52 protein-coding genes (2 of these 52 running past the window's edge) are annotated in these 56,220 nt (G+C 62.9%); 32 read left to right on the plus strand and 20 right to left on the minus strand.

Translation table 11 applies throughout. The features are described 5' to 3' along the window. From LOY22_RS05665 to LOY22_RS05675, 3 genes are all read right to left on the minus strand, one after another. Positions 1-250 carry the start of an OmpA family protein gene (locus LOY22_RS05665; RefSeq protein WP_045193663.1) on the minus strand. 539 nt of this gene lie to the left of the window's left edge, so only the first 250 of its 789 coding nucleotides appear in the window; it begins with the start codon at positions 248-250; its stop codon lies off the left edge, out of view. Positions 251-300: 50 nt separating this feature from the next. Continuing rightward, positions 301-714, minus strand: a complete 414-nt coding sequence (locus LOY22_RS05670) for a DUF4398 domain-containing protein (protein WP_045193662.1) — start codon at positions 712-714, stop codon at positions 301-303. A gap of 274 nt (positions 715-988) precedes the next feature. Beyond that, positions 989-1,333: a pilin assembly protein gene (locus tag LOY22_RS05675; protein ID WP_093386725.1), complete on the minus strand. Its 345-nt coding sequence runs from the start codon at positions 1,331-1,333 to the stop codon at positions 989-991. A gap of 157 nt (positions 1,334-1,490) precedes the next feature. Between LOY22_RS05675 and ppc the strand changes: the two genes are divergently transcribed. From ppc to LOY22_RS05715, 8 genes are all read left to right on the plus strand, one after another. Then, a complete protein-coding gene (gene ppc, locus LOY22_RS05680; protein ID WP_195885811.1) occupies positions 1,491-4,118 on the plus strand; it encodes a phosphoenolpyruvate carboxylase in 2,628 nt (875 codons plus the stop codon). Positions 4,119-4,161: 43 nt separating this feature from the next. After that, positions 4,162-4,365 carry a hypothetical protein gene (locus tag LOY22_RS05685; RefSeq protein WP_093386719.1) on the plus strand — a complete coding sequence of 68 codons (204 nt, stop codon included), beginning with the start codon at positions 4,162-4,164 and terminating at the stop codon, positions 4,363-4,365. 10 nt (positions 4,366-4,375) lie between these two features. Further along, on the plus strand, positions 4,376-5,026 hold the full coding sequence (gene adk / locus LOY22_RS05690; RefSeq protein ID WP_045193658.1) for an adenylate kinase: 651 nt from the start codon (positions 4,376-4,378) through the stop codon (positions 5,024-5,026). A gap of 87 nt (positions 5,027-5,113) precedes the next feature. After that, positions 5,114-5,788 (plus strand): tRNA (adenosine(37)-N6)-threonylcarbamoyltransferase complex dimerization subunit type 1 TsaB, encoded by a 675-nt coding sequence (tsaB, locus tag LOY22_RS05695; RefSeq protein WP_045193657.1) that lies wholly within the window; start codon positions 5,114-5,116, stop codon positions 5,786-5,788. 129 nt (positions 5,789-5,917) lie between these two features. After that, positions 5,918-6,214 (plus strand): hypothetical protein, encoded by a 297-nt coding sequence (locus LOY22_RS05700; RefSeq protein WP_045193656.1) that lies wholly within the window; start codon positions 5,918-5,920, stop codon positions 6,212-6,214. A gap of 3 nt (positions 6,215-6,217) precedes the next feature. Then, complete coding sequence (locus tag LOY22_RS05705) at positions 6,218-7,087, plus strand: DUF72 domain-containing protein (RefSeq protein WP_258596780.1); 870 nt, start codon at positions 6,218-6,220, stop codon at positions 7,085-7,087. 33 nt (positions 7,088-7,120) lie between these two features. After that, positions 7,121-7,951: an oxaloacetate decarboxylase gene (locus LOY22_RS05710; RefSeq protein WP_213602233.1), complete on the plus strand. Its 831-nt coding sequence runs from the start codon at positions 7,121-7,123 to the stop codon at positions 7,949-7,951. A 6-nt stretch (positions 7,952-7,957) separates the two neighbouring features. Next, the gene (locus LOY22_RS05715; RefSeq protein ID WP_093386713.1) at positions 7,958-8,653 is read left to right on the plus strand and encodes an extensin family protein; all 696 of its coding nucleotides are present in this window, start codon (positions 7,958-7,960) and stop codon (positions 8,651-8,653) included. 3 nt (positions 8,654-8,656) lie between these two features. Here LOY22_RS05715 and LOY22_RS05720 read toward each other — a convergent pair whose 3' ends face one another. Continuing rightward, complete coding sequence (locus tag LOY22_RS05720; RefSeq protein WP_258596791.1) at positions 8,657-9,277, minus strand: energy transducer TonB; 621 nt, start codon at positions 9,275-9,277, stop codon at positions 8,657-8,659. 95 nt (positions 9,278-9,372) lie between these two features. Here LOY22_RS05720 and LOY22_RS05725 point away from each other — a divergent pair, with 95 nt between their 5' ends. Beyond that, the gene (locus LOY22_RS05725; RefSeq protein WP_258596793.1) at positions 9,373-10,155 is read left to right on the plus strand and encodes a class I SAM-dependent methyltransferase; all 783 of its coding nucleotides are present in this window, start codon (positions 9,373-9,375) and stop codon (positions 10,153-10,155) included. Here the strand turns inward: LOY22_RS05725 and LOY22_RS05730 are convergent. Beyond that, positions 10,152-10,784, minus strand: a complete 633-nt coding sequence (locus tag LOY22_RS05730) for a TetR/AcrR family transcriptional regulator (RefSeq protein WP_045193651.1) — start codon at positions 10,782-10,784, stop codon at positions 10,152-10,154. The two genes, LOY22_RS05725 and LOY22_RS05730, sit on opposite strands and share 4 nt — an antisense overlap. A gap of 195 nt (positions 10,785-10,979) precedes the next feature. On the opposite strand from LOY22_RS05730, the gene LOY22_RS05735 reads away from it, so the two are divergent. Further along, positions 10,980-12,080, plus strand: a complete 1,101-nt coding sequence (locus LOY22_RS05735; protein ID WP_045193650.1) for an efflux RND transporter periplasmic adaptor subunit — start codon at positions 10,980-10,982, stop codon at positions 12,078-12,080. Positions 12,081-12,086: 6 nt separating this feature from the next. Then, complete coding sequence (locus LOY22_RS05740) at positions 12,087-15,155, plus strand: efflux RND transporter permease subunit (RefSeq protein ID WP_045193649.1); 3,069 nt, start codon at positions 12,087-12,089, stop codon at positions 15,153-15,155. A gap of 76 nt (positions 15,156-15,231) precedes the next feature. Here the strand turns inward: LOY22_RS05740 and LOY22_RS05745 are convergent, their stop codons facing one another. From LOY22_RS05745 to plsB, 3 genes are all read right to left on the minus strand, one after another. Then, positions 15,232-15,921 carry a DUF4197 domain-containing protein gene (locus LOY22_RS05745; protein WP_258596795.1) on the minus strand — a complete coding sequence of 230 codons (690 nt, stop codon included), beginning with the start codon at positions 15,919-15,921 and terminating at the stop codon, positions 15,232-15,234. Positions 15,922-15,954: 33 nt separating this feature from the next. After that, positions 15,955-16,353 carry a YbaY family lipoprotein gene (locus LOY22_RS05750; RefSeq protein WP_038996762.1) on the minus strand — a complete coding sequence of 133 codons (399 nt, stop codon included), beginning with the start codon at positions 16,351-16,353 and terminating at the stop codon, positions 15,955-15,957. A gap of 84 nt (positions 16,354-16,437) precedes the next feature. Beyond that, on the minus strand, positions 16,438-18,924 hold the full coding sequence (plsB, locus tag LOY22_RS05755; RefSeq protein WP_045193647.1) for a glycerol-3-phosphate 1-O-acyltransferase PlsB: 2,487 nt from the start codon (positions 18,922-18,924) through the stop codon (positions 16,438-16,440). Positions 18,925-19,146: 222 nt separating this feature from the next. On the opposite strand from plsB, the gene LOY22_RS05760 reads away from it, so the two are divergent. After that, positions 19,147-19,356: a cold-shock protein gene (locus tag LOY22_RS05760; RefSeq protein WP_038996759.1), complete on the plus strand. Its 210-nt coding sequence runs from the start codon at positions 19,147-19,149 to the stop codon at positions 19,354-19,356. 87 nt (positions 19,357-19,443) lie between these two features. On the opposite strand, the gene LOY22_RS05765 is transcribed toward LOY22_RS05760, so the two are convergent. From LOY22_RS05765 to LOY22_RS05780, 4 genes are all read right to left on the minus strand, one after another. Next, positions 19,444-19,821, minus strand: a complete 378-nt coding sequence (locus tag LOY22_RS05765) for a hypothetical protein (RefSeq protein WP_093386702.1) — start codon at positions 19,819-19,821, stop codon at positions 19,444-19,446. 17 nt (positions 19,822-19,838) lie between these two features. After that, positions 19,839-20,651: a putative RNA methyltransferase gene (locus tag LOY22_RS05770; RefSeq protein ID WP_093386699.1), complete on the minus strand. Its 813-nt coding sequence runs from the start codon at positions 20,649-20,651 to the stop codon at positions 19,839-19,841. After that, positions 20,651-21,802 (minus strand): succinyl-diaminopimelate desuccinylase, encoded by a 1,152-nt coding sequence (dapE, locus tag LOY22_RS05775; RefSeq protein ID WP_010224867.1) that lies wholly within the window; start codon positions 21,800-21,802, stop codon positions 20,651-20,653. Before dapE ends, LOY22_RS05770 begins: the two co-directional genes overlap by 1 nt. Before the next feature lie 108 nt (positions 21,803-21,910). Beyond that, on the minus strand, positions 21,911-24,502 hold the full coding sequence (locus LOY22_RS05780; RefSeq protein ID WP_093386695.1) for a glycosyltransferase: 2,592 nt from the start codon (positions 24,500-24,502) through the stop codon (positions 21,911-21,913). A gap of 289 nt (positions 24,503-24,791) precedes the next feature. On the opposite strand from LOY22_RS05780, the gene tcdA reads away from it, so the two are divergent. After that, positions 24,792-25,613: a tRNA cyclic N6-threonylcarbamoyladenosine(37) synthase TcdA gene (gene tcdA / locus LOY22_RS05785; RefSeq protein ID WP_045193641.1), complete on the plus strand. Its 822-nt coding sequence runs from the start codon at positions 24,792-24,794 to the stop codon at positions 25,611-25,613. Here the strand turns inward: tcdA and LOY22_RS05790 are convergent. Genes LOY22_RS05790 through LOY22_RS05805 form a run of 4 tightly spaced genes read right to left on the minus strand, consistent with a single transcriptional unit; the run spans position 25,592 to position 28,698 of the window. Next, positions 25,592-26,002 (minus strand): SufE family protein, encoded by a 411-nt coding sequence (locus LOY22_RS05790; RefSeq protein ID WP_093386692.1) that lies wholly within the window; start codon positions 26,000-26,002, stop codon positions 25,592-25,594. The genes tcdA and LOY22_RS05790 overlap by 22 nt on opposite strands. After that, complete coding sequence (locus tag LOY22_RS05795; protein ID WP_258596801.1) at positions 25,999-27,204, minus strand: aminotransferase class V-fold PLP-dependent enzyme; 1,206 nt, start codon at positions 27,202-27,204, stop codon at positions 25,999-26,001. The genes LOY22_RS05790 and LOY22_RS05795 overlap by 4 nt, the downstream gene beginning before the upstream one ends. 54 nt (positions 27,205-27,258) lie before the next feature. Then, a complete protein-coding gene (dapD, locus tag LOY22_RS05800) occupies positions 27,259-28,293 on the minus strand; it encodes a 2,3,4,5-tetrahydropyridine-2,6-dicarboxylate N-succinyltransferase (protein WP_045193637.1) in 1,035 nt (344 codons plus the stop codon). A 42-nt stretch (positions 28,294-28,335) separates the two neighbouring features. Beyond that, positions 28,336-28,698: an ArsC family reductase gene (locus tag LOY22_RS05805; protein ID WP_093386686.1), complete on the minus strand. Its 363-nt coding sequence runs from the start codon at positions 28,696-28,698 to the stop codon at positions 28,336-28,338. A gap of 230 nt (positions 28,699-28,928) precedes the next feature. On the opposite strand from LOY22_RS05805, the gene LOY22_RS05810 reads away from it, so the two are divergent. Further along, positions 28,929-30,575, plus strand: a complete 1,647-nt coding sequence (locus LOY22_RS05810) for a Na+/H+ antiporter (protein WP_258596804.1) — start codon at positions 28,929-28,931, stop codon at positions 30,573-30,575. On the opposite strand, the gene LOY22_RS05815 is transcribed toward LOY22_RS05810, so the two are convergent. The 4 genes from LOY22_RS05815 to map all read right to left on the minus strand — a co-directional run bounded on the left by LOY22_RS05815 (position 30,568) and on the right by map (position 36,168). Continuing rightward, positions 30,568-31,320 (minus strand): M12 family metallopeptidase, encoded by a 753-nt coding sequence (locus LOY22_RS05815; RefSeq protein WP_213602225.1) that lies wholly within the window; start codon positions 31,318-31,320, stop codon positions 30,568-30,570. The genes LOY22_RS05810 and LOY22_RS05815 overlap by 8 nt on opposite strands. A gap of 127 nt (positions 31,321-31,447) precedes the next feature. Next, entirely contained in the window at positions 31,448-32,641 is a 1,194-nt protein-coding gene (dapC, locus tag LOY22_RS05820; RefSeq protein ID WP_045193632.1) for a succinyldiaminopimelate transaminase, read from the minus strand. 23 nt (positions 32,642-32,664) lie between these two features. Next, the gene (locus LOY22_RS05825; protein WP_213602221.1) at positions 32,665-35,364 is read right to left on the minus strand and encodes a [protein-PII] uridylyltransferase; all 2,700 of its coding nucleotides are present in this window, start codon (positions 35,362-35,364) and stop codon (positions 32,665-32,667) included. A gap of 21 nt (positions 35,365-35,385) precedes the next feature. Next, complete coding sequence (map, locus tag LOY22_RS05830; RefSeq protein ID WP_093386675.1) at positions 35,386-36,168, minus strand: type I methionyl aminopeptidase; 783 nt, start codon at positions 36,166-36,168, stop codon at positions 35,386-35,388. Between the two features lie 344 nt (positions 36,169-36,512). Between map and rpsB the strand changes: the two genes are divergently transcribed. The 18 genes from rpsB to tilS all read left to right on the plus strand — a co-directional run. Next, positions 36,513-37,253 carry a 30S ribosomal protein S2 gene (gene rpsB / locus LOY22_RS05835; RefSeq protein WP_045193628.1) on the plus strand — a complete coding sequence of 247 codons (741 nt, stop codon included), beginning with the start codon at positions 36,513-36,515 and terminating at the stop codon, positions 37,251-37,253. A gap of 192 nt (positions 37,254-37,445) precedes the next feature. Then, a complete protein-coding gene (tsf, locus tag LOY22_RS05840; protein WP_045193627.1) occupies positions 37,446-38,309 on the plus strand; it encodes a translation elongation factor Ts in 864 nt (287 codons plus the stop codon). A gap of 182 nt (positions 38,310-38,491) precedes the next feature. Then, positions 38,492-39,235 (plus strand): UMP kinase, encoded by a 744-nt coding sequence (pyrH, locus tag LOY22_RS05845; protein ID WP_010224848.1) that lies wholly within the window; start codon positions 38,492-38,494, stop codon positions 39,233-39,235. Beyond that, on the plus strand, positions 39,232-39,789 hold the full coding sequence (frr, locus tag LOY22_RS05850) for a ribosome recycling factor (RefSeq protein ID WP_045193626.1): 558 nt from the start codon (positions 39,232-39,234) through the stop codon (positions 39,787-39,789). The genes pyrH and frr overlap by 4 nt, the downstream gene beginning before the upstream one ends. Before the next feature lie 18 nt (positions 39,790-39,807). Further along, positions 39,808-40,563, plus strand: coding sequence for a polyprenyl diphosphate synthase (gene uppS / locus LOY22_RS05855; RefSeq protein ID WP_010224846.1), 756 nt, complete (start codon positions 39,808-39,810; stop codon positions 40,561-40,563). Further along, positions 40,563-41,378 (plus strand): phosphatidate cytidylyltransferase, encoded by an 816-nt coding sequence (locus LOY22_RS05860; protein WP_045193625.1) that lies wholly within the window; start codon positions 40,563-40,565, stop codon positions 41,376-41,378. The genes uppS and LOY22_RS05860 overlap by 1 nt, the downstream gene beginning before the upstream one ends. After that, positions 41,375-42,565: a 1-deoxy-D-xylulose-5-phosphate reductoisomerase gene (gene ispC, locus LOY22_RS05865; RefSeq protein ID WP_093386673.1), complete on the plus strand. Its 1,191-nt coding sequence runs from the start codon at positions 41,375-41,377 to the stop codon at positions 42,563-42,565. The genes LOY22_RS05860 and ispC overlap by 4 nt, the downstream gene beginning before the upstream one ends. Positions 42,566-42,622: 57 nt before the next feature. Then, positions 42,623-43,975: an RIP metalloprotease RseP gene (gene rseP, locus LOY22_RS05870; RefSeq protein ID WP_195885827.1), complete on the plus strand. Its 1,353-nt coding sequence runs from the start codon at positions 42,623-42,625 to the stop codon at positions 43,973-43,975. A gap of 74 nt (positions 43,976-44,049) precedes the next feature. Beyond that, on the plus strand, positions 44,050-46,410 hold the full coding sequence (bamA, locus tag LOY22_RS05875) for an outer membrane protein assembly factor BamA (RefSeq protein ID WP_045193621.1): 2,361 nt from the start codon (positions 44,050-44,052) through the stop codon (positions 46,408-46,410). Positions 46,411-46,454: 44 nt separating this feature from the next. After that, entirely contained in the window at positions 46,455-46,958 is a 504-nt protein-coding gene (locus tag LOY22_RS05880) for an OmpH family outer membrane protein (RefSeq protein WP_038996736.1), read from the plus strand. Between the two features lie 2 nt (positions 46,959-46,960). Then, positions 46,961-48,016, plus strand: coding sequence for a UDP-3-O-(3-hydroxymyristoyl)glucosamine N-acyltransferase (lpxD, locus tag LOY22_RS05885; protein WP_045193620.1), 1,056 nt, complete (start codon positions 46,961-46,963; stop codon positions 48,014-48,016). Positions 48,017-48,126: 110 nt separating this feature from the next. Further along, positions 48,127-48,567, plus strand: coding sequence for a 3-hydroxyacyl-ACP dehydratase FabZ (gene fabZ / locus LOY22_RS05890; protein ID WP_010224833.1), 441 nt, complete (start codon positions 48,127-48,129; stop codon positions 48,565-48,567). Beyond that, the gene (gene lpxA / locus LOY22_RS05895) at positions 48,564-49,340 is read left to right on the plus strand and encodes an acyl-ACP--UDP-N-acetylglucosamine O-acyltransferase (RefSeq protein WP_045193619.1); all 777 of its coding nucleotides are present in this window, start codon (positions 48,564-48,566) and stop codon (positions 49,338-49,340) included. The genes fabZ and lpxA overlap by 4 nt, the downstream gene beginning before the upstream one ends. A 1-nt stretch (position 49,341) precedes the next feature. Further along, on the plus strand, positions 49,342-50,469 hold the full coding sequence (lpxB, locus tag LOY22_RS05900; RefSeq protein ID WP_093386671.1) for a lipid-A-disaccharide synthase: 1,128 nt from the start codon (positions 49,342-49,344) through the stop codon (positions 50,467-50,469). Then, complete coding sequence (gene rnhB / locus LOY22_RS05905) at positions 50,470-51,099, plus strand: ribonuclease HII (RefSeq protein ID WP_093386668.1); 630 nt, start codon at positions 50,470-50,472, stop codon at positions 51,097-51,099. It abuts the gene before it with no gap. Positions 51,100-51,207: 108 nt separating this feature from the next. Further along, positions 51,208-54,729, plus strand: coding sequence for a DNA polymerase III subunit alpha (dnaE, locus tag LOY22_RS05910; protein WP_045193616.1), 3,522 nt, complete (start codon positions 51,208-51,210; stop codon positions 54,727-54,729). 98 nt (positions 54,730-54,827) lie between these two features. Beyond that, a complete protein-coding gene (locus tag LOY22_RS05915; protein WP_045193615.1) occupies positions 54,828-55,775 on the plus strand; it encodes an acetyl-CoA carboxylase carboxyltransferase subunit alpha in 948 nt (315 codons plus the stop codon). Positions 55,776-55,881: 106 nt separating this feature from the next. Next, a protein-coding gene (gene tilS / locus LOY22_RS05920; RefSeq protein WP_213602217.1) for a tRNA lysidine(34) synthetase TilS crosses the window boundary here: on the plus strand, positions 55,882-56,220 show its beginning. 957 nt of this gene lie beyond the right edge of the window; the window shows 339 of its 1,296 coding nt (coding positions 1-339); its start codon is at positions 55,882-55,884; its stop codon lies beyond the right edge, outside the window.

Here is a 56,220-nt window from a genome sequence, read left to right on the forward strand (position 1 = left end):
GGTTGGTCAGGTAGGCAAGCTGGTCGACTTTTTTCGAGTCTTCCTTGTCCATGTAGGCTTTGTCGGCCTTGTTCAGCCAGTCCTGGGCGTCCTTGGTTTCAAGGGCCGCGACCTTGGCGGCCTGCGGGTTGCTCTGCAGGGCCGAGAAGTTGGTCCGGGCCGATTCCAGGTTGGCGTTCGGCTGCGTCGAGCAGGCGGCCAGGCCAACGCTCAGGGCCAGAAGGGCGGGGATCATCACGTGTTTACGCATAATGGTTCATCCTTTGATCGATTACGAATGCACGGGTCGGTGAGCGGGCGTCATTCGACGCTGCGCATGCCTTCCTCACGCAGGTCCTGAACGCCCTGGCGGGCATCCTGTACGGCTTTCTCGGCCTTGGCGGCCTGGGCCTTGCGCTCGGCGACGCGGGCGTCCCACTCGGCCTGCTCGGCCAGGCGCTTGGCGTCGTCGTACTTCTTGTCGTGCATGGCGATTTCCGCCTGTTTGAGCTTGTCCTGCGCAGCCTTCATCTCGACGGCGGCAAACTCGGTACCGCCGGCGCTGACAGCGGAATTGACCGCCGATTGCGTGACAGCGTACTGCTCGGTAGGTGGGTTGCCGGCACAGCCGGCCAGGACCAGGCTGCTGCCCAGTGCCAGCGCGGCCAGCTTGAGCCCGCGCAGGTGAGTGGACGGGGTGTTTGCGGTGCGGGTCTTCATGGTGGTCAACTCCATTGGATCACTCCTGATGAACAACGAATTCCGTAACAGTCCATCGGCGCGACCCGTCAGCTACGGGACTGCTCTGACCCGGTTCTGAAAGGGTTTTGCCGTGATGGCTATTGGCTGTGACCGAAGCGTTTTTTGAATAGTTCAGAAAAAAGTGCCGCTTGTTCGCGGTTTTTTCTGACTGATCGGTCAGTGGGTTTTTCGTTGAACTTTCAGGGGTGCCGGCGGTACGCGAGCGCCTGCGCGGGCGCTCGCAGCGCGGATCAGGAGGCGGGGTGGATCAAGGCTTGCCGGCCTCTTTGGGGTTGCTCATCTCGTGCAGGTAGCGGCGTGAAAGGGCAAGAAACCGCGGGGTCGGACCGATGTCCTGGTACAGCGGGTCACCCTCTTCGTCGGTGGCAATCACCTGCGCGCCCTGAACATACGGAAAGCTCGCTTCCAGCTCTTCAAGCGCAGCCCCGAGCAGTTCGCCGAGCAGTTCTTCGGGTTGGCGCTTGGGGTACATCTCGGCCAGGGCCGCCAGGCGCGCCGCCGCTTCCATGTCCAGGTGCAGGACATGGCCGGTGGGGCTCAGCGAGCCTTTGGCGTGCTGTTCCCAATGCTGGGCAAGATCACGGATTTTCATGATGGTCTCCTGTATGCCTGTGTTGAGCGTAGTTCACCCAGTAGCTCAACCCTGTAGCTCAGCCATGTAGCCCAGCCGTGGCCCTGCCTTGAAGCCCGGGCGCTACTGGGGCACTCTGGACCCAGAGCGGTTTTCCCGAATGCCGGAGACATGGCTGATGACTGATATCGATGTGCGCTTGCGTGAAGATGTTCATTTGTTGGGCGAGTTGTTGGGCGATACCGTGCGCGAGCAGCACGGCGAAGCGTTTTTGCAGACCATCGAGGACATACGCCGCAGTGCCAAGGCCGACCGCAGCGGTAGCGCCGAGCAACTGAGCTCGACCCTCAATGACCTCGCCGAAGACCAGCTGTTGCCGGTGGCGCGGGCCTTCAACCAGTTTCTCAACCTGGCCAACATCGCCGAGCAGTATCAGCTGATCCGCCGCCGCGACGCCGGCCAGGCCGAACCTTTCGAAGCGCGGGTGCTGCCCGAACTGCTGGCGCGGCTCAAGGCCGCCGGCCACAGCGACGATGCCCTGGCCCGGCAACTGGGCAAGCTCAGCATCGAGCTGGTGCTTACCGCCCACCCGACCGAGGTGGCGCGGCGCACCTTGATCCAGAAGTACGACGCGATTGCCGCGCAACTGGCTGCCCAGGATCACCGCGACCTGACCCCCGCCGAACGCGAGCAGATCCGCGAACGCCTGCAACGGCTGATCGCCGAAGCCTGGCACACCGAAGAAATCCGCCGCACCCGGCCAACCCCGGTAGACGAAGCCAAATGGGGCTTTGCGGTGATCGAGCATTCGCTATGGCAAGCGGTGCCACACCACTTGCGCAAGGTCGACAAGGCCCTGCACCAGGCCACCGGCCTGCGCCTGCCGCTGGAGGCGGCGCCGATCCGCTTTGCCTCGTGGATGGGCGGCGACCGTGACGGCAACCCCAATGTCACTGCGCCGGTGACCCGTGAAGTGCTGTTGCTGGCGCGCTGGATGGCCGCTGACCTGTTTTTACGCGATATCGATGCCCTGGCCGCAGAGCTGTCGATGCAGCAGGCCAGCGAAGCGCTGAGGGCCAAGGTGGGCGAGTCGGCCGAGCCTTATCGCGCCGTGCTCAAGCAATTGCGTGAGCGCCTGCGGGTCACCCGCGCCTGGGCCCATGCCGCGCTGACCACGGCGCAAGCGCCGGCCGCTGAAGTGCTGCAGGACAACCGTGAACTGTTCGAGCCGCTGCAGCTGTGCTTCGAATCACTGCATGCTTGCGGCATGGGCGTGATTGCCGATGGCCCACTGCTCGACTGCCTGCGTCGGGCGGTGACCTTCGGCCTGTTTCTGGTGCGTCTGGACGTGCGCCAGGACGCCGCCCGGCACACCTCGGCGCTGAGTGAAATCACCGAATACCTGGGCCTTGGCCGCTACGCCGAGTGGGATGAAGACGCGCGTGTGGCCTTCCTGCAGCAGGAACTCAACAGCCGGCGGCCACTGCTGCCCAGCTACTTCAGGCCCCAGGCCGACACCGCCGAAGTGCTCGCCACCTGCCGCGAGATTGCCGCTGCACCGGCAGCTTCGCTGGGCTCCTATGTGATCTCCATGGCCGGCGCCGCTTCCGATGTGCTGGCGGTGCAGTTGCTGCTTAAAGAGGCCGGCGTGCTGCGGCCGATGCGCGTGGTGCCGTTGTTTGAAACCCTCGCTGACCTGGACAACGCCGGGCCGGTGATGGAGCGCCTGCTGGGCTTGCCGGGGTATCGCGCCGGCCTGCACGGCCCGCAGGAGGTGATGATCGGCTATTCCGATTCGGCCAAGGATGCCGGCACCACGGCCGCGGCCTGGGCCCAGTACCGCGCCCAGGAAACCCTGGTGCGCATCTGCCGCGAGCAGCAGGTCGAACTGCTGTTGTTCCACGGCCGTGGCGGTACCGTCGGGCGTGGCGGCGGCCCGGCCCACGCGGCGATCCTGTCGCAGCCGCCGGGTTCGGTGGCCGGGCGCTTGCGCACTACCGAGCAGGGCGAGATGATCCGCTTCAAATTCGGCTTGCCGGACATCGCCGAGCAGAACCTCAACCTCTACCTGGCGGCGGTGCTCGAAGCGACCCTGCTGCCACCGCCGCCGCCACAACCGGCCTGGCGCGCGCTGATGGACCAGTTAGCTGCCGACGGCGTCAAGGCCTATCGCGGCGTGGTGCGCGACAACCCCGAGTTCGTCGAGTACTTCCGCCAGTCCACCCCCGAACAGGAACTCGGCCGCCTGCCGCTGGGCAGCCGCCCGGCCAAGCGCCGCGCCGGTGGCATCGAAAGCCTGCGGGCGATCCCGTGGATTTTCGGCTGGACCCAGACCCGCCTGATGCTGCCGGCCTGGCTCGGCTGGGAAGCGGCATTGAACAACGCCCTGGCTCGCGGCCAGGGGCCGTTGCTGGCCGAGATGCGCGAGCAGTGGCCGTTTTTCCGCACACGTATCGACATGCTGGAGATGGTTCTGGCCAAGGCCGATGCCGATATCGCCCGCTCCTACGACGAACGTCTGGTGCAACCAGAACTGCGACCTTTGGGTGCACATTTGCGCGACCTATTGTCGCAGGCGTGCGAGGTGGTGTTGGGGCTGACCGGGCAGCCGGTGCTACTGGCCCACAGCCCCGAAACCCTGGAATTCATCCGCTTGCGCAACACCTATCTGGACCCGCTGCATCTATTGCAGGCTGAGCTGCTGGCGCGCTCGCGTGGGCGTGAAGCCGCTCTGGACAGCCCGTTGGAGCAGGCCTTGCTGGTCACCGTGGCCGGCATCGCGGCAGGTTTGCGCAATACCGGCTGAGTTGGCAAAACGCTTTGCCGAGGGTTTGCCCAGGAAGGGCAGAATGCTTGTAAAGCAACAGGTTGCGCTCGGCGCAACCTGTGCTGCAAGTGGCCACAGTGCGTGGGTTTTTCCGACTTTCGAGCGCTTGTGTGGCTTGCGGGCGCTGTGTATCTTGAGCAGCCTTTTGATCGAAATTACGATCATCACCCAAATTCCGGGATTGGCCCTGCGTGGCAAACCCACTGATTTGCTTACAAAAAAATGAGGAGCACAAGATGCGCGTAATTCTGCTGGGAGCTCCCGGGGCCGGTAAAGGTACTCAGGCAAAGTTCATCACCGAAAAGTTCGGTATTCCACAGATTTCCACTGGCGACATGCTGCGCGCCGCGGTCAAGGCCGGCACCCCGCTGGGCCTGGAAGCCAAGGCGATCATGGACGCTGGCAAGCTGGTCTCCGACGAGCTGATCATCAACCTGGTCAAGGACCGTATTGCCCAGCCTGACTGCGCCAACGGCTTCCTGTTCGACGGCTTCCCGCGCACCATTCCTCAGGCTGAAGCCCTGGTGACTGCTGGCGTCGAGCTGGATGCCGTGGTCGAAATCGCTGTCGAAGACGAAGAAATCGTTCAGCGTATCGCTGGCCGCCGTGTGCACGAAGGTTCGGGCCGCGTTTACCACGTTGTCTACAACCCGCCAAAGGTTGAAGGCAAGGACGACGAAACCGGCGAAGCGCTGGTGCAGCGCAAAGACGACACCGAAGAAACCGTGCGTCATCGCCTGTCGGTCTACCACGACCAGACCAAGCCGCTGGTAGACTTCTACCAGAAGCTGTCGGCTGCCAACGCTGGCAAGCCGAAGTACGCGCATATCGAAGGCGTGGGCTCGGTTGACGCGATCACCGCCAAGGTCCTGGCCGCACTGAGCTGATCGACGCTCGGTAGTGCAGACAACGGCCCGCTTGCGGGCCGTTGTTGTTTATAATGCTGCTCTTTTTTCTTGCCCCTGGAACCCCCGATGACCACCTTGCTGGCCCTCGACACCGCCACCGAAGCCTGCTCCGTTGCCTTGCTGCATGATGGCAAGGTTTCCAGCCACTATGAGGTGATCCCGCGCCTGCACGCGCAGAAGCTGCTGCCGATGATCCAGCAACTGCTGGCCGATGCCGGCGTCACCCTGCAACAGCTCGATGCCATCGCCTTCGGTCGTGGCCCGGGCGCCTTCACTGGCGTGCGCATTGCCATTGGCGTGGTCCAGGGCCTGGCCTTCGCCCTGGAGCGGCCGGTACTGCCGGTGTCCAACCTGGCCGTGCTGGCCCAGCGCGCGATGCGTGAGCAGGGCGTGCAGCAAGTGGCGGCGGCAATCGATGCGCGCATGGACGAGGTCTACTGGGGCTGCTATCGCAACGTTGACGGCGAAATGCGCCTGCAGGGCAAGGAGGCGGTGCTGCCACCGGAGCAGGTGGCCTTGCCCGAGGGTGCCAGCGGCGACTGGTTTGGCGCGGGCACTGGCTGGGGCTATGCCGAGCGCCTGGCGGTCAAGGCCTGCGGCCAGGACGCCAGCCTGCTGCCCCATGCCCAGGACCTGCTGAGCCTGGCGACCTTCGCCTGGCAGCGCGGCGAGGCGATTGCCGCCGACCTCGCGCAACCTGTGTACCTGCGCGACAAGGTGGCCACGCCGAAAGCGCGCTGAGTGCAGTTCGTCGGTTATTCCCAGGCAAAATAAAACCTTTTGCCCGATCTGTGGTCCAGTTATCAATCGGGCATTAGCGAAGGATCAGCGATGCTGCTAAATTGCCATCACTGCTCCTGAGTAATCGCCATGCGCATAGACGGTTTTTCTTCTCAGTCCTACCCCATCAAGCGAGCCCCGCGCAAAGCGCCGGTACGTACCGATGACGTGGACGACGAAGATCTGCCGGGCGAGTTCGAAGTACAGGCGCAAGCCAGCGCCAGCCACGGCCAGGCGCGCACTGGCGGCCTGCCTGCGCGGCCTCAGGACATGATCTTCCCGCGGGCGCGCAACAAGCGCACCGCCCATGCCCTGGCCAGCTACCTGACCACTGCCGGTTTCGTTGACTGGGAGATGGAAGTACTGGGGCTGGACCTGTACATTTGATGGATGAGTCTGTCCACGCTGCCCTATTTTGTCGGTTGTCCGTCCTGGAGTGAAAACGCCTGGCGCGAGTACCTGTACCCGGCCGAGGCTAAAACCAGCGACTTCCTCGGCCTGTATAGCCGGGTCTTCAATGCCGTAGAAGGCAACACCACCTTTTATGCCCGCCCGGCACCGGCGACCATCGAACGCTGGGCGCAGCTGATGCCGGCGCACTTTCGCTTCACCGCCAAGTTCCCCGGCGACATCAGCCACAGCGGTGACCTGCACGCTCAACTGGCCGCCGCCCAGTCCTTCATCGAATTGCTCAAGCCCCTTGGCGCACGGGTTGCGCCGTACTGGCTGCAGTTGCCGGCAACCTTCGGCCCGGCGCGCCTGAGCGAGCTAGTGAGCTTTATCGACGAAGCTGGCGTACCCATCGCCGTGGAGGTGCGCAATGCGGCATTCTTCAGCAAGGGCGAGGAAGAGCGCCTGCTCAACCGCCTGCTGCTTGAGCGTGGTGTGGAGCGCATCTGTCTCGACCCTCGCGCGTTGTTCAGTTGTACTTCACAGACGCCCGAGGTGCTCCACGCCCAGTCGAAAAAGCCGCGCGTGCCGCCTCGCCCGACCGCCTTTACCCAGCACCCGCAGATCCGCTTCATCGGCCACCCGGAGCTGGCCGCCAACGAGCCGTTTCTGCTGCCGTGGCTGGACAAGGTCGCGGCCTGGATCGAGGAGGGGCGCAGCCCCTATGTTTTCCTGCATACTGCCGACAACCGCCTGGCCGCCGCCCTGGCCCGGCGTTTTCATCAAGGCCTGATGGAGCGCCTGCCGGGGCTTGCGGCCTTGCCTGAACTGGACCGCACGCCAGAGGCCGAACAACTCGGCCTGCTCTGAGCGCGTCCTGCCGCCTGCCCGGGAGCCGAGATCATGGATGTGCAAACCCTGCGTGCCGAAGCCTTCAAAGCCCTGCATGAGCGCGATGGCGCCTTTGTCATTCCCAACCCCTGGGATGCCGGCTCGGCCAAGCTGCTGGCCAGCCTCGGCTTCGAGGCGTTGGCCACCACCAGCGCCGGCCTGGCGTTCTCCCTGGGGCGGCCAGATGCCGAAGGGGCGATGAGCCTGGATGAAACCCTGGTCAATGCCCGCGCCATTGTCGATGCCACGGCATTGCCGGTGGCTGCCGACCTTGAGAACGGTTTCAGCGACGACCCCAAGGGCTGTGCCGAGGCGATCCTGCAGGGCGCCGCCATTGGCCTGGTGGGCGGCTCGATCGAGGATGCCAGCGGCAATGCCGACGAGCCAATCTACAGCTTCTATCACGCCGTGGAGCGGGTCGAGGCGGCCGTCACCGCCGCGCGCAGCCTGGACTTTCCGTTCATGCTCTGTGCCCGCGCGGAAAACCTGCTGCACGGGCGCATGGACCTGGACGACACCATCGCCCGCCTGCAGGCCTTCGCCGAAGCCGGTGCCGATGTGCTGTATGCGCCGGGCTTGCGTACGGCCGAGGAGATCCGTCGGGTGGTCCAGGCGGTGGCGCCGAAGCCGGTCAATGTGCTGATGGGCCTGAGCGGTGTGCGCTTGAGTTTTGCCGACGTTCAAGCGCTGGGGGTCAAGCGCATCAGCGTCGGCTCATCGCTGGCGCGGGCCGCCTATGGGGCGTTTTTCAACGCTGCGCAGCAGATTCATGATCAAGGCTGTTTTGACTACGCCGACCAGGCGCTGTCGTTCGACCAGCTCAACCAGTTGTTCAGGCGCTGATCGACCATGCGCAAAGGATTGCTCGCGGTACTGTGTCTGATTCTGCTCGTTGCACTGGGTGCTGCCTGGCGCCTGGGCTGGCATCTGCCGGATGCCTGGAACCCCTGGGCGGTGCTGGATGTGCGCCAGCCGCCGAACTTGCTTACGCCGTATAAATTGGGCCGCCTTGAGGATGATCCGCAGCTGTGCGAGCAGGCCCTGGCCACCTCCAGCCTGCGCTACCGCAAGCAGGCCGACAGCCCCGCCAATGCGCCGTGCCCCCTGGAAAACGTGGTGCGCGTCGAAGGCTCGTCGGTGCGCCTGAGCAGCAGCTTTCTCGCCAGTTGCCCCTTGGCGGTGGCTTATGCGCTGTTCGAGCGCCACGCTCTGCAACCGGCGGCACAGCGCGCCTTTGCCCAGCCGGTGGTGCAGGTCGATCACCTGGGCAGCTTTGCCTGTCGCAACATGTACAACCGCAAGAATGGCCGCCTGAGCCAGCACGCCACGGCCAATGCCCTGGATATCGCCGGCTTTCGCCTGGCGGACGGGCAGCGTATCCAGTTGCTCAAGGACTGGCCGGGCGAGGGCGTCAAAGCGAAGTTTTTAAGGGATGTGCACGCCAGTGCCTGCGACAGTTTCAACACGGTGCTGGGGCCTGAGTACAACGCCGCGCATCGCAATCACTTTCACCTGGACATGGGCTTCTGGCAGATCTGCCGCTAAGGCTCAGGCGGCGATGCGCACGTTGTTCAGCACCACCGGGCGAGCCCAGCGGTTGTCGAAGTCCAGCTGCGATTGCTGCACGGCCATGGTGGCGTCGTCGAAGGGCTCCGGCGCCTTGTCCAGCAGGTCCATCTCGAATTCGGCGATCGGCAGGTACAACGGTTTGGCCTGTGGTGCCGGGCCGGGTTCGGGCAGCGGGTGGCCCTGGCTCATGACTACCGGGCGTACCCAGGTGTTGCTGATATCCAGCTGGCGCTGTTGCTCGATGAGTTCGGCGGCGCTGAACGGCGGCGCGAGTTTTTCCAGCAGCTCCGGCTCAAGCTCGGCGATTGGCAGGAACAGCGGCTCTGGCGGGGCCAGTTCGGTGTCGTGCACATCGCACAGGCGCTGGTTGTGGATCTGCGCCAGCACCTGGCTGCCGCCCAGCGGCTCGCCGGTGACCTTGTCGAACTGCTCGGTGGCCACGGCCTTGGCCGCGTCCTCTTGACCTTGCTGCTCAGCCAGGGCGCGGGCAAAAAAATCCTGCCACAGGTGGCTGACGCCGCCCAGTGCCTGGGTATTGTGCCGGCCATAGTCGCCGACGGGCGAGATATAACCTGAGTTGAGCTGAAGAATGTCGGTCATGGCAGTCGCAGAGGGTGCTGGTCTGGCAAAATAGCGAATACTTCGTATATCGGCCGCGGCCGACGATCATTTAATTTTTTTGAGTACAGGATTTGATGGTGGAGCAACTGGCTGACGGCGGCATCCGGGTCGAGGCATTGACGGCCGATTATCAGGCCCAGGCTGGCGAGTGGGCGCGGCGTCTGGGATTGCCGCTGAGCGATGACAATGCAGGCTTTGCCGTGCAGATCGGCGCCGATGGCCTGCAGATCCAGCAGCTCGGTGCGCAGGCGCCGGGGCCGGTGCGGGTGGATTTTGTCGAAGGCGCGGCGGCGCACCGGCGGGTGTTCGGCGGCGGCAGCGGGCAGATGATCGCCAAGGCCGTGGGCGTCGCCCAGGGCGTGCGCCCGCAGGTGCTCGATGCCACGGCGGGGCTGGGCAAGGACGCTTTCGTGCTGGCGAGCCTCGGTTGCCAGATGACCCTGATCGAGCGCCAGCCGCTGGTCGCGGCCTTGCTCGAAGACGGCCTGGCCCGCGCCCGCAGCGATGCCGAGGTGGGCCCGATCGTTGCGCGCATGCAACTGCTCACCGGCAATGCCATCGAGCGTATGCGCAACTGGCAGGGTGAGCCGCCGCAGGTGATCTACCTCGACCCGATGTTCCCTCATCGCGACAAGAGCGCCCTGGTAAAAAAGGAAATGCGCGTGTTCCGCCCGCTGGTTGGTGACGACCTCGACGCCCCGGCGCTGCTCGAAGCCGCCCTGGCCCTGGCCAGCCACCGGGTGGTGGTCAAGCGCCCGCGCAAGGCGCCGATCATCGACGGGCCCAAGCCCAGCCACTGCCTGGAAGGCAAATCCAGCCGCTACGACATCTATCCGAAAAAAGCCCTCAAGGCTTAAGGTCGGTAAGCGCGCATGAACAGCGCCACCACTTCTTGCACATGGGCCTCGGAGGCCTCGGCATCCAGCGCCGGGGCATAGCCGAGCAACAGGCGGAAGTTGGCCGCGCCCTTGAGCAGGCAGAAGAAGTGCTCGGCGGCGTTGGCCGGCAATTCAATGCGCAGCAGCCCGCGGGCATCCACCTGGCGCAGCAGCGCCTCCATCTCGTGCAGCACCCGCAACGGGCCGGCCTCGAAGAAGATCTGGCTGAGTTTCGGGTCCTGATTGCCCAGGGCCATGATCAGCCGGTGCAGCTTGACCGACAGGTCGCTGCTGATCAGCGCCTGAAAGCCGCGGCCGATCTTCAGCAGCACCTGTTCCAGCGGAACCCCTTCAGGCAGCTCGAAAATCAGCTCGGGCAACTGCGCCGTGCAGGTGGCGACCACTGCCGAAGAGAACAGCGTCTCCTTGTCGGTAAAGTGGCTGTAGACCGTGAGTTTTGACACACCTGCCGCTGTCGCGACCGCATCCATGCTGGTGTTGGCATAGCCAAGGGTTAGAAACAGCGCCTTGGCTGCCTCGAGAATGGCCTGGCGTTTTGCCAGGTCCTTGGGCCGGCCGGGGCCGGTAGCAGCGGTGACTTTGGGCATGAGTGAAAAGTTACATATTCCAGTAAGTGCACATGGTACATCGCGACCGGCATTTCGGCGGGCAAAAATCGACGCGCTGCTCCCGGCGTAAATATGGGATTTCTCGCGCAGGCCTGCTTCCCCGCTCCGGTTCCCTGATTTAATATACCCGCCAGTATAAATATTCAAAGCGCCATTCGCGAAAGGTCATCCATCATGTTGCGCCATGCCTTGCCCCTCGCTTTGCCCGTTGGTCTCGTGCTGTTGCTTGCTGCCTGCGGGCAGGAAAGCGCACCGCAGACTTCCCTTCGTCCGGCCATGGTGGTGCAGCCGCAGCCGGCCAGCGCCGCCGCCGACAGCTACCCCGGCGAGGTGCGTGCGCGCTTCGAGCCGGAGCTGGCGTTCCGCATCGGTGGCAAGGTCAGCAAGCGCCTGGTCGAGGAGGGGCAGCGGGTCAAGGCCGAACAGCCACTGGCCGAACTCGACCCCCAGGATGTGCGCCTGCAACTGGAAGCCAGCCGTGCCCAATTGGCCGCTGCCGAAGCCAACCTGAACCTGGTCAAGGCCGAGCGCGACCGCTACAAGACCCTGCTCGACCGGCAGATGGTCAGCCATTCGCAATACGACAACGCCGAAAACCTCTACCGTGCTGGCCTGGCCCGGCTCAAGCAAGTGCGCGCCGAGTTCGACGTCGCCGGCAACCAGGCAGAATATGCCGTATTGCGCGCGTCCCAGGACGGCGTGATCGCCAAGCGCCAGGTTGAGGTGGGCCAGGTGGTGGCTGCGGGGCAGACGGTGTTCACCCTGGCCGCCGATGGCGAGCGCGAAGTGCTGATCGGCCTGCCTGAGCAGAATTTTGGCCGCTTCAAGGTCGGCCAGACGGTGGCGGTGGAGCTCTGGTCGCAACCGGATCAACGCTTCAATGGCCGGATTCGCGAACTGTCGCCTTCGGCCGACCCGCGCTCGCGAACCTTCGCTGCGCGCATCGCCTTTACCGCCGGCAAGGTGCCGGCCGAGCTTGGGCAAAGCGCCCGGGTGTACATCCAGCACGCCGAGAACATTCCCCTGGCGGTGCCGCTCTCGGCGCTGACCGCAGAAAACGGCCAGACCTACGTCTGGCGTGTCGATGCCAACAACACCCTCAAGCGCGTACCGGTGCGGGTGGGTGCCTACGGTGAAAACAGCGTGCCAGTGCTCGAAGGCCTGAATGCCTCGGACTGGGTGGTGGCGGCCGGCGTGCATGTGCTCCAGGAAGGGCAGCAGGTTCGTCCGGTGGACCGGTCCAATCGTGTGGTGAATCTGGCGGCCAAGGAGTAAGTCCCGATGGGTTTCAACCTTTCCGCCTGGGCCCTGCGCAATCGGCAGATCGTGCTGTTCCTGATGATTTTGCTGGCTGTGGTCGGCGCGCTGTCCTACACCAAGCTGGGGCAGAGCGAAGACCCTCCGTTTACCTTCAAGGCCATGGTCATTCGCACCAACTGGCCAGGGGCCAGCGCCGAGGAAGTCTCACGCCAGGTCACCGAGCGTATCGAAAAGAAGCTGATGGAAACCGGCGAGTACGAGAAGATCGTCTCGTTCTCGCGGCCCGGTGAATCGCAGGTCACCTTTATGGCCCGCGACTCGATGCATTCGGCCGATATCCCCGAGCTCTGGTACCAGATCCGCAAGAAGGTTGCCGATATCCGCCACACCTTGCCGCAGGGTATCCAGGGGCCGTTCTTCAACGATGAGTTCGGCACCACCTTCGGCAATATCTACGCGCTGACCGGTGACGGCTTCGATTACGCCGTGCTCAAGGACTACGCCGACCGCGTGCAGATCCAGTTGCAGCGGGTCAAGGATGTCGGCAAGGTCGAGCTGCTTGGCCTGCAGGACGAGAAGATCTGGATCGAGCTGTCCAACCTCAAGCTGGCCACCCTCGGCCTGCCCCTGGCAGCGGTGCAACAGGCGCTGGAAGAACAGAACGCGGTGAGCACCGCAGGCTTCTTCGAGACGCCGAGCGAGCGCCTGCAACTGCGGGTCAGCGGGCGCTTTACCACGGTCGAGCAGATCCAGCAGTTCCCGATCCGGGTCGGTGACCGCACTTTCCGTATCGGCGATGTTGCCGAGGTGCGCCGGGGCTTCAACGATCCGCCCGCGCCGCGCATGCGCTTCATGGGCGAGGACGCCATCGGCCTGGCGGTGTCGATGAAGGCTGGCGGTGACATTCTGGTGCTGGGCAAGGCGCTGGAAACCGAGTTCGCCCGCATTGCCCACAACCTGCCGGCCGGCATGGAGCTGCGCAAGGTCTCCGACCAGCCAGCGGCGGTGAAGACCGGCGTCGGCGAGTTCGTTCAGGTGCTGGTTGAAGCGCTGGCCATTGTCTTGCTGGTGAGCTTCTTCTCGCTGGGCATGCGCACCGGCCTGGTGGTGGCCCTGGCCATTCCGCTGGTGCTGGCGATGACCTTTGCCGCCATGTACTACTTCGGCATCGGTTTGCACAAGATCTCCCTCGGCGCGTTGGTGCTGGCCCTAGGCTTGCTGGTGGATGATGCGATCATTGCCGTGGAGATGATGGCGATCAAGATGGAGCAGGGTTTCGACCGGTTCAAGGCCGCCAGCTACGCCTGGACCAGCACCGCCTTCCCGATGCTCACCGGCACCCTGATCACCGCCGCAGGCTTCTTGCCGATTGCCACCGCGCAATCCGGCACGGGTGAATACACCCGTTCGATCTTCCAGGTGGTGACCATCGCCTTGCTCGCCTCCTGGGTTGCCGCGGTGGTGTTCGTGCCGTACCTGGGTGAGCGGTTGTTGCCTGACCTGGCCAAGCTGCATGCGGCCAAGCACGGCACCGCCGAAGGCGGCCCTGACCCTTACGGCACGCCGTTCTACCAGCGCGTGCGGCGCCTGGTGGGCTGGTGCGTGGAGCGGCGCAAGACGGTGATCGTGGCGACCATCGCGCTGTTTGTCGGCAGCATCTTGCTGTTCCGTTTCGTGCCCCAGCAGTTCTTCCCGGCTTCCGGGCGCCTGGAACTGATGGTCGATCTGAAGCTGGCCGAAGGCGCCTCGCTGAGCAACACCGCCGATCAGGTCAAGCGCCTGGAAGCGCTGCTCAAGGAACGCGCCGGCATCGACAACTATGTGGCCTATGTCGGCACCGGCTCGCCGCGGTTCTACTTGCCACTCGACCAGCAACTGCCGGCGCCGAGTTTCGCCCAGTTCGTGGTGCTGGCGAAAACCATCGAGGAGCGCGAACAGCTGCGTAGCTGGCTGATCGCAACCCTCGACGAGCAGTTCCCCGACCTGCGTTCGCGGGTCACGCGCCTGGAAAACGGCCCGCCGGTGGGTTACCCGGTACAGTTCCGGGTCACTGGTGAGCACATCGAGCAGGTGCGTGCCCTGGCCCGCAAAGTGGCCGCCAAGGTGCGCGAGAACCCCCACGTGGTCAACGTTCACCTGGACTGGGAAGAGCCGAGCAAGGTGGTCTACCTGAACATCGACCAGGACCGCGCCCGCGCCCTGGGGGTGAGCACGGCGAACCTGGCGAAGTTCCTGCAAAGCTCGCTGACCGGCTCGGCGGTCAGCCAGTTCCGCGAGGACAACGAGCTGATCGAGATCCTCCTGCGCGGTACCCAGCAGGAGCGCAGCGAGCTTGCCAACCTGCCGAGCCTGGCGGTGCCTACCGACAATGGCCGTAGTGTGGCGCTGTCGCAGGTGGCAACCCTGGAATACGGCTTTGAAGAAGGCGTGATCTGGCACCGCAACCGCCTGCCCAACGTCACCGTGCGCGCCGACATCTATGGCAAGGAACAGCCGGTCACCCTGGTCAAGCAGATCCTGCCGACCCTGGACCCGATACGTGCCGAGCTGCCCGATGGCTACCTGCTGGACGTGGGTGGCACAGTGGAGGACTCCACTCGCGGGCAGAAATCGGTGAACGCCGGGGTGCCGTTGTTCATCGTCGTGGTCCTGACCCTGCTGATGCTGCAACTGCGCAGCTTCTCGCGCACGGTGATGGTGTTCCTCACCGCGCCCCTGGGATTGATCGGCGTGACCCTGTTCCTGCTGGTGTTCCGCCAGCCGTTCGGTTTTGTCGCGATGCTCGGGACCATCGCCCTGTCGGGGATGATCATGCGCAACTCGGTGATCCTGGTCGATCAGATCGAGCAGGACATCGCTGCCGGGCTGGACCGCTGGCAGGCGATTATCGAGGCGACAGTAAGGCGCTTCCGGCCAATCGTGCTGACCGCCCTGGCGGCGGTGCTGGCGATGATCCCGCTGTCACGCAGCGTGTTCTTCGGGCCGATGGCGGTGGCGATCATGGGTGGCTTGATCGTGGCGACGGCGTTGACGCTGTTGTTCCTGCCGGCGCTGTATGCGGCGTGGTTCAGGGTCAGAAAGAGCAGTTGAGAGCTACAAGCGGCAAGCTGCAAGAGGTGCTGTTCACACTGCTTGTGGCTTGCCGCTTGAAGCTTGTAGCTGGCGCTTACAGCGCGCCAAACACCTTCTTGGCAATGCTGGTAGCTGCCGCCGCCGGGTTCTGGCGGATGGTTTCTTCTTGCTTGGCAATCATCTCGAACAGGCCGTTGAGCGCTTGTTCGGTCACGTAGCCTTCGACGTTGGCGTTCTTGGCATCGAGCACGCCCAGGGTCGCTGCTTGCCCGGCAAAGTTGTTGTACTGCTGGGCCAGGCCGACCTGGTCGGTGGCTTTCTTGACGATCGGCAGGAACTTGGCGCGGATCTGCTCGCGGCTGGTTTTGCTCAGGTATTGGGTAGCCGAGTCGTTGCCGCCGCTGAGGATGCCCTTGGCATCGTCCACGGTCATCTTCTTCACGGCATCCACCAGCAGCGCCTGGGCTTGCGGCACGGCGGCCTCGGCGGCCTTGTTCATGCTGGTTTCCAGCTGATCGACCTGGGCGCCCATGCCGAAGGCTTTCATCTTCTTGGCGACTTTGCCCAGGTTGCCGGGCAGTTCGATGCGCACATCCGGGTTATTGCTGAAGCCACCCGGGGTACCCAGTTGTTTCACCGCTACCTGGGCACCCTGGGTCAGGGCGTCTTTGAGGCCGGTGGAGGCATCTTTTTGCGAGAGGTTGCCGAGCGACAGCGCCAGGGCGCTGGCCGACAGCAACAGGCCGGCGCACAGGCCGGTGAAGGTTAGAGCGGGGCGGAACATGGCAGCATCCTTATACGAAGGAAAAACAATCAATCAACGAACGGCATCGACCTTGATGCGTACCGGCTGCGGGTCGTTGCCATCAAGTTGCACGCCATGGTGCTCGGTGTTGATGAACAGCAGCTTGCCGTCCAGTTCGATCCGCGCGCTCACTGCATAGCGGTGGCCGGGCTTGACCTGGGCCGGGTCGTAGCTCAGGTGGAAGGGCAGCGGCACATTGCCTTTGACCGGGCCGCTCTGGCTGGCCAGGGTAACGGCGGGGGCGTCCATCAGCGACACGTCCTGCAGGGCCACGCTCAGGGTGGCGGCAGGCGGCAGGGCGATGCGTTGCAGGTAGAAGACCTCGCCGTCGAGGCTGGCCTTGGGGGCTTCAGGGGTGCTGCTGCACGCGGCCAGCAGGCTGCCAAGAAGGATCAGGGACAGTTTTTTCATCAGTAGCTCCTTAGCGCCGGCGCCGCGGTTGCGGTCGCCAGGCGGTTCGATTCGTGTTGCTCCAAAGGCACTGGCCAGTATGGCCTATACCGCAGTTTCGGTGGCTTCTTCGCTGCGCTGCAGGGCGACCTGGCGAATCGACAGGCGCACCTCTGCCGACAGCACGCGCTTGGCCGCGCCCTCGGCCAGTTCGCTGAGTTTTTCGTGGTAGCCAAGTTTGCCGTTGCTGTCCGGGCGCAATACGCCTTGTTCGATCTGGGTCTGGATGAAGTGGCGGAACAGGGTCTTGTCGAAGAACTCCGGGGCGTTCAGGCCATGCAGAATCGACAGGCGCTGGGCCATGATCACGCACAGGTCTTCCAGCTCTTCGGCGCTCAGGGTGTGCTGGCCGCTGTTGAGCAGCAACGCGGTAGCCATGTAGAAGCGCTGCAGGGTCTGGGTGATGGCCCGGGCCAGCAAGGTCAGCAGCACGAACTGCCGCGAACTCGGTGCCGGGCGCAGGTACACGCCGTTCTCGAAGCGCAGCAGGCCCTGTTCGACGAAGGCCTCCAGCCACTGGTCGACCACCGCGTCCAGCTCATCGAGCTCCCAGCGAATGAACAGCTCCGATTGCAGGTACGGGTACAAGGCCCGGGTGTACTGCAGGATCAGTTCGCGGCTCATCCGCGAGCTGCTCTGGAAGAAGCTCGCCAGCAAGGCTGGCAGGGCGAAGATGTGCAGCACGTTGTTGCGGTAGTAAGTCATCAGGACGGCGTTCTGCTCGTCCAGGTAGAGGATTTTGCCCAGCGCATCGCTTTGCTCGGCCAGCAGGTCCATGCCCTTGACGTGGCTGATCAGCGCCAGGCCATCGCCTTCAGGCAGGGTGGTGTGCGGCGAGTAGGGCACCTTGCGCAGCAGCGCCAGGTACAGGTCCAGCACCCGCGCCAGGGCGCGCTCGTCCAGGGCCAGGCGGCTGGTGGAGAGCAGCGCCAGGGCCACCAGGTTGACCGGGTTGATCGCCGCCGCCTCGTTCAGGTGCTGGGCGACTTTCTCGCCCAGGCGCGAGGTGGTTTCGTTGAGCCAGGCCGGGCGGAACTGCGGGCCGTGCTCCTGTTCGCGCCAGCCGGGTTGCTGCTGGTCAAGGAAGGCGCCGAGGCGGATCGGCTCGCCGAAGTTGACCGCCACCTGGCCGAAGCGCTGCTTGAGCGCACCGATGACCTTGAAGATGTCGAAGATCGATTCTTTCTTCTTGCTCGCCCCGCGCAGCTCGCCCAGGTAGGTGCGGCCTTCGAGCACCCGTTCATAACCGATGTACACCGGCACGAAGACGATTGGCGTGCGCGAGGAGCGCAGGTAGCTGCGCAGGGTAATGGCGAGCATGCCGGTTTTCGGCTGGAGCATGCGCCCGGTGCGCGAGCGGCCGCCTTCGACGAAGTACTCGACCGGGAAGCCCTTGGTGAACAGGGTGTGCAGGTATTCGTTGAACACCGCGGTGTACAGCGGGTTGCCCTTGAACGTGCGGCGCATGAAGAACGCCCCGCCACGGCGCAGCAGGCCGCCGATCACCGGCATGTTGAGGTTGATGCCGGCGGCGATGTGCGGCGGGGTCAGGCCGTTGCGAAACAGCAGGTAGGACAGCAGCAGGTAGTCGATATGGCTGCGGTGGCACGGCACATAGATGACTTCGTGGCCCGGGGCGATGCCCTGCACCTGCTCGATGTGGTTGACCTTGATGCCGTCGTAGATCTTGTTCCAGAACCAGCTCAGCACCACTTCGAGGAAGCGGATGGCGGTGTAGGTGTAGTCCGAGGCGATCTCGTTGCCGTAGCGCAGGGCCTGGGCTTCGGCTTTGGCCAGCGGGATCTTCTCGCGTTCGGCTTCATCGGCGATGGCCTGGCGCACCAGCGGGTCGTGGACCAGGCCCTTGACCAGGTTGCGGCGGTGGGAGATGTCCGGGCCGATGACGGCGGTCTTGAGGTTGCGAAAGTGCACCCGCAGCAGGCGCTGGGCCATGCGCACGGTGCGCTCGTGGCCCTTGTTGTGCTGCACCAGCTCGCGCAGGTGGATCGGCGCCGAGAACTGCACGCGGGTCTTGCGCCCCAGGATCAGCACGGTGAGCAAGCGCCGCAGGCGCCCGGTAACCGCCCAGCTGTCGGCAAACAGCAGCTTCCACGGGCTGGATTCGCTGGCCGGCGACTGGCCCCAGAACACGCTGACCGGGATGATCTGCGCGTCTTCTTCGGCATGCTGGCTGATGGCGTTGACCAGCCGTGCCAGGGTCGGCGGGGCGCCGCGCTTGTCCTGGCGGCCGAGCCAGTCGGGCTCCGGGGTCAGGTAGAAGAACGCTGCCGGCTCGTGCAGGGTGCCGACGGCGACCGGCAGCACCGGGCGTGGCAGCCCGGCTTTGGTGCATTCGCGGTCGAGCACCGCAAGGTCGGTGAGCGACGGCGACTGCAGGGCGTAAAACACCGGCCGGCTGCGATCCAGGTTCAGGGTAAAGGATGACTGGTTGATGGTCTCGGAGCGAACCCACAGGTACAACAGGCGACGCAGGGCGCCGAAGATCAGGCGGCGCAAGGGGGAACGGGTCATACGGTGTGTGCTCTGGATGAGATTTTTGAGTATTTGCTCAGTCGACTAGTGTGCCGTATCTGCGCAAGTTCAGCAAAAAGCGCCCCGGTCATGAAAATTAATTTAAGTGTGTCATATACTCGGTCCGCCGCTTGCAAGAGATTTGTGCAAGCTGCGTCGGCAGGGGGCCGTGACCCCTCTGCATGCAAGGCGATTCCAAAATAAAAATCCGGAGTAGTGCAGATGTCGTCTCGTGAGACTGGAAGTGTAAAGTGGTTCAATGACGCAAAAGGTTACGGTTTCATTCAGCGTGAAGGTGGCGCGGACGTGTTCGTTCACTACCGTGCCATCCGCGGGGAGGGGCATCGCACCCTGCTCGAGGGGCAGCAGGTCGAATACAATCTGACTCAGGGCCAGAAAGGCTTGCAGGCAGAAGACGTAGTCGGTCTGTAAGCGCCGGGCCACAAGCCTCGAGCCTGGGCCCACCAGCGAAAAGGCCCGCCGCCGGACGACCGGGGCGGGCCTTTTCGAAGACAGTTTTCAGCTGGTCCGCCAGGTGATTTCCTCTTCACCGTCGGCACTGATGCGGATCCAGCGATCGGCATCTTCTTCACCTTCTTCCTCGACCCAACTGCCCGGTGCACAGCGCACTTCGACGTTCAGCGCGGCAAAGGCTGCGCGTGCGCAGGCAATGTCATCATCCCACGGGGTCTGGTCGCTCTCCAGGTAAAGACTGTTCCATTTGCCCACAGCCTTCGGTAACCAGGTAACTGGAATGTTACCGGCCCTGCACTTGTAGGTCTGGCCTTTCTGCTGCCAGTCGCTGCACGGGCCAAGCGCTTCGCTGAGCCAGGCAGCGATCTGCTTGTGGTCGACCTCGGCGTCTTTCAGGTAGATCTCGATATCGGGTTGGCGCATAGGGGCTCCGGGTGCGCTCAGTCTTGGCGCACAAAATAATCGTAACGCATCGATACCGTGACCTCGAAAGGCTCGGCCTGGTCGATGACGCGCGCGCGTTTCTCGGCGCTGGCACGCCAGCCATGAGGGGTCATGGCCAGCAGGTCGGCGCGGGCCTTGCCGTCGGCAAGGCTCAGGCGCAATTTCAGGGTTTCGCTATGGGCGTGATGCATGCCCTCGGGGACCAGCGCCAGGTGCTTGTCGTCGCTGTAGTCGCGTACTTCATCGTAGAGCTTGTGGCGCAGTTCGATCAGGTGCTCGTTGGTCGGGCCGACGCGCATCAGGCCGCCGCCGGGGCTCAGCAGGCGCAGGGCCTCTTGCCAGTCCAGCGGGCTGAAGACACTGGCGAGGAACTGGCAACTGCCATCGGCCAGCGGTACCCGGGCCATGCTTGCCACCAGCCAGGTCAGCGCCGGGTTGCGCTTGCAGGCGCGCTTGACCGCCTCGCGGGAGATGTCCAGGGCATAACCGTCCGCCTCGGGCAACGCCTGGGCGATTTGCGCGGTGTAGTAACCCTCGCCACAGCCGATGTCCAGCCAGCGCGCGGGTGCGCGTTCGGCGGCAAGCTCAGCCAGGCGGCGGGCCACCGGGGCGTAATGGCCGGCGTTGAGAAAGTCGCGGCGGGCCTCGACCATGGCCTGGTTGTCGCCCGGGTCACGGCTGTTCTTGTGCTGCACCGGCAACAGGTTCAGGTAACCCTGGCGGGCACGGTCGAAACGGTGGCCGGCCGGGCAGGCCACGCCATTGTCGAGGGTGCTCAGCGCGGCGCTGCAGATCGGGCAGGTGAGCATCAGGCAAGCAACCGGGTCAGGGTCTGGTAGTAGATCTCGGTCAGCACATCGAGGTCGCTGGCCAGGATCCGCTCGTTGACCTGGTGAATGGTGGCGTTGACCGGGCCCAGCTCGACCACCTGGGTGCCGAGGGTGGCGATGAAGCGCCCGTCGGAGGTGCCGCCGCTGGTCGATGCCTTGGTCTCACGGCCGGTGACCGCCTTGATGCTGGCCGACACTGCGTCGAGCAAATCGCCCGGCTCGGTCAGGAACGGCAGGCCCGACAGCGCCCAGTCCACGTGCCAGTCGAGCTGGTGCTTGTCGAGGATGGCGGCAACCCGCTGCTGCAGGCCTTCGACCGTCGACTCGGTAGAGAAGCGGAAGTTGAACAGCGCGGTCAGCTCGCCCGGTACCACGTTGGTGGCGCCGGTGCCGGAATTGAGGTTGGAGATCTGGAAGCTGGTCGGCGGGAAGAACGCATTGCCTTCGTCCCAGTGTTCGGCAGCCAGCTCTGCAAGTGCCGGAGCGGCCAGGTGGATCGGGTTCTTGGCCAGGTGCGGATAGGCCACGTGGCCCTGTACGCCGCGCACCGTGAGCTTGGCGCCGAGCGAGCCGCGACGGCCGTTCTTGACCACGTCACCGACCAGGCTGGTGCTCGACGGCTCGCCGACGATGCACCAGTCCAGGCGCTCGTTGCGCGCGGCCAGGCGCTCGACCACGGCCTTGGTGCCGTGGTGGGCCGGGCCTTCTTCATCACTGGTGATCAGGAAGGCGACCTTGCCGCGATGGTTGGGGTAGTCGGCGACGAAGCGCTCGGTGGCCACTACCATGGCGGCCAGGCTGCCTTTCATGTCAGCCGCGCCACGCCCGCAGAGCATGCCGTCGGCATCGATCAGGGCATCGAACGGATCGTTCTGCCAGGCCTGCACCGGGCCGGTCGGGACCACGTCGGTATGGCCGGCGAAGCACAGCACTGGGCCTTCCTGGGTGCCATGGGTGGCCCAGAAATTGTCGACGTCTTCGATGCGCATCGGCTCAAGCATGAAACCAGCATCGCCCAGGCGTTGCATCATCTGTTTCTGGCAGTCGAAGTCCAGCGGGGTAACCGACGGACGGCGAATCAGGTCGCAGGCCAGTTCAAGGGTAGGCGAGAGGTCGGCTGGGGCCGTCATGGGGAGCTCCGGGGCAAGGCAGGGCACGAATTCGAGGGGGGTTATCTTATAGCAATTCAGAGTCCTGTAGGAGCGGCGCACCGCCGCTCCTACAGGTTATCTCAAGGCTCAGGAAGCCTGGGCCGGCTGCGCGGCATCCACAGGCTTTGGCAGTGACGACAGCATGGCCATGATCAGCGCCGCCAGGTAGGGCAGCGACTGCACCAGCAGCATGGTCACCCAGAAGCGCATGTCGTTGCTCGGCAGGCCCTGGACCAGGTAGATCCCGGCCGCTGCGCCCCACAGCAGCAACATGATGAACAGCTCTTCACGGGCCTCTGACAGCGCCACCAGCAAGCCATGGCTGTCGGCGTTCTTCGGCGTGCGGAAGAACGGGATGCTGCTGGTGAAGAAGCCGTACAGCACTGCCTTGGCGATGGTGTGCGACAGCGCCAGGCCGGCCAGGGCCGCGGCGAAGGCGTCCTTGAGGTTCACGCCCACCGCGCGGCGGTAGAGGAACACGATCTTGCCGACCTTGAACACGAACAACGCCAGCGGCGGAATCGCGAAGATCAGCAGCGGCGGGTCGACCCGCTGCGGCACGATGATCATCGCCGCCGACCACAGCAGGGCGCCGACGGTGAAGAAGATGTTCATGCCATCGGCGATCCACGGCAGCCAGCCGGCGAGGAAGTGGTAGCGCTGGCCACGGGTCAGTTCCGAGTCCTTGCCGCGCAACAGGCTTGCGGCATGGCGCTTGATGATCTGGATGGCGCCATAGGCCCAGCGAAAGCGCTGCTTCTTGAAGTCGATGAAGGTGTCGGGCATCAGGCCTTTGCCATAGCTCTCGTGGGAATACGCCGCCGAGTAGCCTTTCTCGAACACCCGCAGGCCCAGTTCGGCGTCTTCGCAAATACACCAGTCGGCCCAGCCCAGCTCTTCGAGTACCGAACGGCGGGTCATGGTCATGGTGCCGTGCTGGATGATTGCGTCACGGTCGTTGCGGGTGACCATGCCGATATGGAAGAAGCCTTTGTATTCGCTGTAGCAGAGCTTCTTGAAGGTGCTTTCGTTCTGGTCGCGGTAATCCTGGGGCGATTGCACCACGGCGATCTTCGGATCGGCGAAGTGCGGCACCATGTGCTTGAGCCAGTTGCGATCGACGCAGTAGTCCGAGTCGATGACCGCAATCACTTCGGCGTCCTTGGCGGTGTGCGGAATCAGGTAGTTCAGCGCGCCGCCCTTGAAGCCGGCCAGGGGCGCGACGTGGAAGAACTTGAAGCGCTCGCCAAGCATTTCGCAGTGCGCCTTGATCGGCTCCCAGACCGCCGGGTCCTTGGTGTTGTTGTCGATGATCAGGACTTCGTAGTCCGGGTAGTCCAGCGCGGCCAGGGCGTTGAGGGTCTGTTTGACCATCTCTGGCGGCTCGTTGTAGCACGGCACATGCACCGAGACTTTCGGTCGGTACGCGGCGTCGGCCTGCACCGGCAGGAACTCCCGGCGGCGCTTGTGAATCCACACCGCTTCGGCCAGTTCATGGGCCTCGGTGAGCAGCACGATAAACACGCCAAGGGCGCCGAGGGCGAGCAAAAAGCCCACGGTGAGGCTGAACCAGGTGCTGTATTGCTGGCTGTAATCGTAGCCGATCCACACCAGCACCGAACCGCAGAGGAAGGCAATGAAGGTCAGGAAGGTGCGCCCGCGCTGGCGCAGGGCCGAGCCGTCGATCAGCAGCAGGGTCAGCGAGAGCATCGCCAGCACCACCGAGCCGACCGCCAGCACACGCCATTGCGGAATGGCCACCACCGGGCCTTCGAAGTTGAATTTCTGCTGGCGGGCAGCGTTGAACACGCCCCAGTAGGCACCCACCGAGCCTTCGTCGCTGGCCTTCCACGGCTGGTCGTAGGCTTCGATGACAAAGTAGTTGTAGCCCTGGCGGTTGAGTTTGTTGACCAGGGTGCGCAGGTAGATGGCCTGGTCTGCCGGGGTGGCATCGGCACCGCCGCGCATGCGGCCGTTGCTCGGCCAACCGACTTCAGACAACAGCAGCGGTTTGCGTGGGAATTGCTGCTTCAGATCGCGGGCACGATCCAGTACGAACTGGCCGGCATCCTTCATCGGGATGAACTCCCAGTACGGCAGGATGTGCGCAGCTACCAGGTCGGCATGCTTGGCCAGCTCCGGGTGTTCTTTCCAGATGTGCCACTGTTCACTGGTGGTCACCGGGACTTTTACTGCCGCGCGCACGCGGTCCATGTACTGGATCAGTGCTTCGGGGGTGATTTCCTTGCGAAACAGCGCTTCGTTGCCGACCATCACCCGCACCACGCTGCGCGAGCTGTTGGCCAGTTCGATGGCTTTGTCGATTTCCCGTTCGTTGCGCTCAAGGTCCGGGCTGATCCACACCCCCAGGGTCACGCGCAGGCCGAACTCTTCGGCCAGGCGCGGAATCTCGGCCTGGGTACCTTCCACCGTATAGATGCGGATGCTGTCGGTCAGCTTGCTGAGCTGTTCGAGGTCCTGGCGCAGTTCGTCCTCGCTGGGGTACTGGCCCTTTTGCGGGCTTTCGCCCTGGCGGAACGGCGAATAGGAGAAACCGGAAATCTGCTCCGGCCAGTTGGGGGCGGAAACCGGGCGGTTGATCAGCGCCCAGAACCCGGTGAATAGCGCGGCGATAGCCATGACTATTACCAGGTTGATACCAAATTTACGCGATGACATAGATAGTTCGGGTTCCGAAAGGTGGAACGGGCGGGCGCCATGAGGCGCGAATCCTGCGTGCTTCCTGCTCAGATTGTGTAAGAACAGGTCGGTGGCAGAAGATTGGATTGGCTTCAGGAGCTGAAGTTCTTAGCCCGTACTTTTGTCGTCCAAGTCTTTGGATTGCATAGGACATTAAAGCAGGATTACAACTGCCTTGACCAATGCATGACTCGGGTGGCGGCCACGGCAGGGTGTCATCGCACCCCAAGAGGCCTATAATACGCGCCGGTTTTTTCGGGGTTGGGCCATGAGTACAGAAGATCCACGCTTTGCCGGTGTCGCCCGGTTATACGGTGACAACGGCCTGCAGCGCCTGCGCGAGGCCCATGTGGCTATCGTCGGTATCGGCGGGGTCGGCTCCTGGGCGGCCGAAGCCATGGCCCGCAGCGGCGTGGGCGAAATATCGCTGTTCGACCTCGATGATGTCTGCGTCAGTAATACCAACCGCCAGCTGCATGCCCAGGAAGGCAATATCGGCCGGGCCAAGGCCGAGGTCATGGCCGAGCGCCTGCGGGCCATCAACCCGGCGTGCAAGGTGCATGCGGTGGTGGATTTCGTCACCAAGGAAACCCTGCCCGAGTATATCGGCGAACACATCGACTGTGTGATTGACTGCATCGACAGCGTCATGGCCAAGGCCGCGCTGATCGGCTGGTGCAAGCGCCACAAAGTCACCATCATCAGCACCGGAGGCGCCGGCGGGCAGATCGATCCAACCCAGATCCGCGTCGCCGACCTGAACAAGACCTTCAACGATCCGCTGGCCTCGCGGGTGCGTTCGACCTTGCGCCGCGACTATGGCTTTTCCCGCACGGTAACCCGCAACTACAGCGTGCCCTGTGTGTTTTCCACCGAACAGCTGCGCTACCCCAAGGGTGACGGCAGCGTCTGTCTGCAGAAGAGTTTTGTTGGCGAAGGGGTTAAGCTGGACTGCTCAGGCGGCTTCGGCGCGGTGATGATGGTCACCGCGACCTTCGGCATGGTCGCCGCCAGCAAAGCGGTGGAAAAGCTTGTGGCCGGCGCTCGGCGCCCGTCCGAGCGCCAGGCTCAGACACCTGCGGCAAGCTGAGCCATGCGTTGCAGCACGGCGTTCAGGCCGTTGCTGCGCGAGGGTGAGAGCTGGCGGCCCAGGCCTAGCTGGTTGAACCAGGCGGGCAGGTCCAGTTGCGCAAGCTCAGCGCTGGACAGGCCCTCGACCCGCACCAGCAGCAGCGCCAGCAAACCGCGGATGATCCGTGCATCGCTGGCGCCTTTGAAGCGCCACTGACCATCTTGCTGTGCCGCCACCAGCCAGACCTGGCTTTCGCAGCCATGGACTCGGTTCGCTTCGGACTTTTCTTCTTCGCTCAAGGGCACCAGGTGCTCGCCCCATTGCATCAGCAGGCGCGCGCGTTGTTCCCAGCCGGCTGCTTGTGAGAACGAGTCGAGGGCTTGCTGCGCAGCGACAGGCAGGCTCATCGCAGCAGCTCCAGGGCCTGATCCAGGGCGTCGAAGAAGCGTTGCAGGTCGTCGGAGTCGTTGTACAAGCCCAGCGATACGCGGATGGCACCGTCCAGGCCGAGGCTTTTCAGCAACGGCATGGCGCAGTGATGGCCGGCGCGTACGGCGATGCCCTGTTCGGTGAGCATGTGGGCCAGGTCAGCGTTGTGCACGCCCTCGACCACGAAACTGGCCAGGGCCACTTGCGGCTGACCGAGCAGGCGGATGCCTTCGCGGTCGTTGAGGCCACGCAGCAGGTGGCGGTGCAGGCCGGCTTCATGCTCGGCAACAGCATTGGCATCCAGGCCGGCCAGGTAATCGAGGCTGGCCCCGAGGCCGATGACGCTGGCAATCGGCGGCGTACCGGCTTCAAAACCCAGGGGCGCCGGGCGAAAGCTGGCGCTGTGGTAGTCGGCGACCTGGACCATCTCGCCGCCGAACTGCCAGTGTCGCAGGCGCGTCAGGGCTTCACTGCGGCCGTAGAGCACACCGACACCGTCCGGGCCATAGAGCTTGTGGCTGGAGAACACGTAGAAATCGCAGCCCAGCTGGCGAACGTCGTGACGGCCGTGGACCACGCCCTGGGCACCGTCGACCACGGTTAGTGCACCTTGGGCCTGGGCATGGGCCAGCAGGGGCTCCAGCGGCTGCCAGGCGCCGAGGACATTGGACAGCTGGCTGACCGCCAGCACCCGGGTACGCGGGCCAATCAGTTGCAGGGCAATGTTCAGATCGATCAGGCCGCGGTTGTCCAGTGGCAGCACCACCAGCTTGAGCCCACGACGCTGGGCCAGCTGTTGCCAGGGCAGCAGGTTGGCATGGTGTTCGAGGGCGCTGATGGCAATTTCGTCACCGGCCTCGAACAGCGGCTCAAGCCCGTAGGCGAGCAGGTTCAGGGCCGAGGTGGCGCCGTGGGTGAAGACAATCTGCTGGCTGTCGGCGGCGTTCAGCCAGCCGGCGACCTTGTCGCGGCTGCGTTCGAAGGCCTGGGTAGCCAGGGCGCCGGGCAGGTGTTGGGCACGGTGCACATTGGCAGCACCATGGCCGTAATAGTGGCTCAGGGCATCGAGCAGGAGTTGCGGTTTTTGCGTGGTAGCGGCGCTGTCCAGGTAGGTCTGGTGCTGGCGTTGCAGGGCGTCGATGGCTGGGAAGTCAGCGCGCCAGGGGGAGGGCTGGAACATGATGATCGGACCTGAAAATCGGGCCTGGCGTTAGGCCAGACCCGATGGTACCACTTAGTTGTGGGCGTGCAGCGCTTCGTTCAGCTCGATGGCCGACTTGTGGGTCTTGCACTCCACTGCGCCGTTGAGCGAGTTGCGGCGGAACAGCAGGTCGGTCTGCCCAGCCAGGTCGCGGGCTTTGACCACCTTGACCAGCTGGTTGTTCTCGTCCAACAGGTTCACCTTGGTGCCAGCGGTGATGTACAGGCCGGCTTCGACGGTGTTGCGATCGCCCAGTGGAATGCCGATACCGGCGTTGGCGCCGATCAGGCAGCCTTCGCCAACCTTGATGACGATGTTGCCGCCACCGGACAGGGTGCCCATGGTCGAGCAGCCGCCGCCCAGGTCCGAACCCTTGCCGACGAAGACGCCCGCGGAAACACGGCCTTCGATCATGCCCGGGCCTTCGGTGCCGGCGTTAAAGTTGACGAAGCCTTCGTGCATGATCGTGGTGCCTTCGCCGATGTAGGCACCCAGGCGCACACGGGCGCTGTCGGCGATACGCACGCCGGCAGGGACGACGTAGTCGGTCATTTTCGGGAACTTGTCTACCGAGAATACTTCCAGCAGCTCGCCCTTCAGGCGCGCTTCCAGTTGCTGCTCGGCAAGCTCGGCCAGGTCGACGGCGCCCTGGCTGGTCCAGGCAACGTTTGGCAGCAGCGGGAAGATCCCGGCCAGGTTCAGGCCATGTGGCTTGACCAGGCGGTGCGAGAGCAGGTGCAGCTTCAGGTAGGCTTCCGGGGTGGAAGTCAATGCGGCGTCTTCGGCCAGCAGGGTGACCACCAGCGGCTTGTTGCTTTCGGCCAGGCGGGTCAGCAGTGCGGCCTGGGCAGCATCGACACCCTTGAGGGCTTCGGCCAGCTGCGCGGCCTGGCTGGTGCTGAAGGCGATCGCCTGGTTGCCGCCTTCATAGCCCAGGACCGGGGCGATGGCCGCGACCAGCTCGGCAGCCGGGTTGATCAGCGGTTGGGCGTAGAAGACTTCCAGCCAGGCGCCTTGACGGTTCTGGGTGCCGACACCGAAGGCCAGGCTGAACAGGGTAGTGGACATGCAGTTACCTCTTGCGAAATTGAATGAAAGCTCGGCGCCGGGTTACTGAAGGGCGGCCGCGTACAAATCAGGCTTGAAGCCGACCAGGGTCCGCTTGCCGAGGTCGAGCACAGGGCGCTTGATCATCGACGGCTGGGCCAGCATCAGTTCGATGGCCTTGGCCTGGTCGAGATCGGCCTTCTGGGCGTCGTCGAGCTTGCGGAAGGTGGTGCCGGCGCGGTTGAGTACCGTTTGCCAGCCATGTTCATCGCACCAGCGCTCAAGGCTTGCACGGTCGATGCCCTGGGCCTTGTAGTCGTGGAAATCGTAGCCCAGGCCCTGCTCTTCGAGCCAGGTGCGGGCTTTCTTCATGGTGTCACAGGCCTTGATTCCATAAAGGTGCAATGGCGTGTCGCGTTTGGTCATGTCTTGCCCCCCTGGGAAAAAATGGTGAAGGATTATGCCATGGTCGGCGGCGTTGGGTTGGCGTTGCCATGGCTCTTTGTAGCATTGTGTTACAGGTTCTGGGCCGTTCTGCGACTTTTGTGCAGCGGTGCGCCGGCAGCCTAAGCGGCTAATATGTCGTTTCAATGGCAAAACCGTGCCCAGGCCCGCATAAGTTATTGAATGCGTTTGAATTGAACAGGACTCGCCGAATGCAATCAGCCTACACCGTTCTCATCCTGCTGATGCTGGTGAGTGTTTCCAAACTGGTCGGGCGAATGATCCCGCTGCCGTTGCCACTGGTGCAGATCGCCGCTGGCGCCTTGCTGGCGTGGCCTACCCTGGGCCTGCACGTGGCCCTGGACCCAGAATTGTTTCTGTTCTTGTTTTTGCCGCCGCTGCTGTTTTCCGATGGCTGGCGGATGCCCAAGCGCGATCTGTGGAAGTTGCGCGGGCCGATCCTGACCCTGGCCGTTGGCCTGGTGCTGTTTACCGTGGTGGGTGCCGGTTATTTCATTCACTGGATTTTGCCGAGCATTCCCTTGCCGGTGGCCTTCGCCCTGGCTGCGGTTCTGTCGCCCACCGACGCCGTGGCGGTGTCGGCCATTTCCCAGGACCGGCTGCCGACGCCGTTGATGCACATGCTCCAGGGCGAGGCGCTGATGAACGACGCCTCGGGCCTGGTGACCTTCAAATTCGCCCTGGCCGCGGCAATCACCGGCGTGTTCTCGCTGGCCGAGGCCAGCCTGACCTTCGTGCTGGTGGCTGTCGGCGGCCTGGCCATCGGTGTCGCCCTGAGCTGGCTGGTCGGGCGCCTGCGTGCCTGGATGATCGCCCGTGGCTGGGATGACCCGGCCACCCACGTGGTGTTTATGTTGCTGCTGCCGTTTGCCGCCTACGTGCTGGCCGAGCGCCTGGGCGCCTCCGGCATTCTCTCGGCGGTAGCGGCTGGGATGATGCAAAGCTGGCTTGACCTGCTGCCCCGGCAGACCAGCACGCGCCTGCTCAACCGCAGCGTCTGGTCGCTGCTGGAGTTTGCCTTCAATGGTTTGATCTTCCTGTTGTTGGGCCTGCAGTTGCCCGACATCATCAAGGCGGTGACCAGCCACGAAGCCTCGCTGTGGCCGACCTTGCTGTGGCGCTGCCTGGATGTGGTGGCGATCTTCGCGGTACTGCTGGCCTTGCGCTTTATCTGGGTGCAGAGCATCTGGCGCCTGATCGGGGTGATCCGCCGCTGGCGTGGTAAAGAGGACCTGGTGCTGATGCCCAACGCGCGTTCCTGCTGGCTATTGACGGTCGGCGGTGTGCGCGGGGCGGTGACCCTGGCCGGTGTCATGTCGGTGCCGCTGCTGATCAGCGCCGGCAAGGACTTCCCGGAGCGCGACTTGCTGATTTTCATCGCCGCCGGGGTGATTCTGCTGTCGCTGGTGTCGGCCTGTATTGCCCTGCCGCTGTTGTTGCGCGGGGTGACCAAAAGCCCGGATGACGCCCTGCGTCAGGAAGCCCAGGAGGCCTGGCGCCGCACGGCCGAAGCGGCGATTCATGCCCTTGAGGCAGAGGACCTGAGTGAGGCCGGCAGCCCGCTGGACGCTTCGCAGGCGGCGCTGGCGGCCGAGCTCAAAGCGCGCTTGATGGCTGAATACCGGCATCAGCTTGATACCTTCAACGACAGCGCCGAAGCCCAGGCCCTGGCCGAACAGATGGATCAGTTGGAGCGGCGCTTGCGATTGCGGGCGCTGCGGGCCCAGCGCCTGGAGCTGTACAACCTGCACCGCCAGCACCAGATAGGTGATGATGTGGTGCGTCAGGTGCTGGGGGAGCTGGATATGAGTGAGGCGAATCTGGGGCAGGTCAGGTAGGTGTGTTGGCTAGGGGGTAGGCTCGGCGCATGAATGCCAGATCATATTCGCTCAACGTCTTGTTTGCCCCCACTTCCCAGTCACCCAGGGTCATCCACTGCGCAATTGGATAATGCATGATCGACTCGCGGTCGTAGGTTGTGAACAAGGTATTTGCTTCAGTTGGCTTCTCCAGAAACTGGCTGCGTACATCGGCCTCGCTCCATCCCCGCTGCTGGGTCATGACCTTCATGAGCTCGTCTTCATTCCAGGGAATGTCAGCTAACGGGTTTTGATGTTCGTGGGTGGCGCCAAAGACATGGCCGAACTCATGCAGGACGGTCGGCTCGAAGTATTCGCTGTCCGGCAGGACGTTCAGGGTCATTGTTTCGTTTGTTTTGATCAGCAGTGCATCAGTTCCCAGGGCAGACTCATTGTGCAGGGCCTTGGGGTCGAGCTTGATCCTGATATCGGCCTGCAGGTAGTTGTCGTGGTACAGGGCTATGCCGAGGTTGGCGCCTGACTGCGACACCCATTGGCTCCCTGTATTGAGAATTTTCAACTTCAGTTCGGTGCTGGGTGAGCCCAGAAACGAAAATTTCAGGGTGCGCCCTGGCTGCCAGAGACGGGTGGAACCATAAATCGCGCGTTTTTTGCGCGACCCTGAATGGCTGGGAGCATTGGCAGGGTTTTCCGCGATGGCTGCTTCGTAGGAAAGCTGCGGGTCGACGTTGTGGCGGTAACGGCAAAAGATCAAATCGCTCATGAGGGAGTCCTTCTCGTTCGTGAGCGTGAAGTGTCTCCAGTCAGGCGCCGGATCTAGTGGTAGATAAAGCTTTAGTTGTGGCTTTTTCAGGGCAGGCGGCACCGGCTGTTCCGATGCCGCCGATCCATCAGCGGGTGAGGAAGTCTCGAATCCGCCCGGCCGCCTCGACGCACTCGGCCAATGGCGCTACCAGCGCCATGCGCACGCGCCCGGCACCTGGGTTGACGCCATCCACTTCGCGCGACAGGTACGAACCCGGCACTACGGTCACGTGCTGGGCTTCGAACAGGTCACGGGTGAACGCTGCGTCGTCGCCTGGCACCTTGGCCCACAGGTAGAAGCCGCCGTCCGGGCGCTGCACATCCAGCACCGGGGCGAGGATTTCGAGCACTGCGTCGAACTTCTCGCGGTACAGGTCGCGGTTGGCCAGTACGTGTTGTTCGTCGTTCCAGGCGGCGATGCTCGCCAGTTGGGTTTGCACCGGCATGGCGCAGCCGTGGTAGGTGCGGTAGAGCAGGAACGGCTTGATGATCTCGGCATCACCTGCGACGAAGCCCGAACGCAGGCCCGGCAGGTTGGAGCGCTTGGACAGGCTGTGGAACACCACGCAACGCTTGAAGTCGCTGCGGCCAAGCTCGACGCAGGCGCTGAGCAGGCCTGGCGGCGGGCTTTGTTCGTCGAAGTACAGCTCGCTGTAGCACTCGTCGGCGGCAATCACGAAATCGTACTGGTCGGCCAGGGCGATCAGTTTTTTCAGGGTGTCCATCGGCACCAGGGCGCCGGTGGGGTTGCCCGGGGAGCAGAGGAAGAGGATCTGGCAGCGCTGCCAGGTCTCGGCCGACACCGCATCGAAGTCCGGGTTGAAGCCGTTGCTGTCCAGGCATGGCAGGTAGTGCGGGGTGGCGCCGGCCAGCAAGGCTGCGCCTTCGTAGATCTGGTAGAACGGGTTGGGGCTGATCACCAGGCCGTCATCGGCGCGATTGACCACCGCCTGGGTGAAGGCGAACAGCGCTTCCCGGGTGCCATTGACCGGCAATACGTGTTTGTCGGCATCCAGCCAGCCGGCCGGTACGCCAAAGCGCTGTTCGCACCAGCGCACGATGGCCTGGCGCAGGGCCGGCAGGCCGGCAGTGGTCGGGTACACCGCCATTTGCTTGAGGCTGTCGGCCAGGGCCTGGGCGACGAACGCCGGCGACTCATGCTTCGGCTCACCGATCGACAGGGCAATGGCGCGTTTGTCCGCCGCAGGCGTCACGCTGCCGAGCAGCGCACGGAGTTTCTCGAACGGGTAGGGCTGAAGCTGGTTCAAAGCGTTGTTCATCGGCGCAAGGTCTCGTCAAACGGTCAAATGGTCAGGCGGGTCAAAGGCACCCCGGTCGCCTGGTCGACGCGCAGTTGCTCGACGATCGCATCCTGCAGGCGGCTGCACAGTTGCGGGTCGGACAGGGGCTGGTTGTCGGCGTCGGTAATGAAGAACACGTCTTCGACCCGTTCGCCGAGGGTGGCAATCTTGGCGTTTTGCAGCGACAGGTCGAACTCCAGGAAGATCTTGCCGATCCGCGCCAGCAGGCCGGGGCGGTCGGGGGCGCTGAGTTCGAGGATGGTCACCGGGCGCTGGGCATCGTTGTGGATGGTCACCTGCGGGGCAAAGGTGAAGTGCTTGAGCTGGCGCGGTACCCGGCGCTGGATGATGGTCGGGTAGTCGTCGGGGTTACGCAGGGCGTCGGTCAGACCGTCGCGAATCTGCTTGACCCGTACGGGATTGTCGCCGATCGAGCCGCCATCGTTGTCGAGCACGATGTAGGTGTCGAGGGTGAACTGGCTGCTCGAGGTAATGATGCGGGCGTCATGGATGTTCAGGTTGAGCTGGTCCATGGCCGCCACGGTCACGGCGAAAAAGTCGTGCTGGTCGGGGGCATAGATGAAGATCTGGGTACCGCCCTCGAACTCGCGCTGGGTGGTTTCCTTGATCAGCACCAGCGGCCCGCCGTCGGCCGGCTGCTGGAGGATGGCATCGCTGTGCCAGGCGACGTCAGCGGCGGTATGGCGCAGGAAGTAGTCATCGCCCAGTTGCGACCACAGTTGCTCGACGTCGTCCGGGTCGGTGCCTTCGCGAATGAGGATGTCCAGCGCCGCGCTCTGGGTCTGGCGGATCTGCTCTTCGCGGTCCAGCGGGTTCTCCAGGCCGCGGCGCAGGGCGCGCTTGGTCTCGGTGTAGAGCTGGCGCAGCAGGCTGGCGCGCCAGGAGTTCCACAGGCTGGGGTTGGTGGCGTTGATGTCGGCCACGGTCAGCACGTAGAGGTAGTCCAGGCGGGTTTCATCGCCCACCAACAGGGCAAAATCGTAGATCACCTGCGGGTCGGAGAGGTCCTTGCGCTGGGCGGTGGTGGACATCACCAGGTGATGCTGTACCAGCCAGACGATCAGGCGGCTGTCCCAGCTTGGCAGCTGATGACGCGCGCAGAAGGCCTGGGCGTCTACCGCGCCGAGCTCGGAATGATCGCCCTGGCGGCCCTTGCCGATGTCGTGATAGAGCCCGGCGAGGTAAATCAGCTCCGGCTTGGGCAGGCGGCCCATGAGCTTGCTGGCCAGCGGGAATTTCTCCGAAACCGGGGTGTACTGCAGTTTGCGCAGGTGCTTGATCAGGTTCAGGGTGTGCGCATCGACCGTGTAGATGTGGAACAGGTCGTGCTGCATCTGCCCGACGATCAGACCGAACTCCGGCAAGTAACGCCCGAGAATGCCGTAGCGGTTCATCCGCCGCAGGTTGCGGTGGATGCCGATCTCGCACTTGAACAGCTCGATGAACAGGCTGGTATTGCGGATATCGTTACGAAACTCGTCGTCGATCAGGTGTCGGTGTTCGCGCAGCAGGCGGATGGTGTCGGCGCGCACGCCCTTGATTTCCGGGTGCTGGGCCATCAGTACGAAGATTTCCAGCATGGCGAACGGCGTGCGCTTGAACACGTTGGTGCGCACGGCCTCGATATAGCCGTCATGCAGCTGGAAGCGGGCATTGAGTGGCTGGGCGCTGCCACTGTCGTCGTCGAGGATGACCTCTTCGAAGTGCTGGATGATCAGGTCGCTGAGCTCGGCGATGCTCATCACCACCCGGTAATACTGCTGCATGAACTGCTCGATGGCACGCTTGGGGTTCTCGTCGCCAAACCCCAGCAGCGCGGCGATGCTGCGCTGGTGGTCGAACAGCAGGCGGTCTTCAGCGCGCCCGGCCAGCATGTGCAGGGCGTAACGCACTTTCCAGAGAAACTCCTGGGACGAGGCCAGCAGGTTGTTCTCGCTTTCCAGCAGGAAACCTTCGCCGGCCAGGGCGTGCAGGTTGAGGGTGCCGTACTGGCGGCGGGCGATCCACAGCACCGTCTGGATGTCGCGCAGCCCGCCCGGCGAGCCCTTGACGTTGGGCTCGAGGTTGTACTCGGTGTCGTTGTACTTGTGGTGCCGGGCCTTTTGCTCGGCCCGCTTGGCCAGGAAGAATTCCTTGCTTGGCCACATGTGCGCGGTGCTGGTCACTTCGAGCATGCGCTGGCGCAGGTGCTCGGGCCCAGCAATGGTGCGGCTTTCCATGAGGTTGGTGACAACCGTCAGGTCGGCACGGGCCTGTTCTGCGCATTCATCGACCGAGCGCACGCTCTGGCCCACTTCCAGGCCGATGTCCCACAGCAGGGTCAGAAAGCGTTCGATCGAATCGCGAAAGACTTCATGATCGGCGCTGTCGAGCAGAATCAACAGGTCGATGTCGGAATAGGGGTGCAGCTCGCCGCGCCCATAACCGCCGGTGGCGATCAGGGCGATATCGGCATCTTCGCTCCAGGTAAACTGGTTCCACGCCTGTTGCAGGATATTGTCGACGAACCAGGCGCGGTCTTCGATCAGCCGGCGGATCTCGCGACCGCTGCGAAAACGGTTGTCGAGCACCTCGCCGGCCTGGCGGATGGCTTTCTTGAAGGCAGCGATGGGGCTTGCCTTGAGGGCCAGTTCCGCCTGGAACTGGCCGCGATCGAACAGCTCGGGATCCACCTGGGGCATCGAGAGGCTTTCCTGTAAGAATCAGGCCGATGTGCGAGGAATGGTGTCGTCTTTGCGCAGGGTGAAGATCTCGTAACCGGTCGCGGTCACCACCAGGGTGTGTTCCCATTGTGCCGAGAGCTTGCGGTCCTTGGTGATGGCGGTCCAGCCGTCGCCCAGCACCTTGGTGTCGGCCTTGCCCTGGTTGATCATCGGCTCGATGGTGAAAGTCATGCCTTCTTTCAGTTCCATGCCGGTGCCGGCGCGGCCGTAGTGCAGGATCTGCGGCTCTTCGTGGAACACCTTGCCGATGCCGTGGCCGCAGAATTCGCGGACCACCGAGAAACCGTTCTTTTCAGCGTGCTTCTGGATTACTTCGCCGATGTCGCCCAGGCGGCAGCCCGGCTTGACCAGCTCGATGGCCTTGTACATGCATTCCTGGGTGATCTGCGACAGGCGTTCGGCCCAGACGGGCACGTTGCCGACGTGGAACATGCGGCTGGTGTCGCCGTGGTAGCCGTCCTTGATCACCGTGACGTCGATGTTCAGGGTGTCGCCATCCTTGAGCGGCTTGTCACCGGGGATGCCGTGGCAGACCACGTGGTTGACCGAGGTGCAGATCGACTTGGGGAAGCCTTTGTAGTTGAGCGGCGCCGGGATAGCCTGCTGGACGTTGACGATGTAGTCGTGGCACAGGCGGTCGAGCTCCTCGGTGGTGACACCGGGCTTGACGTGCTCTTCGATCATCTCCAGGACTTCGGCGGCCAGGCGGCCGGCGATGCGCATCTTTTCGATGTCTTCGGCGGTTTTGATGGTAACGGTCATTACAGGCTCTCTACGGCGCAGCAAGGCGCGAATAATCTGGGGAAAGGCCGGATTCTAACAGAGCGAAGCCCGATTCAGGCGGCTATGGCGCTGATACAGCCTTTATATAGGGGCCATTCTGGCGCTAATGGGCGGTGTGTGCAAAAGCCGGTGACGTTCTATGGTAATTCGGGTTTCGCTCGGCGAGCTTGTGTGGTATAAAATGCGCCGCTTTCCGGGGATAGCTCCGGAAGCACTAAACCCACACACGTGTCGACACGATGACCTGGGTGCCTTTGATCTGCGGATCACGGGTTGGTCATTGGGATACGTGGAGGCCCAACCCGACTTATCAAGGAACTATCATGTCCCAAGTCAACATGCGCGATATGCTGAAGGCCGGTGTGCACTTCGGTCACCAAACCCGTTACTGGAACCCGAAAATGGGCAAGTACATTTTCGGCGCGCGCAACAAGATCCACATCATCAACCTTGAAAAAACCCTGCCAATGTTCAACGACGCACTGACTTTCGTCGAGCGTCTGGCCCAGGGCAAAAACAAGATTCTGTTCGTCGGCACCAAGCGTTCCGCTGGCAAGATCGTTGCTGAAGAAGCAGCACGTTGCGGTTCGCCGTACGTCGATCACCGCTGGTTGGGCGGCATGCTGACCAACTACAAGACCATCCGCGCTTCGATCAAGCGTCTGCGCGACCTGGAAACCCAGGCCGAAGACGGCACTTTCGCCAAGCTGACCAAGAAAGAAGCCCTGATGCGCTCCCGTGATCTGGAAAAACTGGATCGCAGCCTGGGCGGTATCAAGGACATGGGCGGCCTGCCTGATGCCCTGTTCGTGATCGACGTTGACCACGAGCGCATCGCTATCACCGAAGCCAACAAGCTGGGCATCCCGGTCATCGGCGTTGTCGATACCAACTCCAGCCCAGAAGGCGTTGACTACATCATCCCAGGTAACGATGACGCCATCCGCGCTATCCAGCTGTACATGGGTTCGATGGCTGACGCCGTGATCCGTGGCCGCAACAACGTTGCTGGCGGTACCGAAGTGTACGCCGAAGAAGCAGCAGCACCGGCTGCCGAAGCCTGAGTAACTGACGCTTAGCGTCTACTCGGCACGCGAAAAGGGGGCTTTGCCCCCTTTTTGCCACCTTGAAATCCTCCTGTCAGCATCGCCGTTGCAACCTTGTTACTGCATGAGTGCTGGCAAGTGGATTTACAGAATTGAACGCCCGTCAGTATCGGGTGGAATGGTTGAAAACCTATCCAAGAGGATTTTGAAATGGCAGAGATTACTGCAGCGCTGGTCAAAGAACTGCGCGAGCGTACCGGCGAAGGCATGATGGACTGCAAGAAGGCCTTGACCAAGGCCGGCGGCGACATCGAAAAAGCCATCGACGACATGCGTGCTTCGGGCGCCATCAAGGCCGCCAAAAAGGCTGGCAACGTTGCTGCTGAAGGCGCTATCGCCATCAAGGCCGACGACAAGTCTGCCGTCCTGCTGGAAGTGAACTCGCAGACCGACTTCCTGGCCCTGCAAGACGACTTCAAAAACTTCGTCGCTGAAAGCGTTGAACAGGCTTTCGCTGAAAAACTGACCGACGCCGCTCCGCTGATCGCTTCGCGTGAAGCCGCTCGTGAAGCGCTGGTTGCCAAGGTTGGTGAGAACGTCAACATCCGTCGCCTGGTGCGCGTTGAAGGTGACGTTGTCGGTACCTACCTGCACGGTAACAAGATCGGTGTTGCTGTTGTCCTGAAGGGCGGCGACGTCCAGCTGGCCAAAGAAATCGCCATGCACGTGGCTGCCAGCAACCCAGAGTTCCTCAACCCTTCGGAAGTCTCCGCTGAAGCAATCGAGCGCGAGAAGGCTGTATTCATGCAGCTGAACGAAGAGAAGATGAAGGGCAAGCCTGAGAACATCGTCGCCAACATGATCGACGGTCGCATCAAGAAGTTCCTGGCCGAAGCTTCGCTGGTCGAGCAAGCCTTCGTCATGAACCCGGAAGTCAAGGTCGGCGAGCTGGCCAAGAAAGCCGGTGCTGAAATCGTTTCATTCACCTACTTCAAAGTAGGCGAAGGCATCGAGAAGCCGGTCGACAACTTCGCTGAAGAAGTTGCTGCCCAGCTGGCTGCTGCCAAGCAATAAGACAGATTCACCTCTGTCGCCCCGAAGAGGCTGCCCGCTCACGCGCGCAGCCTCTTTGTCAAAGCGGGAGCGGTTTACGAGACCGCCTTTCGCTGGCGCAGTAGCTGCGCCACGCTAGAGTTACGCGCAGGCTGAAAACAGCCCGCCAGATTTTTTTACAAACGCCGCAGGAGAGATTCGCAATGGCTCAGCAGGGCAGTGGTTATCAAGCTCGCTATAAACGCATTCTACTCAAGCTTAGCGGCGAGGCCCTGATGGGCTCGGAAGAATTCGGGATCGACCCCAAGGTCCTGGATCGCATGGCGCTGGAAGTCGGCCAGCTGGTCGGCATCGGTGTTCAGGTAGGTTTGGTGATCGGTGGTGGCAACCTGTTCCGTGGTGCGGCGCTCAGTGCAGCCGGCATGGACCGCGTCACTGGCGACCACATGGGCATGCTGGCGACCGTGATGAATGGCCTGGCCATGCGCGATGCGCTTGAGCGCGCCAACATTACCGCGATTGTCATGTCGGCCATCTCCATGGTTGGCGTTACCGATCACTATGATCGTCGCAAAGCCATGCGCCACTTGAACTCCAAAGAAGTGGTCATCTTCGCTGCCGGTACCGGCAACCCGTTCTTCACCACCGACTCCGCCGCTTGCCTGCGCGCCATCGAAATCGATGCCGACGTGGTATTGAAGGCAACCAAGGTCGATGGTGTATACACTGCAGATCCATTCAAAGACCCGCATGCCGAGAAGTTCGATCATCTGACCTACGATGAAGTGCTGGATCGCAAGCTGGGCGTGATGGACCTGACGGCAATCTGCCTTTGCCGCGATCACAAGATGCCGCTGCGCGTCTTCAACATGAACAAGCCCGGCGCCCTGCTGAACATCGTGCATGGCGGCGCTGAAGGAACTCTGATCGAGGAAGTTCAAAAATGATCAACGAAATCAAGAAAGACGCTCAAGCGCGTATGCAGAAATCCCTGGAGTCTCTGGCTTATGCGTTTGGCCAGATTCGCACCGGCAAGGCACACCCAAGCATCCTGGCAAGCGTGATGGTGCCTTACTACGGTACCGACACCCCGATCAGCGGCGTCGCCAACGTCACCGTTAAAGATTCGCGCACCCTGCAGGTCGTGGCTTTCGAGCGCAACATGCTCGCTGCCGTTGACAAGGCCATCCAGAGCGCCGGTTTGAACCTCAACCCGACCAACCTGGGTGAGTTGCTGCTGATCACCATGCCAGCCCTGACTGAAGAAACCCGCAAGGGCTTCACCAAGCAGGCGCGCAGTGCGGCCGAAGACGCTCGCGTGGCTGTGCGCAACATTCGCCGCGATGCTCTGGGTGAACTGAAGAAGCTGGTCAAAGACAAGGAAATCAGCGAAGACGAAGAACGTCGCGCCATCGCTGATATCGACAAGCTGACGAAAGATACCGAGGCCCAGATCACCAAGGCCACCGAAGAGAAAGAAAAGGACCTGATGGCCGTTTAAGGGTCGGGACTTTTTTTAATGGAAAAGACCAAGCAAGGTGTGTCCCCATCGGTGCCGCGCCATGTCGCGATCATCATGGATGGGAATAATCGCTGGGCGAAGAAGCGCCTGTTGCCCGGTGTCGCCGGGCACAAGGCCGGTGTCGATGCGGTGCGCGCGGTCATCGAGGTGTGCGCCGAGGCCAAGGTCGAGGTGCTGACCCTGTTCGCCTTTTCCAGCGAGAACTGGCAGCGCCCGGCCGAAGAGGTCGGAGCGTTGATGGAGTTGTTCTTCTCGGCCTTGCGCCGGGAAGCCAAGCGCCTCAACGACAACAATATCAGCCTGCGCATCATCGGTGACCGCTCGCGCTTTCACCCTGAGCTGCAGGCTGCCATGCGTGAGGCCGAAGCGGCGACCGCCGGCGCCAATCGATTCATCCTGCAGATCGCCGCCAACTACGGTGGTCAGTGGGATATCGCCCAGGCCGCCCAGCGCCTGGCGCGGGAAGTCCAGGCCGGTCACCTGCGCCCGGACGACATCACCCCCGAGCTGCTGCAGACCTGCCTGGCGACAGGCGACCTGCCGCTGCCCGACCTGTGCATCCGTACCGGTGGTGAGCACCGCATCAGCAATTTCTTGCTGTGGCAGCTGGCCTACGCCGAGTTGTACTTTTCCGACCTGTTCTGGCCGGACTTCAAACACGAGGCCATGCGTACTGCGCTGGCCGATTTCGCTTCGCGCCAGCGCCGCTTCGGGAAAACCAGCGAGCAGGTCGAAGCTGGAGCCCGTGCTTAATGCTTAAACAACGCATCATTACTGCGCTGATCCTGTTGCCGATCGCCCTGTGTGGCTTCTTCCTGCTGAACGGCGGCGACTTTGCCCTGTTCATCGGCGTGGTGGTGACCCTTGGCGCCTGGGAATGGGCGCGCCTGGCCGGCCTGGTCGGCCAGGCCCTGCGGGTGGCGTACGCGGCTGTAGTTGCAGGGCTGCTGATGCTGCTCTACCTGATGCCGGAACTGGCGCCCTGGGTATTGGGCGCGTCGGTGTTGTGGTGGGGCCTGGCGACCTGGCTGGTATTGACCTACCCGCGCAGCAGCGAGCTGTGGGCCAGCGTGGCCTGCCGCCTGCTGATCGGTTTGCTTATCCTGCTGCCGGCCTGGCAAGGCCTGGTGTTGCTCAAGCAATGGCCGCTGGGCAACTGGCTGATCATGGCGGTCATGGTGCTGGTCTGGGGGGCGGATATCGGTGCGTATTTCTCCGGCCGTGCCTTCGGCAAGCGCAAGCTGGCTCCGCAGGTCAGCCCGGGCAAGAGCTGGGAAGGCGTCTATGGCGGCCTGGCCCTGAGCCTGGTGATTACCGCGGCGGTGGGTATCTACCGTGACTGGAGCATCGGCGAGCTGTTGCTGGGCTTGTTGGGCGCAGGCGTGGTGGTGCTGGTATCGGTGGTGGGTGACCTGACCGAAAGCATGTTCAAGCGCCGCTCCGGGATCAAGGACAGCAGCAACCTGCTGCCCGGTCACGGCGGCGTGCTGGACCGTATCGACAGCCTCACTGCGGCGATCCCGGTGTTTGCGGTGCTGCTCTGGGCAGCCAATTGGGGCGTGATGTGAGCGGCGTGCAGCGTATTACCGTACTGGGTGCGACCGGTTCCATTGGTCTTAGCACCCTCGATGTAATTGCCCGTCACCCGGATCGTTACCAGGTGTTTGCCCTGAGCGGCTATTCGCGCTTGCAGGAGTTGCTGGCACTGTGCCTGCGTCACACCCCGGTATTTGCCGTGGTGCCTTCGGCCGAGGCTGCACAGCAACTGCGTGAAGGTCTGGCAACTGCAGGTTCGAGCACCGAGGTGCTGGTCGGCGAGCAGGGCTTGTGCCAGGTGGCTGCGGCTGCCGAGGTCGATGCCGTGATGGCGGCGATTGTCGGCGCCGCCGGCCTGCGTCCGACCCTGGCGGCGGTCGAGGCGGGAAAGAAGGTTCTGCTGGCCAACAAGGAAGCGCTGGTGATGTCTGGCGCCTTGTTCATGCAGGCAGTGCGGCGCAGTGGCGCTGTACTGCTGCCGATCGACAGTGAGCACAATGCGATCTTCCAGTGCCTGCCGGGTGATTATTCCCGCGGCCTGGCCCAGGTAGGCGTGCGCCGCATCCTGTTGACCGCCTCCGGCGGGCCGTTTCGTGAAACGCCGATGGCCGAGCTCATGGATGTCAGCCCCGAGCAGGCCTGTGCCCACCCGAACTGGTCGATGGGCCGCAAGATTTCCGTCGACTCGGCAAGCATGATGAACAAGGGCCTGGAGTTGATCGAGGCCTGCTGGCTGTTCGATGCCCGGCCCGGTCAGGTCGAGGTGGTGGTGCACCCGCAAAGTGTGATCCACTCGCTGGTCGATTATGTCGATGGGTCGGTGCTGGCCCAGCTGGGCAATCCGGACATGCGCACGCCGATCGCCAATGCCCTGGCCTGGCCGGAGCGGATCGATTCGGGGGTGGCGCCACTGGACCTGTTCGCGGTTGCCCGCCTGGACTTCAAGGCCCCGGACGAGCAGCGTTTCCCATGCTTGCGCCTGGCCCGCGAGGCGGCGGAGGCAGGCAACAGTGCGCCGGCGATGCTCAACGCGGCCAATGAAGTGGCGGTGGAGGCATTTCTCCAGCGGCGCATCCGCTTCCCCGAGATCGCGAGTATGATCGAACAAGTGCTCGATCAGGAGCCGGTGGTTGCGGTCGAGTCGCTCGATGCGGTGTTTGCCGCCGATCAGCGCGCGCGGCAACTGGCCGGACAATGGTTGGCTCATCACGGCCGCTGAGGTCTGGCGCAGTAATGCGTCAGGCCCGGTGCCGCTGAACGTCATTCGGAGAGAGACATGAGTGCGCTCTACATGATTATCGGCACCCTGGTGGCATTGGGTGTGCTGGTCACCTTTCACGAATTTGGTCACTTCTGGGTGGCCCGGCGTTGCGGCGTCAAGGTTTTGCGTTTCTCCGTGGGTTTTGGCATGCCGCTGTTGCGCTGGCACGACCGCCATGGCACCGAGTTCGTGGTCGCGGCGATCCCGCTGGGCGGCTACGTGAAAATGCTCGACGAGCGCGAAGGCGAAGTGCCACGCGACCAGGTCGAGCAGTCGTTCAACCGCAAATCGGTGCGCCAGCGTATCGCAATTGTGGCGGCGGGCCCGGTGGCCAACTTTCTGTTGGCGATTTTCTTCTTCTGGATCCTGGCCATGGTCGGCACCCAGCAGGAGCGCCCGGTCATTGGTGCGGTCGAGGCCGGGAGCATTGCCGAGGTGGCCGGGCTCAAGGCAGGCCAGGAAATTGTTTCCATTGATGGCAAACCGACCAGTGGCTGGGCTGCGGTCAACCTGCAACTGATCCGTCGCCTGGGCGAGAGCGGCCAGTTGCACATCAGCGTGCGGGAAGAGGGTGCGAGCGTCGACAGCCCCCACGTGCTGACCCTGAACAACTGGCTCAAGGGCGCCGACGAGCCCGACCCGATCCGCTCCCTGGGCCTGCGCCTGTGGCGCCCGGCGTTGCCGCCAGTGCTGGCTGAACTCGACCCCAAGGGCCCGGCGCAGGCCGCCGGGCTGAAAACCGGCGACCGTCTGCTGGCCCTCGATGGCCAGGTGCTGAACGACTGGCAACAAGTGGTTGATACCGTGCGTGGCCGCGCTGGCAGCAAGATTGTCCTGCGTATCGAGCGTGACGGCGCGCCGCTGGAGCTGCCGGTAACCCTGGCCAGCCGTGGCGAAGGCCAATCGGCCACGGGTTACCTCGGGGCCGGGGTCAAGGCGGTGAAATGGCCGGATGCCATGCTTCGCGAGGTCAGCTATGGGCCGCTCGAGGCTGTGGGGGAGGGGCTTTCACGCACCTGGAACATGAGCGTACTGACCCTCGAATCGCTGAAGAAAATGCTGTTCGGCGAGCTCTCGGTAAAAAACTTGAGCGGACCGATAACCATTGCTAAAGTGGCGGGCGCTTCGGCCCAGTCCGGCGTTGGAGATTTCCTGAATTTCCTCGCCTACCTGAGCATTAGCCTGGGGGTTCTTAATTTGCTGCCCATTCCTGTACTGGATGGGGGGCATTTGCTGTTCTACCTGATCGAGTGGGCGCGTGGTCGTCCGCTCTCGGATCGGGTGCAAGGTTGGGGGATCCAGATCGGTATCAGTTTGGTAGTCGGGGTGATGTTGCTTGCCCTGATCAACGATTTGGGTCGACTGTAAAGCTTCGCTCAATTGCGAACCTGCCGCGTCCCGCGGCGGGTCGTTTATTGCCAGTTGGAATAAGAAAGGACTTCATGAAACGTCTGCTGCTAACTGCGGTTCTCGCCGTACTGATGATCGCTGAAGTTCACGCCGAGTCCTTCACCATCTCCGATATTCGTGTCAATGGTCTGCAGCGGGTTTCCGCGGGCAGCGTTTTTGGTGCCTTGCCATTGAACGTCGGCGATGAGGCCGATGACCGGCGCCTGGTGGAATCCACCCGGTCCCTGTTCAAGACCGGATTCTTCCAGGATATCCAACTGAGCCGGGACGGCAACGTCCTGATCATTACCGTGGTCGAGCGTCCTTCGGTGTCGAGCATCGAGATCGAAGGCAACAAGGCGATCAGCACTGAAGACCTGATGAAGGGTCTGAAGCAGTCCGGTCTGTCCGAAGGCGAGATCTTCCAGCGTGCCACCCTTGAAGGCGTGCGCAACGAACTGCAGCGCCAATACGTTGCCCAGGGCCGCTACTCGGCCGAGGTCGACACCGAAGTGGTGCCGCAGCCGCGTAACCGCGTGGGCCTGAAGATCAAGATCAACGAAGGCACCGTTGCTGCCATCCAGCACATCAACGTGGTCGGCAACACCGTCTTCGCTGATGAAGACCTGATCGGCCTGTTCGAGCTCAAGACCACCAACTGGCTGTCGTTCTTCAAGAACGATGACAAGTACGCCCGCGAAAAACTCTCCGGTGACCTGGAGCGTCTGCGTTCCTACTACCTGGACCGCGGCTACATCAACATGGACATCGCTTCCACCCAGGTGTCGATCACCCCGGACAAGAAGCACGTCTACATCACCGTCAACGTCAACGAAGGCGAGAAGTACACCGTTCGTGACGTCAAGCTTTCCGGCGACCTCAAGGTGCCTGAAGACCAGGTCAAGTCGCTGCTGCTGGTACAGCCTGGCCAGGTATTCTCGCGCAAGGTGATGACCACCACCTCCGAGCTGATCACCCGTCGCCTGGGTAACGAGGGCTACACCTTCGCCAACGTCAACGGCGTGCCGCAGCCGCACGACGAAGACCACACCGTCGACATCATGTTTGTGGTCGACCCGGGCAAGCGTGCCTACGTCAACCGCATCAACTTCCGTGGCAACACCAAGTCCGAGGACGAAGTGCTGCGCCGTGAGATGCGCCAGATGGAAGGCGGCTGGGCGTCGACCTACCTGATCGACCAGTCCAAGACCCGTCTGGAGCGCCTGGGCTTCTTCAAGGAAGTCAACGTCGAGACCCCGGCCGTTCCGGGCACCGACGACCAGGTCGACGTCAACTACAGCGTTGAAGAGCAAGCCTCCGGTTCGATCACCGCCAGCGTCGGTTTCGCCCAGAGCGCAGGTCTGATCCTCGGTGGTTCGATCAGCCAGAACAACTTCCTCGGTACCGGTAACAAGGTTTCCCTGGGCCTGACCCGCAGTGAATACCAGAGCCGTTACAACTTCGGCTATGTCGACCCCTACTGGACTGCCGACGGCGTCAGCCTGGGCTACAACGCCTTCTATCGTACCACCGACTACGATGACCTCGACGTCGACGTGGCCAGCTATGCGGTCGACAGCCTGGGTGCCGGTGTCAGCGTCGGTTACCCGATCAGCGAAACCTCGCGCCTGACCTTCGGCCTGACCGTACAGCAGGACGAGATCAAGACCGGTAAGTACACTGTTGACGAGATCTTCAAGTTCGTTAACGAAGAAGGCGACAAGTACCTGAACTTCAAGGCCTCGGCCGGTTGGTCCGAGTCGACCCTGAACAAGGGCGTACTGGCTACTCGCGGTCACTCGCAAAGCCTGGTGCTGGAAGCCACTACCCCGGGTAGCGACCTGTCGTTCTTCAAGCTGGATTACCGTGGCCAGCTGTTCAAGCCGATCAATAATGACTACACCCTGCGCCTGCACACCGAACTGGGCTATGGTGACGGTTTCGGCGGTACCTCGGGCCTGCCGTTCTACGAGAACTACTACGCCGGTGGTTTCAACTCGGTTCGTGGCTTCAAGGACAGCAGTCTCGGTCCGCGCAGTACCCCGAGCCGTGGCGCGGATGTCACCGGTAACCAGGGCACCATCGCCGACCCGGATCAGGACCCGCTGCCATTTGGTGGTAACGTTCTCGTCCAGGGTGGTGTAGAGCTGCTGTTCCCGCTGCCGTTCGTCAAGGACCAACGCTCGCTGCGCACCTCGGTCTTCTGGGATGTGGGTAACGTTTTCGACACCAACTGCGGTTCCAAGCCGGACTGCGAAAAGGTCGGCCTGTCGGGCCTGGCCAGCTCCGTCGGCCTGGGCGTGACCTGGATTACCGCGCTCGGTCCGTTGAGCTTCAGCCTGGCAATGCCGGTGAAGAAGCCGGACGAAGCCGATACCCAGGTGTTCCAATTCTCTCTGGGCCAGACCTTCTAAGGTCTGCCCCTTGCTAACGACAACGGATTCTGTAGGAGTGCATCGTGCGTAAGTTGACTCAACTGGCAGTACTGGCTGCGACCCTGATCGCAACCCCGGCTTTCGCCGAAATGAAGGTTGCTGTGCTGAACTATCAAATGGCCCTGCTCGAATCGGACGCGGCGAAGAAGTACGCCGTCGATGCCGAGAAGAAATTCGGCCCGCAGCTGACCAAGCTGAAGAACCTGGAAAGCAGCGCCAAGGGCATTGCCGACCGCATCCGTGCCGGTGGCGACAAGATGGCCCAGCCAGAGCGCGAGCGCCTGGAGCTTGAATACAAGCAAAAGGCCCGTGACTTCCAGTTCCAGTCCAAGGAGCTGAACGAGTCCAAGGCCGTGGCCGACCGTGAAATGCTCAAGCAACTGAAGCCCAAGCTGGATGGTGCAGTTGAAGAAGTGATCAAGAAAGGCGGTTTCGACCTGGTTCTCGAGCGTGGCGCGGTCATTGATGTCAAACCTCAGTACGACATCACCCGCCAGGTCATCGAGCGCATGAACCAGTCCCGTTGATCATGACCGTGACCATGAAACTCGGTCAGCTGGCCGAGTTCCTCGGAGCCACCCTGAGTGGCCCCGAGGAGCTGGAAATCACTGGCCTGGCAACCCTTCAGGAAGCCGGGCCTGGGCAGTTGAGCTTCCTCGCCAACCCACAGTACCGCAAGTACCTGGGTGAAACCCAGGCGGCGGCGATCCTGCTCAAGCCGGCCGACGCCGAAGGTTTTGCCGGCAACGCCCTGATTGTTCCCGACCCGTACCTCGCCTACGCGCGCATCTCCCACCTGTTCGATCCAAAGCCCAGGGCTGTAGCGGGAATTCATCCCAGCGCCGTGGTTGCCGCCGATGCCCAGGTCGATGCCAGCGCCAGCATTGGTGCCTGCGCGGTGATCGAGAGCGGTGCGCAGATCGGCCCGGGTGTGACTATCGGTGCCCAGTGCTTCATCGGCGCGCGCTGCGTGATCGGTGAGGGCGGCTGGCTGGCCCCGCGGGTGACCCTGTACCACGACGTGCGTATCGGCAAGCGTGTGGTCATTCAGTCGGGCGCAGTGATCGGCGGCGAAGGCTTCGGCTTTGCCAACGAGAAAGGCGTGTGGCAGAAGATCGCCCAGATCGGCGGCGTGAGCATCGGCGATGATGTCGAGATCGGCGTCAACACTGCGGTCGACCGCGGCGCACTGGCCGACACCCGCATCGGTGACGGGGTCAAGCTCGACAACCAGATCCAGATCGCCCATAACGTGCAGATCGGCGATCATACGGCGATGGCGGCGTGTGTCGGGATTTCCGGCAGCACCAAGATCGGCAAGCATTGCACCATTGCCGGCGGTGTCGGCATGGTTGGTCACATCGATGTCTGCGACAACGTTTTCGTATCCGGGATGACCATGGTGACGCGCTCGATTACCGAGCCAGGCGCTTATTCTTCCGGTACGGCGATGCAGCCGCTGGCCGAGTGGCGCAAAAGCGCCGCGCGAATTCGCCAGCTGGATGAGATGTCAAAACGCCTTCAACAACTGGAAAAGCGTCTCGCCGCCGTGACCTCTGGCGATAAAGCTTCATCAGAAGGCTGATACCATTTCCTGATCAAGAGCGAACAGCCCTAGACTGACTCTTTGATTTGCTAAAGGAGCGCCGTGTGAAAACCGGCGCTCCCTATCTTTACTACAGGCTTCCCCCCGAAATGATGGACATCAACGAGATTCGCGAATACCTGCCTCACCGTTACCCGTTCCTGCTGGTGGACCGGGTGGTGGAACTGGACGTCGAGGCCCAGCGCATTCGTGCCTACAAGAATGTCAGCATCAACGAACCTTTCTTCAATGGTCACTTCCCGGCGCACCCGATCATGCCGGGCGTGCTGATCATCGAAGCCATGGCCCAGGCGGCCGGTATCCTCGGCTTCAAGATGCTCGACGTCAAACCTGCGGACGGTACCCTGTACTACTTCGTCGGTTCCGACAAGCTGCGCTTCCGTCAGCCGGTGCTGCCGGGTGATCAGCTGATCCTCGAGGCCAAGTTCATCAGCTGCAAGCGCCAGATCTGGAAGTTCGAGTGCCAGGCGTCGGTTGACGGCAAGCCGGTATGCTCGGCCGAGATCATCTGCGCGGAACGCAAACTATGAGTTTGATTGACCCTCGGGCAATCATCGATCCATCGGCGAAGCTCGCCGACGGTGTCGAGGTAGGCCCTTGGTCGATCATCGGTGCCGGGGTCGAGATCGGCGAGGGGACCGTGATCGGTCCGCACGTGATTCTCAAAGGGCCGACCCGCATCGGTCGGCACAACCGCATCTACCAGTTTTCTTCGGTAGGCGAAGATACCCCTGACCTCAAGTACAAGGGTGAAGCCACGCGCCTGGTGATCGGTGATCACAATGTGATCCGCGAAGGCGTGACCATCCACCGTGGCACCGTGCAAGACCGCTCGGAAACCACCCTGGGTGATCACAACCTGATCATGGCCTATGCCCACATCGGTCACGACAGCGTTATCGGCAACCACTGCATCCTGGTCAACAACACCGCGCTGGCTGGCCATGTGCACGTCGACGACTGGGCGATCCTTTCCGGGTTCACCCTGGTCCATCAGTTCTGCCACATCGGCGCCCATAGCTTTTCCGGCATGGGCACGGCGATTGGCAAGGACGTGCCGGCCTACGTCACGGTGTTCGGCAACCCGGCCGAAGCGCGCAGCATGAACTTCGAGGGCATGCGCCGTCGTGGTTTCAGCGAAGACGCCATTCACGCCCTGCGCCGCGCCTACAAGGTGGTCTACCGCCAGGGCCTGACCGTCGAGCAGGCGATTGCCGAGCTGGCCGAGCCGGCTACCCAGTTCCCTGAAGTCGACGTGTTCCTCAAGTCGATCCAGAACTCCACCCGCGGCATCACCCGCTGACATGGCCGAGCTTTGTGTAGCGCTGGTGGCAGGTGAGGCCAGCGGCGATATTCTCGGCGCCGGGTTGATGCGCGCGCTCAAGGCGCGTCATCCGCAGGTACGCTTCATTGGCGTGGGTGGGCCGTTGATGCAGGCTGAAGGCCTGACTTCGTACTTCCCCATGGAACGCCTGGCGGTGATGGGCCTGGTCGAGGTGCTAGGGCGCCTGCGCGAGCTGCTCAAGCGCCGCAAGGAGCTGATCCAGACCCTGATCGCCGAGCGCCCGGATGTGTTCATCGGCATCGATGCCCCGGATTTTACCCTCAACATCGAACTGAACCTGCGCAAGGCCGGGATCAAGACCGTGCATTACGTCAGCCCGTCGGTCTGGGCCTGGCGGCAGAAGCGCGTGCTGAAGATTCGCGAAGGTTGCGACCTGATGCTCACGCTGTTTCCGTTCGAAGCCAAATTCTATGAAGAGAAGGGCGTGCCGGTGCGCTTCGTCGGCCACCCGTTGGCCGACAGCATTCCGCTGGACGCCGATCGGGCTGGTGCCCGTGAACAGCTGGGCCTGGCCGACGGGCCGCTGGTTGCCCTGATGCCCGGCAGCCGTGGCGGTGAAGTAGGGCGCCTGGGGGCGCTGTTCCTTGATACCGCCCAGCGTTTGCGCGAGCTGGTGCCGGGGGTACGTTTTATATCCCCGTGTGCCAATGCCGAGCGCCGTGCCCAGCTTGAGCAGATGCTCCAGGGCCGCGACTTGCCGGTGACCCTGCTCGACGGTCGCTCGCACCAGGCCCTGGCCGCCTGCGACGCGGTGCTGATCGCCTCTGGCACCGCCACCCTTGAAGCGCTGCTGTTCAAGCGGCCGATGGTGGTTGCCTACCGCTTGGCGCCGCTGACCTACTGGATTTTGAAACGCCTGGTAAAAAGCCCCTACGTGTCGCTGCCCAACCTGCTGGCCCAGCGCATGCTGGTGCCCGAGTTGCTGCAGGAAGCTGCCACTGCTGAGGCCCTGGCCCAGACCCTGGCGCCACTGGTGCACGGCGGTGTGCAGCAGACCGAAGGCTTTGACCAGATTCACCGTACCCTGCGCCGCGATGCCTCGAACCAGGCAGCTGACGCGGTGCTGGCCCTGCTGGAAAACCGATAGATGCAAATGGGATTGGACTTCAACCTGGTCGAGGACCTGGTCGCCGGTGTCGACGAAGTGGGCCGTGGCCCGCTGTGCGGCGCAGTGGTGACGGCGGCGGTGATTCTCGACCCGCAGCGGCCGATTCTGGGGCTCAACGACTCGAAGAAGCTCACCGAAGCCAAGCGTGAAAAGCTTTTTGACGAAATTTGTGAGAAGGCCCTGAGCTTCTGCATCGCCCGCGCCGAGGTCGAGGAAATCGACCAACTCAACATCCTTCACGCCACCATGCTGGCCATGCAACGTGCCGTCGAAGGCCTGAGCGTCACCCCGAAACTGGCGCTGATCGACGGTAACCGCTGCCCGCAGCTGTCGGTACCGGCGGCGCCGGTGGTCAAGGGCGATAGCCAGGTGCCGGCGATTGCCGCGGCATCGATCCTGGCCAAGGTCACCCGTGACCGCGAGATGGCGGCGTTCGAGCTGATCTACCCCGGCTACGGCATTGGCGGGCACAAGGGCTACCCGACGCCGGTGCACCTCGAAGCCCTGGCGCGCCTGGGGCCGACGCCGATTCACCGGCGCTCGTTCGCACCGGTACGCGCCGCCTACGAAGCCCGCGACGCCATCAGCAGCGGATTTGCCGAGGTCTGACCGGGCGCGGCAGGCGTCAGTAGTCAGGATCGCCCCGCACTGGCTGTTGTTTTGATCAAGGCCCGGTACAATCCGGGCCTTGTTGTTTTGTGCTGCTATAGGATCATCATGTCGGCTTCTTTCGTTCATCTTCGCCTGCACACCGAATACTCGCTGGTCGATGGCCTGGTGCGGATCAAGCCGCTGGCCAAGGCATTGGCGGCGATGAACATGCCGGCGGTCGCGGTTACCGACCAGAGCAACATGTGCTCGTTGGTCAAGTTCTACAAGAACGCCATGGGCGCCGGGATCAAGCCGATCTGCGGCGCCGACCTGTGGCTGGCCAACAGCGACCCGGATGCGCCGCTGTCGCGCATCTGCCTGCTGGCCATGGATGCCAAGGGCTACCGCAACCTCACCGAGTTGATTTCCCGTGGCTGGGTCGATGGCCAGCGCAACGGCCTAGTGATCATTGAGCGCCAGTGGATCGCCGAAGCCAGCGAGGGCGTGATCGCCCTGTCCGCGGCCAAGGAGGGCGACATCGGCATGGCCTTGCTCAATGGCAACCCGGACGAAGCCGAAGCCTTGCTGCGCGACTGGATGCAGATGTTCCCGGAGCGCTTCTACGTCGAAGTGCAGCGCACCAACCGCGCCGGTGACGAAGAATACCTGCACGCCGCCGTGGCCCTGGCCGACAAGCTGGACGCGCCGCTGGTAGCCACCAACGATGTGCGCTTTATCAAGCAGTCCGACTACGACGCTCACGAAACCCGCGTGTGCATCGGTGAAGGCCGGGCGCTGGATGACCCGCGCCGTTCGCGCAATTACAGCGACCAGCAGTACCTGAAAAGCCCGGAAGAAATGGCCGAGCTGTTCAGCGACCTGCCCGAAGCGATTGCCAACACCGTCGAGATCGCCAAGCGCTGCAACATCCAGGTGCAGTTGGGTAAGCACTTTCTGCCGGACTTTCCGACGCCCAACGGCATGGGTATCGACGACTACCTGCGCCACGTTTCCCACGAGGGCCTGGAAGAGCGTCTGGCGGTGTTGTGGCCGAAAGAGACCACGCCGAATTACCAGGAAAAGCGCCAGGTCTATCTGGACCGGCTGAAGTTCGAGCTGGATATCATCATCCAGATGGGCTTCCCCGGTTACTTCCTGATCGTTATGGACTTCATCAAGTGGGCCAAGAACAACGGCGTGCCGGTTGGCCCGGGCCGGGGTTCGGGTGCCGGTTCGCTGGTTGCCTACGTACTGAAGATTACCGACCTCGACCCGCTGGCCTATGACCTGCTGTTCGAACGTTTCCTCAACCCGGAACGGGTATCGATGCCCGACTTCGACGTCGACTTCTGCATGGATGGCCGCGACCGGGTAATCGAATACGTGGCTGACGCCTACGGGCGCAATGCCGTGAGCCAGATCATCACCTTCGGCACCATGGCGGCCAAGGCGGTGGTGCGCGACGTGGCGCGGGTCCAGGGCAAGTCCTACGGCCTGGCTGACCGCCTGTCGAAGATGATCCCCTTCGAAGTCGGCATGACCCTGGAAAAAGCCTACGAGCAGGAAGAGATCCTGCGCGATTTCCTCAAGAGCGATGAAGACGCCAAGGAAATCTGGGACATGGCCCTCAAGCTCGAGGGCGTCTGCCGGGGTACCGGTAAACACGCCGGTGGCGTGGTTATCGCGCCGACCAAGCTTACCGATTTCTCGCCGATTGCCTGTGATGAAGAGGGCGGCGGCCTGGTCACCCAGTTCGACAAGGATGACGTCGAGGCCGCAGGCCTGGTGAAGTTCGACTTCCTCGGCCTGCGTACCCTGACGATCATCAAGTGGGCGATGGAAACCATCAACCGCGAACAGGCCAAGAAAGGCCTGGATGACCTGAACATCGATTTCATCCCGCTGGATGACAAGAAGACCTACGACCTGCTGCAAAAGGCCGAAACCACGGCGGTGTTCCAGCTTGAATCGCGGGGCATGAAGGAGCTGATCAAGAAGCTCAAGCCCGACTGCCTGGAAGACCTCATCGCACTGGTGGCGCTGTTCCGTCCCGGCCCGCTGCAATCGGGCATGGTTGACGACTTCATCAACCGCAAGCACGGTCGCGCGGAACTTGCCTACCCGCACTCCGATTACCAGTACGAAGGCCTGAAACCCGTTCTGGCACCGACCTACGGCATCATCCTGTACCAGGAACAGGTGATGCAGATTGCCCAGGTCATGGCCGGTTACACCCTTGGTGGTGCGGACATGCTGCGCCGGGCCATGGGTAAGAAAAAGCCCGAGGAAATGGCCAAGCAGCGCGGCGGTTTCATTGAAGGTTGCGCCAGCAACAACATTGATCCGGACCTCGCCGGCAACATCTTCGACCTGGTAGAGAAATTCGCCGGCTACGGCTTCAACAAATCCCACTCCGCCGCCTACGGCCTGGTCTCGTACCAGACTGCCTGGCTCAAGACCCACTACCCGGCGCCGTTCATGGCCGCGGTGCTGTCGGCGGATATGCACAACACCGACAAGGTCGTGACCTTGATCGAGGAAGTGCGCAGCATGAAGCTGCGCCTCGATGCGCCGGACGTGAACACCTCCGACTTCAAGTTCACGGTCAACGACGATGGCCGCATCGTCTATGGCCTGGGGGCGATCAAGGGCGTGGGCGAGGGGCCGGTCGAGGCCATCGTCGAAGCCCGCGCCGGCGGCCCGTTCAAGGACCTGTTCGACTTCTGCGAGCGGGTCGACCTCAAGCGCATCAACAAGCGCACCCTCGATGCCTTGATCCGCAGTGGCGCGCTGGACCGCCTGGGCCCGTACTTCCATGACGAACTCAAGGCCTACCAGGCCAACATCGACCGCAACCGCGCAGTGCTGCTGGCGGCGATGGAAGAGGCGATCAAGGCGGCCGAGCAAACCGCGCGCACCGCCGACAGTGGCCACGCCGACCTGTTCGGCGGGCTGTTTGTCGAAGAGGATGCCGACGTTTATGCCAACCACCGCAAGGCCCGCGAGCTGACCCTCAAGGAGCGCCTGCGTGGTGAAAAAGACACCCTGGGTCTGTACCTGACCGGTCACCCGATCGACGAGTACGAAGGCGAGATCCGCCGTTTTGCCCGCCAGCGCATCATTGACCTCAAGCCTGCGCGCGACACCCAGACCGTCGCCGGGATGATCATTGCCCTGCGCGTGATGAAGAACAAGAAGGGTGACAAGATGGGCTTTGTCACCCTCGACGACCGCTCCGGGCGCATCGAGGCCTCGCTGTTTGCCGATGCCTTCATGGCCAACCAGGCGCTGCTGCAGACCGATGCTATGGTGGTGGTTGAAGGCGAGGTCAGCAACGATGACTTCTCCGGCGGCCTGCGCCTGCGGGTCAAGCGCGTGATGAGCATGGAAGATGCCCGCACCAACCTGGCCGAAAGCCTGCGCCTTAAAGTGCACGCCGATGCCCTCAAGGGCGACCGGCTGAACTGGCTGGGCGAGCTGTTCAAGCGCCATCGCGGCGCCTGCCCGATCACCATGGAATACACCGGCAGCGATGCCAAGGCCATGCTGCAGTTCGGCGAAAGCTGGCGCATCGACCCGGCCGATGGCTTGATTCAGGCCCTGCGTGACCAGTTCGGACGTGAGAACGTCTTTTTGCAATATCGATGAATTTTTAATCTCGACCTGAATGCGCCTGATCCCTTAAGGTAGGGCGCCAAACGGATCAACCGGCCGGCCGCCTGGCCGTAGACCCAAGACGGATGCCTATGAACCCGAATTTTCTGGATTTCGAACAGCCGATTGCTGACCTGCAAGCCAAGATCGAAGAGCTGCGCCTGGTTGGCAATGACAACTCGCTGAACATCGGCGATGAGATCGCCCGTCTGCAAGACAAGAGCAGCACCCTGACCGAAAGCATTTTCGGCAACCTGACCAGCTGGCAGATCGCCCGCCTGGCCCGTCACCCGCGCCGTCCGTACACCCTGGACTACATCGAGCACATCTTCACCGAGTTCGACGAGCTGCACGGTGACCGTCACTTCTCCGACGACGCCGCGATTGTCGGTGGTATCGCCCGCCTGGACGACAAGCCGGTGATGGTCATCGGTCATCAGAAAGGCCGTGAAGTGCGCGAAAAGGTTCGCCGCAACTTCGGCATGCCGCGCCCGGAAGGCTACCGCAAGGCTTGCCGCCTGATGGAAATGGCCGAGCGTTTCAAGATGCCGATCCTGACCTTCATCGACACCCCGGGCGCTTACCCTGGCATCGACGCCGAAGAGCGCAACCAGAGCGAAGCCATTGCCTGGAACCTGCGGGTCATGGCCCGCCTGAAAACCCCGATCATCGCCACTGTAATTGGTGAAGGTGGTTCCGGCGGTGCACTGGCCATCGGTGTCTGCGACCAGCTGAACATGCTGCAGTATTCTACCTACTCGGTGATCTCGCCGGAAGGTTGCGCCTCGATCCTGTGGAAGACCGCCGAAAAGGCCTCCGACGCAGCCGAAGCCATGGGCATCACCGCCGAGCGCCTGAAAGGCCTGGGCATCGTCGACAAGGTTATCGCCGAGCCCCTGGGCGGCGCGCACCGTGATCCGGCAAAAATGTCCGCCACCGTTCGCGGCGAGCTGATCGAGCAACTGGACATGCTCAAGAAGTTCGACAACGACGCGCTGCTCAAGCGCCGCTATGACCGTCTGATGAGCTACGGGCTCTGATCTGATAATCGCGGGTCAAGCCCGCTCCCACAGGGCTCTAGGCAAACTGTGGGAGCGGGCTTGACCCGCGATCGAGCGCAAAGCGCTCGCAACCGGGTCGACGCTGATGATTGATCTTCACACCAAGCTGTCCCCCTGGCTCACCGCCCCCTCCTGGTGCATCGCCCTCTCCGGCGGCCTGGATTCCAGTGTCCTCCTGCACCTGCTGGCAAGCCTGTCCCGCCAGCAGCCAATACCGCCCATCCGCGCGATTCACATCCACCACGGCCTGCAGGCTGCGGCCGACGCCTGGCCGGCGCATTGTCAGCGCCTGTGCGACGCCCTGGGCGTTGAACTGCAGATCATTCGGGTCAAGGTCGCCCCTGGCGCCAGCATTGAGCAGGGCGCCCGTGACGCGCGTTACGCCGCCTTTACCGCTGCCTTGCATCCCGGCGAAATCCTGTTG

The sequence above is a fragment of the Pseudomonas sp. B21-035 genome, from assembly GCF_024748945.1.
GTDB lineage: Bacteria > Pseudomonadota > Gammaproteobacteria > Pseudomonadales > Pseudomonadaceae > Aquipseudomonas.

Excerpts from the sequence above, each read along its gene's own strand:
- LOY22_RS05670 (WP_045193662.1), bottom strand. The coding sequence starts at position 714 with ATGGAGTTGACCACCATGAAGACCCGCACCGCAAACACCCCGTCCACT.
- LOY22_RS05715 (WP_093386713.1), top strand. The coding sequence starts at position 7,958 with ATGCGCAAAGGATTGCTCGCGGTACTGTGTCTGATTCTGCTCGTTGCA.
- dapC (WP_045193632.1), bottom strand. The coding sequence starts at position 32,641 with ATGAACAACGCTTTGAACCAGCTTCAGCCCTACCCGTTCGAGAAACTC.
- LOY22_RS05805 (WP_093386686.1), bottom strand. The coding sequence starts at position 28,698 with ATGACCAAACGCGACACGCCATTGCACCTTTATGGAATCAAGGCCTGT.
- LOY22_RS05825 (WP_213602221.1), bottom strand. The coding sequence starts at position 35,364 with ATGCCCCAGGTGGATCCCGAGCTGTTCGATCGCGGCCAGTTCCAGGCG.
- lpxB (WP_093386671.1), top strand. The coding sequence starts at position 49,342 with ATGGCCGAGCTTTGTGTAGCGCTGGTGGCAGGTGAGGCCAGCGGCGAT.
- rpsB (WP_045193628.1), top strand. The coding sequence starts at position 36,513 with ATGTCCCAAGTCAACATGCGCGATATGCTGAAGGCCGGTGTGCACTTC.
- map (WP_093386675.1), bottom strand. The coding sequence starts at position 36,168 with ATGACCGTTACCATCAAAACCGCCGAAGACATCGAAAAGATGCGCATC.
- LOY22_RS05860 (WP_045193625.1), top strand. The coding sequence starts at position 40,563 with ATGCTTAAACAACGCATCATTACTGCGCTGATCCTGTTGCCGATCGCC.
- LOY22_RS05915 (WP_045193615.1), top strand. The coding sequence starts at position 54,828 with ATGAACCCGAATTTTCTGGATTTCGAACAGCCGATTGCTGACCTGCAA.
- adk (WP_045193658.1), top strand. The coding sequence starts at position 4,376 with ATGCGCGTAATTCTGCTGGGAGCTCCCGGGGCCGGTAAAGGTACTCAG.
- dapD (WP_045193637.1), bottom strand. The coding sequence starts at position 28,293 with ATGTCCACTACCCTGTTCAGCCTGGCCTTCGGTGTCGGCACCCAGAAC.
- tsaB (WP_045193657.1), top strand. The coding sequence starts at position 5,114 with ATGACCACCTTGCTGGCCCTCGACACCGCCACCGAAGCCTGCTCCGTT.
- rseP (WP_195885827.1), top strand. The coding sequence starts at position 42,623 with ATGAGTGCGCTCTACATGATTATCGGCACCCTGGTGGCATTGGGTGTG.
- fabZ (WP_010224833.1), top strand. The coding sequence starts at position 48,127 with ATGATGGACATCAACGAGATTCGCGAATACCTGCCTCACCGTTACCCG.
- LOY22_RS05725 (WP_258596793.1), top strand. The coding sequence starts at position 9,373 with ATGGTGGAGCAACTGGCTGACGGCGGCATCCGGGTCGAGGCATTGACG.
- tsf (WP_045193627.1), top strand. The coding sequence starts at position 37,446 with ATGGCAGAGATTACTGCAGCGCTGGTCAAAGAACTGCGCGAGCGTACC.
- LOY22_RS05790 (WP_093386692.1), bottom strand. The coding sequence starts at position 26,002 with ATGAGCCTGCCTGTCGCTGCGCAGCAAGCCCTCGACTCGTTCTCACAA.
- tcdA (WP_045193641.1), top strand. The coding sequence starts at position 24,792 with ATGAGTACAGAAGATCCACGCTTTGCCGGTGTCGCCCGGTTATACGGT.
- LOY22_RS05710 (WP_213602233.1), top strand. The coding sequence starts at position 7,121 with ATGGATGTGCAAACCCTGCGTGCCGAAGCCTTCAAAGCCCTGCATGAG.
- LOY22_RS05765 (WP_093386702.1), bottom strand. The coding sequence starts at position 19,821 with ATGCGCCAACCCGATATCGAGATCTACCTGAAAGACGCCGAGGTCGAC.
- LOY22_RS05685 (WP_093386719.1), top strand. The coding sequence starts at position 4,162 with ATGCTTGTAAAGCAACAGGTTGCGCTCGGCGCAACCTGTGCTGCAAGT.
- LOY22_RS05675 (WP_093386725.1), bottom strand. The coding sequence starts at position 1,333 with ATGAAAATCCGTGATCTTGCCCAGCATTGGGAACAGCACGCCAAAGGC.
- bamA (WP_045193621.1), top strand. The coding sequence starts at position 44,050 with ATGAAACGTCTGCTGCTAACTGCGGTTCTCGCCGTACTGATGATCGCT.
- LOY22_RS05780 (WP_093386695.1), bottom strand. The coding sequence starts at position 24,502 with ATGTCATCGCGTAAATTTGGTATCAACCTGGTAATAGTCATGGCTATC.
- LOY22_RS05815 (WP_213602225.1), bottom strand. The coding sequence starts at position 31,320 with ATGAGCGATTTGATCTTTTGCCGTTACCGCCACAACGTCGACCCGCAG.
- rnhB (WP_093386668.1), top strand. The coding sequence starts at position 50,470 with ATGCAAATGGGATTGGACTTCAACCTGGTCGAGGACCTGGTCGCCGGT.
- LOY22_RS05810 (WP_258596804.1), top strand. The coding sequence starts at position 28,929 with ATGCAATCAGCCTACACCGTTCTCATCCTGCTGATGCTGGTGAGTGTT.
- LOY22_RS05745 (WP_258596795.1), bottom strand. The coding sequence starts at position 15,921 with ATGTTCCGCCCCGCTCTAACCTTCACCGGCCTGTGCGCCGGCCTGTTG.
- LOY22_RS05740 (WP_045193649.1), top strand. The coding sequence starts at position 12,087 with ATGGGTTTCAACCTTTCCGCCTGGGCCCTGCGCAATCGGCAGATCGTG.
- LOY22_RS05705 (WP_258596780.1), top strand. The coding sequence starts at position 6,218 with ATGAGTCTGTCCACGCTGCCCTATTTTGTCGGTTGTCCGTCCTGGAGT.
- LOY22_RS05700 (WP_045193656.1), top strand. The coding sequence starts at position 5,918 with ATGCGCATAGACGGTTTTTCTTCTCAGTCCTACCCCATCAAGCGAGCC.
- LOY22_RS05770 (WP_093386699.1), bottom strand. The coding sequence starts at position 20,651 with ATGCTCACCTGCCCGATCTGCAGCGCCGCGCTGAGCACCCTCGACAAT.
- LOY22_RS05760 (WP_038996759.1), top strand. The coding sequence starts at position 19,147 with ATGTCGTCTCGTGAGACTGGAAGTGTAAAGTGGTTCAATGACGCAAAA.
- LOY22_RS05750 (WP_038996762.1), bottom strand. The coding sequence starts at position 16,353 with ATGAAAAAACTGTCCCTGATCCTTCTTGGCAGCCTGCTGGCCGCGTGC.
- dnaE (WP_045193616.1), top strand. The coding sequence starts at position 51,208 with ATGTCGGCTTCTTTCGTTCATCTTCGCCTGCACACCGAATACTCGCTG.
- lpxA (WP_045193619.1), top strand. The coding sequence starts at position 48,564 with ATGAGTTTGATTGACCCTCGGGCAATCATCGATCCATCGGCGAAGCTC.
- uppS (WP_010224846.1), top strand. The coding sequence starts at position 39,808 with ATGGAAAAGACCAAGCAAGGTGTGTCCCCATCGGTGCCGCGCCATGTC.
- LOY22_RS05720 (WP_258596791.1), bottom strand. The coding sequence starts at position 9,277 with ATGACCGACATTCTTCAGCTCAACTCAGGTTATATCTCGCCCGTCGGC.
- LOY22_RS05735 (WP_045193650.1), top strand. The coding sequence starts at position 10,980 with ATGTTGCGCCATGCCTTGCCCCTCGCTTTGCCCGTTGGTCTCGTGCTG.
- LOY22_RS05795 (WP_258596801.1), bottom strand. The coding sequence starts at position 27,204 with ATGTTCCAGCCCTCCCCCTGGCGCGCTGACTTCCCAGCCATCGACGCC.
- LOY22_RS05730 (WP_045193651.1), bottom strand. The coding sequence starts at position 10,784 with ATGCCCAAAGTCACCGCTGCTACCGGCCCCGGCCGGCCCAAGGACCTG.
- pyrH (WP_010224848.1), top strand. The coding sequence starts at position 38,492 with ATGGCTCAGCAGGGCAGTGGTTATCAAGCTCGCTATAAACGCATTCTA.
- lpxD (WP_045193620.1), top strand. The coding sequence starts at position 46,961 with ATGACCGTGACCATGAAACTCGGTCAGCTGGCCGAGTTCCTCGGAGCC.
- frr (WP_045193626.1), top strand. The coding sequence starts at position 39,232 with ATGATCAACGAAATCAAGAAAGACGCTCAAGCGCGTATGCAGAAATCC.
- ppc (WP_195885811.1), top strand. The coding sequence starts at position 1,491 with ATGACTGATATCGATGTGCGCTTGCGTGAAGATGTTCATTTGTTGGGC.
- plsB (WP_045193647.1), bottom strand. The coding sequence starts at position 18,924 with ATGACCCGTTCCCCCTTGCGCCGCCTGATCTTCGGCGCCCTGCGTCGC.
- dapE (WP_010224867.1), bottom strand. The coding sequence starts at position 21,802 with ATGACGGCCCCAGCCGACCTCTCGCCTACCCTTGAACTGGCCTGCGAC.